Annotated in this window: 54 protein-coding genes and 4 tRNA genes (1 of these 58 running past the window's edge); 34 read left to right on the forward strand and 24 right to left on the reverse strand. The window is 58.6% G+C overall.

What is annotated here, in order from left to right; genetic code table 11:
- Window positions 1-435: 435 nt before the first annotated feature.
- The gene (locus tag KGB06_RS08495) at window positions 436-1785 is read left to right on the forward strand and encodes an NCS2 family permease (RefSeq protein WP_223513925.1); all 1350 of its coding nucleotides are present in this window, start codon (window positions 436-438) and stop codon (window positions 1783-1785) included.
- Between the two features lie 79 nt (window positions 1786-1864).
- Window positions 1865-2491, forward strand: coding sequence for a LysE family translocator (locus KGB06_RS08500; protein ID WP_223513928.1), 627 nt, complete (start codon window positions 1865-1867; stop codon window positions 2489-2491).
- 196 nt (window positions 2492-2687) lie between these two features.
- Here KGB06_RS08500 and uraH read toward each other — a convergent pair whose 3' ends face one another.
- Window positions 2688-3041, reverse strand: a complete 354-nt coding sequence (uraH, locus tag KGB06_RS08505; RefSeq protein ID WP_007944445.1) for a hydroxyisourate hydrolase — start codon at window positions 3039-3041, stop codon at window positions 2688-2690.
- A gap of 428 nt (window positions 3042-3469) precedes the next feature.
- On the opposite strand from uraH, the gene puuE reads away from it, so the two are divergent.
- The 7 genes from puuE to KGB06_RS08540 all read left to right on the forward strand — a co-directional run bounded on the left by puuE (window position 3470) and on the right by KGB06_RS08540 (window position 10877).
- Window positions 3470-4396 (forward strand): allantoinase PuuE, encoded by a 927-nt coding sequence (puuE, locus tag KGB06_RS08510; RefSeq protein ID WP_223513940.1) that lies wholly within the window; start codon window positions 3470-3472, stop codon window positions 4394-4396.
- Window positions 4393-4908, forward strand: a complete 516-nt coding sequence (uraD, locus tag KGB06_RS08515; RefSeq protein WP_223513942.1) for a 2-oxo-4-hydroxy-4-carboxy-5-ureidoimidazoline decarboxylase — start codon at window positions 4393-4395, stop codon at window positions 4906-4908. Before puuE ends, uraD begins: the two co-directional genes overlap by 4 nt.
- A 92-nt stretch (window positions 4909-5000) precedes the next feature.
- On the forward strand, window positions 5001-5996 hold the full coding sequence (gene alc, locus KGB06_RS08520) for an allantoicase (RefSeq protein ID WP_223513943.1): 996 nt from the start codon (window positions 5001-5003) through the stop codon (window positions 5994-5996).
- A 122-nt stretch (window positions 5997-6118) separates the two neighbouring features.
- Window positions 6119-6622, forward strand: coding sequence for an ureidoglycolate lyase (locus tag KGB06_RS08525; protein WP_008146154.1), 504 nt, complete (start codon window positions 6119-6121; stop codon window positions 6620-6622).
- Between the two features lie 50 nt (window positions 6623-6672).
- The gene (locus KGB06_RS08530) at window positions 6673-7974 is read left to right on the forward strand and encodes a urate hydroxylase PuuD (protein ID WP_223513944.1); all 1302 of its coding nucleotides are present in this window, start codon (window positions 6673-6675) and stop codon (window positions 7972-7974) included.
- A gap of 167 nt (window positions 7975-8141) precedes the next feature.
- On the forward strand, window positions 8142-9500 hold the full coding sequence (locus tag KGB06_RS08535; protein WP_223513945.1) for a nucleobase:cation symporter-2 family protein: 1359 nt from the start codon (window positions 8142-8144) through the stop codon (window positions 9498-9500).
- Between the two features lie 591 nt (window positions 9501-10091).
- Complete coding sequence (locus KGB06_RS08540; protein ID WP_223513946.1) at window positions 10092-10877, forward strand: outer membrane protein OmpK; 786 nt, start codon at window positions 10092-10094, stop codon at window positions 10875-10877.
- Window positions 10878-10998: 121 nt separating this feature from the next.
- Here KGB06_RS08540 and KGB06_RS08545 read toward each other — a convergent pair whose 3' ends face one another.
- Both KGB06_RS08545 and KGB06_RS08550 read right to left on the reverse strand, forming a co-directional pair.
- The gene (locus tag KGB06_RS08545) at window positions 10999-12171 is read right to left on the reverse strand and encodes a patatin-like phospholipase family protein (RefSeq protein ID WP_223513948.1); all 1173 of its coding nucleotides are present in this window, start codon (window positions 12169-12171) and stop codon (window positions 10999-11001) included.
- A 35-nt stretch (window positions 12172-12206) separates the two neighbouring features.
- The gene (locus KGB06_RS08550) at window positions 12207-13139 is read right to left on the reverse strand and encodes a lipid A biosynthesis lauroyl acyltransferase (protein ID WP_223513950.1); all 933 of its coding nucleotides are present in this window, start codon (window positions 13137-13139) and stop codon (window positions 12207-12209) included.
- A gap of 118 nt (window positions 13140-13257) precedes the next feature.
- Between KGB06_RS08550 and minC the strand changes: the two genes are divergently transcribed.
- The 7 genes from minC (at window position 13258) to KGB06_RS08585 (ending at window position 20146) form a co-directional block, all read left to right on the forward strand.
- Window positions 13258-13995, forward strand: a complete 738-nt coding sequence (gene minC, locus KGB06_RS08555; RefSeq protein WP_223513952.1) for a septum site-determining protein MinC — start codon at window positions 13258-13260, stop codon at window positions 13993-13995.
- Between the two features lie 201 nt (window positions 13996-14196).
- The gene (minD, locus tag KGB06_RS08560; RefSeq protein ID WP_223513955.1) at window positions 14197-15009 is read left to right on the forward strand and encodes a septum site-determining protein MinD; all 813 of its coding nucleotides are present in this window, start codon (window positions 14197-14199) and stop codon (window positions 15007-15009) included.
- Window positions 15009-15263 carry a cell division topological specificity factor MinE gene (gene minE / locus KGB06_RS08565; protein ID WP_007944431.1) on the forward strand — a complete coding sequence of 85 codons (255 nt, stop codon included), beginning with the start codon at window positions 15009-15011 and terminating at the stop codon, window positions 15261-15263. Before minD ends, minE begins: the two co-directional genes overlap by 1 nt.
- A gap of 180 nt (window positions 15264-15443) precedes the next feature.
- Window positions 15444-16079: an RluA family pseudouridine synthase gene (locus KGB06_RS08570; RefSeq protein ID WP_007944430.1), complete on the forward strand. Its 636-nt coding sequence runs from the start codon at window positions 15444-15446 to the stop codon at window positions 16077-16079.
- A gap of 189 nt (window positions 16080-16268) precedes the next feature.
- Window positions 16269-17558, forward strand: coding sequence for a M18 family aminopeptidase (locus tag KGB06_RS08575; RefSeq protein ID WP_223513957.1), 1290 nt, complete (start codon window positions 16269-16271; stop codon window positions 17556-17558).
- 177 nt (window positions 17559-17735) lie between these two features.
- Complete coding sequence (locus KGB06_RS08580) at window positions 17736-17912, forward strand: hypothetical protein (protein ID WP_223513959.1); 177 nt, start codon at window positions 17736-17738, stop codon at window positions 17910-17912.
- Window positions 17913-17989: 77 nt separating this feature from the next.
- Entirely contained in the window at window positions 17990-20146 is a 2157-nt protein-coding gene (locus tag KGB06_RS08585) for a mechanosensitive ion channel family protein (RefSeq protein WP_223513961.1), read from the forward strand.
- A gap of 118 nt (window positions 20147-20264) precedes the next feature.
- On the opposite strand, the gene KGB06_RS08590 is transcribed toward KGB06_RS08585, so the two are convergent.
- On the reverse strand, window positions 20265-20978 hold the full coding sequence (locus KGB06_RS08590; protein ID WP_223513962.1) for a UTRA domain-containing protein: 714 nt from the start codon (window positions 20976-20978) through the stop codon (window positions 20265-20267).
- A gap of 361 nt (window positions 20979-21339) precedes the next feature.
- On the opposite strand from KGB06_RS08590, the gene KGB06_RS08595 reads away from it, so the two are divergent.
- From KGB06_RS08595 to KGB06_RS08620, 6 genes are all read left to right on the forward strand, one after another.
- On the forward strand, window positions 21340-22404 hold the full coding sequence (locus tag KGB06_RS08595) for an ABC transporter substrate-binding protein (protein ID WP_223513964.1): 1065 nt from the start codon (window positions 21340-21342) through the stop codon (window positions 22402-22404).
- A gap of 181 nt (window positions 22405-22585) precedes the next feature.
- A complete protein-coding gene (locus tag KGB06_RS08600) occupies window positions 22586-23392 on the forward strand; it encodes an alkaline phosphatase family protein (RefSeq protein WP_223513965.1) in 807 nt (268 codons plus the stop codon).
- Window positions 23389-24234 (forward strand): ABC transporter permease, encoded by an 846-nt coding sequence (locus KGB06_RS08605; protein WP_223513968.1) that lies wholly within the window; start codon window positions 23389-23391, stop codon window positions 24232-24234. The genes KGB06_RS08600 and KGB06_RS08605 overlap by 4 nt, the downstream gene beginning before the upstream one ends.
- Window positions 24221-25021: an ABC transporter permease gene (locus tag KGB06_RS08610; protein ID WP_223513971.1), complete on the forward strand. Its 801-nt coding sequence runs from the start codon at window positions 24221-24223 to the stop codon at window positions 25019-25021. Before KGB06_RS08605 ends, KGB06_RS08610 begins: the two co-directional genes overlap by 14 nt.
- Window positions 25018-26007: an ABC transporter ATP-binding protein gene (locus KGB06_RS08615; protein ID WP_223513974.1), complete on the forward strand. Its 990-nt coding sequence runs from the start codon at window positions 25018-25020 to the stop codon at window positions 26005-26007. Before KGB06_RS08610 ends, KGB06_RS08615 begins: the two co-directional genes overlap by 4 nt.
- Window positions 26008-26041: 34 nt before the next feature.
- Window positions 26042-26695 (forward strand): HAD family hydrolase, encoded by a 654-nt coding sequence (locus tag KGB06_RS08620; RefSeq protein WP_223513977.1) that lies wholly within the window; start codon window positions 26042-26044, stop codon window positions 26693-26695.
- Window positions 26696-26807: 112 nt separating this feature from the next.
- Here the strand turns inward: KGB06_RS08620 and KGB06_RS08625 are convergent, their stop codons facing one another.
- A complete protein-coding gene (locus KGB06_RS08625; protein WP_223513979.1) occupies window positions 26808-27770 on the reverse strand; it encodes a zinc-binding dehydrogenase in 963 nt (320 codons plus the stop codon).
- A 139-nt stretch (window positions 27771-27909) separates the two neighbouring features.
- On the opposite strand from KGB06_RS08625, the gene KGB06_RS08630 reads away from it, so the two are divergent.
- Entirely contained in the window at window positions 27910-29991 is a 2082-nt protein-coding gene (locus KGB06_RS08630; RefSeq protein WP_223513982.1) for a carboxy terminal-processing peptidase, read from the forward strand.
- 147 nt (window positions 29992-30138) lie between these two features.
- Window positions 30139-31929: a bifunctional diguanylate cyclase/phosphodiesterase gene (locus KGB06_RS08635; RefSeq protein ID WP_223513986.1), complete on the forward strand. Its 1791-nt coding sequence runs from the start codon at window positions 30139-30141 to the stop codon at window positions 31927-31929.
- Between the two features lie 283 nt (window positions 31930-32212).
- Here the strand turns inward: KGB06_RS08635 and KGB06_RS08640 are convergent, their stop codons facing one another.
- The 6 genes from KGB06_RS08640 to KGB06_RS08665 all read right to left on the reverse strand — a co-directional run bounded on the left by KGB06_RS08640 (window position 32213) and on the right by KGB06_RS08665 (window position 35742).
- Window positions 32213-32539, reverse strand: a complete 327-nt coding sequence (locus tag KGB06_RS08640) for a hypothetical protein (protein ID WP_223513989.1) — start codon at window positions 32537-32539, stop codon at window positions 32213-32215.
- A gap of 497 nt (window positions 32540-33036) precedes the next feature.
- A complete protein-coding gene (locus KGB06_RS08645) occupies window positions 33037-33444 on the reverse strand; it encodes a sel1 repeat family protein (RefSeq protein WP_223513992.1) in 408 nt (135 codons plus the stop codon).
- Entirely contained in the window at window positions 33445-33816 is a 372-nt protein-coding gene (locus KGB06_RS08650; RefSeq protein ID WP_007945207.1) for a hypothetical protein, read from the reverse strand.
- Entirely contained in the window at window positions 33813-34154 is a 342-nt protein-coding gene (locus tag KGB06_RS08655) for a helix-turn-helix domain-containing protein (protein ID WP_223513995.1), read from the reverse strand. The genes KGB06_RS08650 and KGB06_RS08655 overlap by 4 nt, the downstream gene beginning before the upstream one ends.
- Window positions 34155-34258: 104 nt before the next feature.
- Window positions 34259-34723 (reverse strand): YkvA family protein, encoded by a 465-nt coding sequence (locus KGB06_RS08660; protein WP_223513997.1) that lies wholly within the window; start codon window positions 34721-34723, stop codon window positions 34259-34261.
- A 293-nt stretch (window positions 34724-35016) separates the two neighbouring features.
- Window positions 35017-35742: an FKBP-type peptidyl-prolyl cis-trans isomerase gene (locus tag KGB06_RS08665; protein ID WP_223514000.1), complete on the reverse strand. Its 726-nt coding sequence runs from the start codon at window positions 35740-35742 to the stop codon at window positions 35017-35019.
- Window positions 35743-36013: 271 nt separating this feature from the next.
- On the opposite strand from KGB06_RS08665, the gene KGB06_RS08670 reads away from it, so the two are divergent.
- Together KGB06_RS08670 and KGB06_RS08675 are read left to right on the forward strand one after the other, a co-directional pair.
- Window positions 36014-37822: a di-heme-cytochrome C peroxidase gene (locus KGB06_RS08670; RefSeq protein WP_223514003.1), complete on the forward strand. Its 1809-nt coding sequence runs from the start codon at window positions 36014-36016 to the stop codon at window positions 37820-37822.
- Window positions 37819-38952, forward strand: a complete 1134-nt coding sequence (locus tag KGB06_RS08675) for a catalase family protein (RefSeq protein ID WP_223514006.1) — start codon at window positions 37819-37821, stop codon at window positions 38950-38952. Before KGB06_RS08670 ends, KGB06_RS08675 begins: the two co-directional genes overlap by 4 nt.
- Before the next feature lie 143 nt (window positions 38953-39095).
- Here the strand turns inward: KGB06_RS08675 and KGB06_RS08680 are convergent.
- The 4 genes from KGB06_RS08680 to KGB06_RS08695 form a co-directional block, all read right to left on the reverse strand.
- Window positions 39096-39172 (reverse strand) — tRNA-Asp (locus KGB06_RS08680).
- Between the two features lie 15 nt (window positions 39173-39187).
- Window positions 39188-39263, reverse strand: a tRNA-Val gene (locus KGB06_RS08685).
- 199 nt (window positions 39264-39462) lie between these two features.
- Window positions 39463-39539: transfer RNA gene (locus KGB06_RS08690), tRNA-Asp, on the reverse strand.
- 19 nt (window positions 39540-39558) lie between these two features.
- Window positions 39559-39634, reverse strand: a tRNA-Val gene (locus tag KGB06_RS08695).
- A gap of 161 nt (window positions 39635-39795) precedes the next feature.
- Here KGB06_RS08695 and rdgC point away from each other — a divergent pair.
- The 3 genes from rdgC to sugE all read left to right on the forward strand — a co-directional run bounded on the left by rdgC (window position 39796) and on the right by sugE (window position 42184).
- Window positions 39796-40716, forward strand: a complete 921-nt coding sequence (gene rdgC, locus KGB06_RS08700) for a recombination-associated protein RdgC (protein WP_223514009.1) — start codon at window positions 39796-39798, stop codon at window positions 40714-40716.
- 125 nt (window positions 40717-40841) lie between these two features.
- Window positions 40842-41750, forward strand: a complete 909-nt coding sequence (locus tag KGB06_RS08705; RefSeq protein WP_223514210.1) for a bile acid:sodium symporter family protein — start codon at window positions 40842-40844, stop codon at window positions 41748-41750.
- A gap of 119 nt (window positions 41751-41869) precedes the next feature.
- Window positions 41870-42184: a quaternary ammonium compound efflux SMR transporter SugE gene (gene sugE, locus KGB06_RS08710; RefSeq protein WP_007945200.1), complete on the forward strand. Its 315-nt coding sequence runs from the start codon at window positions 41870-41872 to the stop codon at window positions 42182-42184.
- A gap of 107 nt (window positions 42185-42291) precedes the next feature.
- On the opposite strand, the gene KGB06_RS08715 is transcribed toward sugE, so the two are convergent.
- The 4 genes from KGB06_RS08715 to KGB06_RS08730 form a co-directional block, all read right to left on the reverse strand.
- Window positions 42292-44166, reverse strand: a complete 1875-nt coding sequence (locus KGB06_RS08715) for an MFS transporter (protein ID WP_223514012.1) — start codon at window positions 44164-44166, stop codon at window positions 42292-42294.
- A 91-nt stretch (window positions 44167-44257) separates the two neighbouring features.
- Window positions 44258-45409 (reverse strand): TDT family transporter, encoded by a 1152-nt coding sequence (locus KGB06_RS08720; protein WP_223514015.1) that lies wholly within the window; start codon window positions 45407-45409, stop codon window positions 44258-44260.
- A 105-nt stretch (window positions 45410-45514) separates the two neighbouring features.
- Window positions 45515-45826, reverse strand: coding sequence for a cupin (locus KGB06_RS08725; RefSeq protein ID WP_223514017.1), 312 nt, complete (start codon window positions 45824-45826; stop codon window positions 45515-45517).
- A gap of 42 nt (window positions 45827-45868) precedes the next feature.
- On the reverse strand, window positions 45869-47062 hold the full coding sequence (locus KGB06_RS08730) for an MFS transporter (protein ID WP_223514020.1): 1194 nt from the start codon (window positions 47060-47062) through the stop codon (window positions 45869-45871).
- Window positions 47063-47216: 154 nt separating this feature from the next.
- Here KGB06_RS08730 and KGB06_RS08735 point away from each other — a divergent pair, with 154 nt between their 5' ends.
- Entirely contained in the window at window positions 47217-47753 is a 537-nt protein-coding gene (locus tag KGB06_RS08735) for a TetR/AcrR family transcriptional regulator (RefSeq protein ID WP_223514022.1), read from the forward strand.
- A gap of 221 nt (window positions 47754-47974) precedes the next feature.
- Window positions 47975-51445 (forward strand): PAS domain-containing hybrid sensor histidine kinase/response regulator, encoded by a 3471-nt coding sequence (locus KGB06_RS08740; protein WP_223514024.1) that lies wholly within the window; start codon window positions 47975-47977, stop codon window positions 51443-51445.
- 113 nt (window positions 51446-51558) lie between these two features.
- Here KGB06_RS08740 and rmuC read toward each other — a convergent pair whose 3' ends face one another.
- The gene (gene rmuC / locus KGB06_RS08745; protein WP_223514213.1) at window positions 51559-52923 is read right to left on the reverse strand and encodes a DNA recombination protein RmuC; all 1365 of its coding nucleotides are present in this window, start codon (window positions 52921-52923) and stop codon (window positions 51559-51561) included.
- Window positions 52924-53098: 175 nt separating this feature from the next.
- Window positions 53099-53422 carry a sel1 repeat family protein gene (locus KGB06_RS08750; protein ID WP_317849371.1) on the reverse strand — a complete coding sequence of 108 codons (324 nt, stop codon included), beginning with the start codon at window positions 53420-53422 and terminating at the stop codon, window positions 53099-53101.
- Between the two features lie 952 nt (window positions 53423-54374).
- Between KGB06_RS08750 and KGB06_RS08755 the strand changes: the two genes are divergently transcribed.
- The 3 genes from KGB06_RS08755 (at window position 54375) to KGB06_RS08765 (ending at window position 56776) form a co-directional block, all read left to right on the forward strand.
- Window positions 54375-54599: a hypothetical protein gene (locus KGB06_RS08755; protein ID WP_223514030.1), complete on the forward strand. Its 225-nt coding sequence runs from the start codon at window positions 54375-54377 to the stop codon at window positions 54597-54599.
- A 276-nt stretch (window positions 54600-54875) separates the two neighbouring features.
- Window positions 54876-55358, forward strand: a complete 483-nt coding sequence (locus KGB06_RS08760; RefSeq protein ID WP_150778613.1) for a hypothetical protein — start codon at window positions 54876-54878, stop codon at window positions 55356-55358.
- Between the two features lie 146 nt (window positions 55359-55504).
- Window positions 55505-56776, forward strand: coding sequence for an OmpP1/FadL family transporter (locus tag KGB06_RS08765; protein ID WP_223514032.1), 1272 nt, complete (start codon window positions 55505-55507; stop codon window positions 56774-56776).
- 89 nt (window positions 56777-56865) lie between these two features.
- On the opposite strand, the gene KGB06_RS08770 is transcribed toward KGB06_RS08765, so the two are convergent.
- The 3 genes in view from KGB06_RS08770 to KGB06_RS08775 are tightly spaced (at most 55 nt apart) and all read right to left on the reverse strand, a layout consistent with a single transcriptional unit that may run on beyond the window.
- The gene (locus KGB06_RS08770) at window positions 56866-57417 is read right to left on the reverse strand and encodes a glutathione peroxidase (RefSeq protein ID WP_223514033.1); all 552 of its coding nucleotides are present in this window, start codon (window positions 57415-57417) and stop codon (window positions 56866-56868) included.
- 55 nt (window positions 57418-57472) lie between these two features.
- Window positions 57473-57595 (reverse strand): hypothetical protein, encoded by a 123-nt coding sequence (locus KGB06_RS29880; RefSeq protein WP_263288213.1) that lies wholly within the window; start codon window positions 57593-57595, stop codon window positions 57473-57475.
- On the reverse strand, window positions 57592-57671 hold the end of the coding sequence (locus KGB06_RS08775) for an MFS transporter (protein WP_223514035.1). The gene runs 1129 nt beyond the window's last position; the window shows 80 of its 1209 coding nt (coding positions 1130-1209); its start codon lies beyond the right edge, outside the window; the stop codon is at window positions 57592-57594. Before KGB06_RS08775 ends, KGB06_RS29880 begins: the two co-directional genes overlap by 4 nt.

Genomic DNA, 57671 nt, shown 5'->3' on the forward strand with positions numbered 1-57671 from the left:
GTGCGTCAGATGATGGCGCTGATGGACTGAAAAGCCTTTTTTCGTCTGCTGTGAGCACAAAAGCAAACGCCCCGAACAAGTCGGGGCGTTTGCTGGAACCACCATCAGTGTGTTTTCACACAGTCTGCAATGGCCGGTTTATTTGTTTTTGCCATCCCCCCTCAGGCTCGCTCCCAAAGGTGAGCGCTTGTCCCTGTGGGAGCGAGCCTGCTCGCGATGGCGTCGGCACAGGCGATATATCTCAATCACCAAACTTTTCGCAAACGAAATGGAAAACATTATTTGCTTTTTTTGTATACAAAAGCATAATCCACTTCGTGCGAGTTCTTGACCTCGTGGTCAACATATTCGCAAGTGCCTTGCCTCAAAGGGCCGCTGCCACCCTCATGGGTCCGGTCCTGGAAATAACAATAAAACTCTTGAGGAGTACTCGCTGTGGAAAGCCGCAAATCCGAAGCATCGACGCTGGATCTCTCGCCGCCATTACGCAATGGCTTGCTTGAACGCATCTTCAAACTCAGCTTGCATGGCACCACGGTGAAGACCGAGCTGATTGCCGGTCTGACAACCTTCATCACGATGGCTTACATCATCTTCGTCAACCCCAATATCATGGCTGACGCCGGGATTGATCACGGTGCCGCGTTTGTCGCGACCTGCATCGCGGCTGCGCTGGGTTGCCTGTTAATGGGCCTCTACGCCAACTGGCCCGTCGGCCTGGCGCCGGGCATGGGCTTGAACGCTTTCTTCACCTACACCGTGGTCGGCACCATGGGCTACAACTGGGAAACCGCCCTCGGTGCGGTATTTGTGTCCGGTGTGTTGTTCATGATCCTGACCTTTTCGCGGATTCGCGAATGGCTGCTCAACAGCATTCCAGTGAGCCTGCGCTTCGCCATGGGTGCCGGCGTCGGTTTGTTTCTGGGGCTGATCGGTTTGAAAACCGCGGGCATTGTCGTCGATAGCCCGGCGACCCTGATCAAGCTCGGCTCCCTGCGCGAACCCGGCCCGCTGCTCGCCGCCGTTTGCTTCCTGATGATCGCCATTCTCAGCTATCACAAAGTGTTCGGCGCAATCCTCATCAGCATCATCACCGTCACCCTGGCCGGTTGGGGCCTGGGCCTGGTGCACTACGAGGGCATCATGTCGGCCCCGCCGAGCCTGGCCCCGACCTGGATGGCCATGAATCTGGCCGGCGTATTCAACGTCAGCATGATCAGCGTGGTCCTGGCCTTCCTTTTTGTGCACATGTTCGACACCGCCGGCACTCTGATGGGTGTGGCCCAGCGCGCCAACCTGGTCGGCGCAGACGGCCGGATCGAAAACCTCTCTCGCGCCATGAAAGCCGACAGTGCTTCCAGCGTATTTGGTGCGGTGGTGGGTGTTCCGCCGGTCACCAGTTACGTTGAAAGTGCCGCGGGCGTTGCGGCGGGTGGTCGGACCGGGCTTACCGCCGTGACCGTCGGCGTGCTATTTATTGCCGCGATGTTCTTCGCACCACTAGCCGGGATGATCCCAGCCTACGCCACCGCCGGCGCGCTGATTTATGTGGCGATGCTGATGATGGGCGGTATGAAGCACATCGAATGGGACGAAGCGACCGACAGCATTCCGGCCATCGTCACCGCAATCATGATGCCGCTGACCTTCTCGGTCGCCGACGGCATCGCGCTGGGCTTCATCACTTACGTGGCGCTGAAGGCAGGTACCGGTAAATACAAGGAAATCTCCGTCAGCTTGTGGGTGCTTTGCGCGATCTTCATCGCCAAGTTCATTTTCTTGTAAGCCGCTTACGTTTCAAAAACAGTGTTTCAAAACAGCCTCACCCCGCCGGGTGGGGCTTTTGCACAAATGGAGGAAAGTAATGAGTCTGGAAACCTGGCTGCTGTTCAGCGGCGCTGCGTTGGTGGTGATCCTGATCCCGGGGCCCCTGTCGTTGCTGATGATCAGCAACAGTCTGAATTACGGTTTGCGCCGTTCTTACCCCGCGTTTCTCGGTGGCGTGATCGCATCGATCTGCTTGCTCAGTGCCTCTGCGCTGGGTTTGGGCGCCTTGCTGCTCGCATCGGAGCAGCTGTTCAGCGCGTTGAAAATCGTCGGGGCGCTCTACCTGTTCTACCTCGCGTGGCAGAGCTGGCAACAATCGCGTCAGCCATCCGTGGGTGCCGAAGTGCCTCAGGCGGCGCCAGTGCCACGCTTTCGTGCGCTGTTCGGCCGTGCGTTTGTACTCGGTGCGAGTAATCCGAAAGACATTCTGTTCTTTGCAGCCTTCCTGCCGCAGTTTCTCAGCGCCGAGCAGCCGTTCCTGCCGCAGTTGCTGGTGATGATAGCGACCTGGACGGTGTTGGATCTGCTGTGCAAATTGGCTTATGGGCTGGGTGCACATGGTGCGGCTCGATATCTGCGCAGTGGCAAAGGGCAGAGTTGGTTCAATCGGGTGAGTGCGGGGTTGTTCAGTGGTGCGGGCGCGGCATCTCTGTTGAGCCGCTAAGAGCATCGCGGGCAAGCCTCGCTCCTACAGGTCATGTGTACGCCACAGGTCCTTGTAGGAGCGAGGCTTGCCCGCGAAGACGCCAGACCAGGCACCACTTTCCCCAAGACGAAAAAAAGCCCGCAGTGTGAGCGGGCGAAAGACCAAAGAAGCTATATGCGCAGTCGCTTCCAGGTTGAGGCAGCTGCTTGGGGGATCAGCTGCCGCGATACGTGGAATAGCTATACGGCGAAATCAGCAACGGCACATGGTAGTGATCCTGTTCCGCAGAGATGCCGAAACGCAGCACCACTACATCGAGAAACGCAGGCTCCGGCAACTGAACGCCACGGGCGCGGTAGTAGTCGCCCGCATGAAACTGAACCTGATAGACCCCGGTACGGTAGTCATCGCCTTGCAGCAGCGGCGCATCGACACGGCCATCGCTATTGGTTGTCGCGCTAGCGACCAATTCCAGGTGCGAACCTTCTACACGGTACAACTCGACCTTGATCGAGCTGCCCGGGCAACCGTGTGCAGCGTCCAAAACGTGTGTAGTCAAACGTCCCATTGATTCTGCGCGCCTGCCTGCGTAGAGCAGTCAGGCCTCGCGCCTCCCGAAGTCAGTTAAAAAGGAGACCGCACCGATTCGGAGCACGAATCACTGCGGCGAGCGATTGATTAAGACACTTTTCAAAAAAATTGTACACAATAAAAACGACCTATTTGCCTCGATGCCCACCAGTCGGGGTTTTACACCGAATTTAACGCCGCACCATAAGATCAGCGGACCTTCTATCCTTTAGCTGACCACTCAGGCAGGTTTCTTGCAGTATCATCAATTCATGACGTTTCGAGAAAAATGCAAAAAATCAGGCTTACAAATTGAATATAAAGTTGTATACAATCACTCCATCGCAGTGACGCCAGCCTGATATCTCATCGCAAGGCCGCCACACAACCTTGAACACGTCGACACGAATAAGAAGGAAGACTGCAGTGAGCGCTGACTACCCACGCGACCTGATCGGTTACGGCAGTAACCCTCCTCACCCACACTGGCCGGGCAATGCCCGCATCGCTTTGTCTTTCGTACTCAATTACGAAGAAGGCGGCGAGCGCAATATCCTGCACGGCGATAAAGAGTCCGAAGCCTTCCTCTCCGAAATGGTCTCGGCGCAGCCGCTGCAAGGCGAGCGCAACATGAGCATGGAGTCTCTTTACGAGTATGGCAGCCGTGCCGGCGTGTGGCGGATTCTGAAACTGTTCAAGGAATTCGATATTCCGCTGACCATCTTCGCCGTCGCCATGGCCGCCCAGCGCCACCCGGATGTGATCCGCGCGATGGTCGATGCCGGTCATGAGATTTGCAGCCACGGCTATCGCTGGATCGACTACCAGTACATGGACGCAGCGCAGGAACGCGAGCACATGCTCGAAGCGATCCGCGTGCTCACCGAAATCACCGGCGAACGCCCACTCGGCTGGTACACCGGCCGCACTGGCCCGAACACCCGTCGCCTGGTGATGGAAGAAGGCGGTTTCCTCTACGACTGCGACACCTACGACGACGACCTGCCCTACTGGGAACCGAACAATCCGACTGGCAAGCCGCACTTGGTGATCCCGTACACCCTGGACACCAACGACATGCGCTTCACCCAGGTCCAGGGTTTCAACAAGGGCGACGACTTCTTCGAATACCTCAAGGACGCCTTCGACGTTCTGTACGCTGAAGGCGCCGAAGCACCGAAGATGCTGTCGATCGGCCTGCACTGCCGCCTGATCGGCCGTCCGGCGCGTCTGGCTTCGCTCAAGCGCTTTATCGAATACGCTAAAAGTCATGAACAGGTGTGGTTCAGCCGTCGTGTCGACATCGCGCGCCACTGGCACGAAACCCACCCGTACCAAGGGGCTGCCCAATGAGCACCTTTCAAACGCTGAAGCCATCGAGCCTGAGCCGCGACGCATTCGTCGCCGCCTTCGCCGACATCTACGAACATTCGCCATGGGTGGCCGAAAAGGCCTTCGACCTGGGCCAGGACGCTTCGATCGACGAGATCGAAACCCTGCACCAGCGCATGAGCGACATCCTGTTGAGCGCCGATCATCAAAGCCAGCTGGCCCTGATCAACGCTCACCCGGACCTGGCCGGCAAAGCCGCCGTCCAGGGCCAGCTTACCGCAGCCAGCACTGAAGAACAGTCTGGCGCGGGTATTCACCAATGCACGGCCGAAGAGTTCCAGCGCTTCACCGAGCTGAACGACGCCTACAAAGCCAAGTTCAAGTTTCCCTTCATCATGGCGGTAAAAGGCAGCAACCGGCATCAGATCCTCGCGGCGTTCGAAACGCGTATTCACAACTCGGTCGACACCGAATTCAAATGCGCGCTGGCGGAGATCAACAAGATTGCGTTGTTCCGTTTACTGACCCTATAGCGAGCTTTGCCCGAGCGACATTGAACGCATACATACATCGCCCAGGGCACTGCAAGCATCCCAAGCCAACTTATTAAAGGCAGACAAGAAGAATGAAAGCTCACGCCGTACCTTTCGAGAAGTTCGTCAACCTGGCCGATGCCCGCTTGGGCACCAAAATCATCTCGGTCACCGATGACTGGTTCGCTGATGCCAACCGCCTGTTCCAGCCGACTCCGGCTGTGTGGAAAGAAGGCGTGTTCGATGACAACGGCAAGTGGATGGACGGCTGGGAGTCGCGCCGCAAGCGCTTCGAAGGCTACGACAGCGCCGTGATCCGCCTCGGTGTACCGGGCTCGATCAAAGGCGTCGACATCGACACTTCATTCTTCACCGGCAACTTCCCGCCGTCGGCCTCCCTGGAAGCCTGTTTCCTGGCTGAAGGCGAGCCGACTGAAAACACCCAGTGGGTTGAAGTGCTGTCGGCCGTCGAGCTGCAAGGCAACAGCCACCACTTCCACGAAATCAACAACGATCAGGCGTTCAGCCACCTGCGCTTCAACATCTACCCGGATGGCGGCGTGGCCCGTCTGCGTGTGTACGGCGTGCCGCACCGCGACTGGTCCGCTGTGGGCGACAACGAGCAAATCGACCTGGCCGCAGCCCTCAACGGTGGCCGCGCCCTCGCCTGCTCCGACGAACACTTCGGCCGCATGAGCAACATCCTCAACCCGGGCCGTGGCATCAACATGGGCGACGGCTGGGAAACCGCACGTCGTCGTACCCCGGGCAATGACTGGGTGATCGTCGCGTTGGGCCATGCCGGTGAAGTCGAGAAAGTCATCGTCGACACCCTGCACTTCAAGGGCAACTACCCGGACACCTGCTCGATCCAGGGCGCATTCGTGAAGGGCGGTACTGACAGCCAGATCGAAACCCAATCGTTGTTCTGGCGCGAATTGCTGCCGGCGCAGAAACTGGAAATGCACGCCGAACACACCTTCGCCGAGCAGATCAAGGCGCTGGGCCCGATCACCCACATCCGCCTGAACGTGTTCCCGGACGGTGGTGTGAGCCGCCTGCGCGTTCTCGGCAAGGTCGCTAAATAAGCGCTGAAGAAAACCTGTAGGAGCACAGCTTGCTGGCGATGGCGTCAGTAAGGACCCCATCGCCGGCAAGCCGTACTCCTACAAAAGCAACACATCAACGAATTCAAGGTAAGAAGACCAGCATGCGCACACTGACAATTGAACCGCTGACCAAAGAAGCCTTCGCCCCTTTCGGTGACGTGATCGAAACCGACGGCAGCGATCACTTCATGATCAACAACGGTTCGACCATGCGCTTTCATAAACTGGCGACGGTGGAAACCGCCAAGCCAGAAGACAACGCGATCATCAGCATCTTCCGCGCCGACGCGCAGGACATGCCGCTGACCGTCAGCATGCTGGAGCGTCACCCGCTGGGCAGCCAGGCGTTTATTCCGCTGCTCGGCAACCCTTTTCTGATCGTGGTCGCGCCACTTGGCGATGAACCTGTATCAGGCTTGGTCCGCGCCTTCGTCACCAACGGCAGGCAGGGCATTAATTACCATCGCGGCGTTTGGCACCATCCGGTGCTGACGATCGAAAAGCGGGATGACTTCCTGGTGGTTGATCGCAGTGGCACAGGCAATAACTGCGATGAGCATTTTTTCAAAGAGGATGAGCGTTTGATCCTCGCCCCCCACCAATAAGAGAAGGTCTGATCACTCGACAACAGAGTGACAGGCGAGAGGTAAAGACTGTGGAAGCACATCTGTTCGAATGGCTGAACCTGAGCGTACGCTGGGTTCACATGATTACTGGCGTGGCCTGGATCGGTGCGTCGTTCTATTTCGTCTGGCTGGAAAACAACCTCAATCGGGTCAACCCGAAAAGTGGTCTGGCGGGCGATTTGTGGGCGATCCACGGCGGCGGTATCTATCACCTGGAAAAATACAAACTGGCTCCACCGACCATGCCGGACAACCTGCACTGGTTCAAATGGGAAGCCTACTTCACCTGGATGTCGGGGATCGCGCTGCTGTGCGTGGTGTTCTACTCCAACCCGACGCTCTACCTTCTGGCACCGGGCAGCAGCCTGAGCGGCCCTGAAGGTGTCATGTTGGGCATCGGCTCGCTGTTCGTCGGCTGGTTCGTCTACTCCTTCCTCTGCGACTCGGCCTTGGGCAAACGCCCTGCCCTGCTCGGCTTTATCCTGTTCGTGCTGATCATTGGCGCCGCTTACGGCTTCAGCAAAGTGTTCAGCGGTCGTGGTGCGTACCTGCACGTCGGCGCGATCATCGGCACCATCATGGTCGGTAACGTGTTCCGCATCATCATGCCGGCGCAACGCGCACTGGTAGCGGCGATCGCCGAGAACCGCACGCCGGATCCGGCACTGCCAGCCAAAGGCTTGCTGCGCTCGCGTCACAACAACTACTTCACCTTGCCAGTGCTGTTCATCATGATCAGCAACCACTTCCCGAGCACCTACGGCAGCCAATACAACTGGCTGATCCTGGCCGGGATCGCGGTGCTGGCGGTGTTGGTGCGTCATTACTTCAACACCCGTCATGACAGTCACAAGTTCGCCTGGACGCTGCCAGTGGCCGCCGTCGGCATGATCAGCCTGGCTTACGTCACCGGCCCTGCGCCGATGACCAGCCCGGACGTGGCCAAGGCGCCGGCGAAGATCGAATACCAACCGCTGCCGGAAACGGCTGTGGGCGGTGGTTTGAAACCCGCTGAAGCCAAACCCGCTGAAGCACCCGCCGCCGCACCTGCCCAGGCGTCTAACGCCGGCCCAGGTTTCGACAAGGTCCACAGCGTGATTCAGGAGCGTTGTGCGGTTTGCCACTCGGCCAAACCGACCAGCCCGCTGTTCAGTGCTGCGCCTGCCGGTGTGATGTTCGACACCCCCGAGCAGATCCGCCAGAACGCCCCGCGCATCCAGGCTCAGGCCGTTACCAGCCAGATCATGCCTCTGGGCAACATCACGCAGATGACCCAGCAGGAACGTGACCTGATTGGTGCCTGGATTGTTCAGGGAGCTCAGACCAACTGATCCATCGTTGAAAAGCTTCGCTGGCAAGCCAGCTCCTACAGATGTGTGTCGCTCACCAATCATGCGACCGACATGAAACCTGTAGGAGCTGGCTTGCCAGCGAATGGCCGCGCCGCGGTCAACACGATGCACAAAATCAAAAGAATAAAAAAGATCCGAGGTGTTGCATGTCCGAGCTATCCGAAGCGCGCATCCCCGACGCACCCGCGATTCAGCGTTTGCCCCTTTTGCAACTGATCCTGGTCGGTCTGCAACATGTTTTGCTGATGTACGGCGGCGCCATCGCGGTCCCGCTGATCATCGGACAGGCCGCTGGCCTGAGTCGTGAAGAGATCGCCTTTCTGATTAACGCCGACCTGCTGGTCGCCGGCATCGCCACCATCGTCCAGTCGCTGGGCATCGGCCCGATGGGCATCCGCATGCCAGTGATGATGGGCGCCAGTTTCGCAGCGGTCGGCAGCATGGTCGCCATGGCCGGCATGCCCGGTATCGGTCTGCAAGGAATCTTCGGCGCGACCATCGCCGCCGGGTTCTTCGGCATGCTCATCGCGCCATTCATGTCCAAAGTAGTTCGCTTCTTCCCGCCTCTGGTGACCGGCACGGTCATCACCTCGATCGGTTTGTCGCTGTTCCCCGTGGCCGTGAACTGGGCCGGCGGTGGCGCAGGCGCCACGCAATTCGGTTCGCCGATTTACCTGACCATTGCTGCGCTGGTGCTGGGCACCATATTGCTGGTGCACCGTTTCATGCGCGGTTTCTGGGTCAATATTTCAGTGCTGATCGGTATGTGCCTGGGCTACGTACTCTGCGGCCTGATCGGCATGGTCGACCTCAGCGGCATGGCCCAAGCGCCGTGGCTGCAATTCGTCACCCCGTTGCATTTCGGCATGCCCAAGTTTGAGCTCGCGCCGATACTTTCAATGTGCCTGGTGGTGGTGATCATCTTCGTCGAGTCCACCGGGATGTTCCTCGCCCTGGGCAGAATCACCGGCCAGGAAGTTTGCCCACGGATGCTGCGTCGGGGCTTGCTGTGTGATGCCGGCGCCTCGTTTTTCGCCGGGTTCTTCAACACCTTCACCCACTCCTCATTTGCGCAGAACATCGGCCTGGTGCAAATGACGGGTGTACGTTGCCGTTCGGTGACCATCGTCGCAGGCGGGTTGCTCATTGTGTTGAGCCTGCTGCCGAAAGCCGCATTCCTGGTGGCGTCGATTCCACCAGCGGTACTGGGCGGTGCGGCGATTGCGATGTTCGGCATGGTCGCCGCCACCGGGATCAAGATTCTTCAGGAAGCCGACATCGGTGACCGTCGCAACCAACTGCTGGTGGCGGTGAGCATCGGCATGGGCCTGATTCCAGTGGTGCGCCCGGAGTTCTTCGCCCACCTCCCGCTGTGGATGAGCCCGATCACCCACAGCGGCATCGCCATGGCCACGATCAGCGCCCTGACGCTGAACCTGCTGTTCAACATTCTTGGTGGCGCCGAACGCGCGGCCATCAACGACTGCACCGCTCACACGCATTAACTCAGACGAGCACCAAACCCTGTGGGAGCGAGCCTGCTCGCGATGACGGCATGACATTCAACACTTGTGTTGACTGACCCGACGCTTTCGTCGGAACGCCGCCCGGAGCAAGCCCGCTCCTACAGGGGGGGTTGCCTGCGCCTCAACAATAAAAACAAGAGGAAGCAACAGATGGTTTTTACCCACTCAAGCCCGTCGTTTAACGACGCCTGGCCAAGCGCCGCCAACCATGCCCCACACCTGTCGTCGGTGCGCTGTTGCGGGGCACTTGAGACCTGGCCAAGTAGTCAGTATTCTCCGCGGCCGCCTGAATCCGCGTTAAAAAAAAGCCCGGATTTAATTTCTGACCAGAAAGCCAACTTATCCCGGCTCTGGACGATACCAAGGCACTCCATACCCCCTCTCAATCGACTGTTCTTGAGCAGCCGAGCGGGCGTTTATTTGTTTTTTGAAAGCCTTGGCGCAGCTCTTGCTATGAGCATTAAAGCTGACCGACTGGATGATTTTTTACCGCTACAGATAGAGGCGCCACACCAGAGCGCCAAACTTAAAAAAATAACGTGGAATCACCTACTTTTTGGGAGCAACCGAATGAAACGTACGTGCACTAGCCTGATGCTGGCGGGATCAATGCTGGCTGGGGGTCAGGCCATGGCCGGCGACTTGCTGCAATGGCAGAACAACAGCCTGTCCTACCTGTATGGCAAGGATTTCCAGGTCAACCCGCGCATTCAACAGACGGTGACCTTCGAACACGTCGATGGCTGGAAATACGGTGACAACTTCTTCTTCATCGACAAGATCTTCTACAACGGCAAGGAAGACGCCTTCGCCGGCGACAACTCCCACTATGGTGAACTGAGCCCGCGCTTGTCGTTTAACAAGATTTTCGACCAGAAGTTTGAGTTCGGCCCGATCAAAGACGTCCTGCTGGCCATGACCTATGAGTTCGGCGAGGACGACACCGAATCGTACCTGATCGGTCCGGGTTTCGACCTGGCTATCCCTGGCTTCAACTACTTCCAGTTGAACTTCTACAACCGTCACACCGAAGGCGGCCGCCCGGGTGACGATATCTGGCAGGTCTCTCCGGTCTGGTCCTACACCATCCCGGCGGGTAGCTCGGACGTGTTGATCGACGGCTTCATGGACTGGGTAGTCGACAACGACGTGAACAAAGAAGGCGAATACCACGCCAACCTGCACTTCAACCCACAGGTCAAATACGACTTGGGCAAGGCACTGAAGCTGGGCGCCAAGCAGTTGTACGTCGGTGTCGAGTATGACTACTGGAAAAACAAGTACGGCATCGAAGACAGCCAGGGCTTCAAGACTGATCAGAGCGTGACCAGCTTCCTGGTCAAGGTTCACTTCTGATCCGGCTGTAAGTGGCGTCTGCAAGGACGCCATCGTCGGATCGCCGCCCGGAGCAAGCCACGCTCCCACAGGTTTTTAACTGTGGGAGCGTGGCTTGCCCGCGATGGCCTCACCACTATTTTCAAGCAGTAACCACAGGCTCCTGCAACCCAAGAAACCGGCAAAGCTCCCCACGCTTGGCCAACGCATCCCGCCGCCCCAGGTCGATCAACTCGCTGCAATACCCCGCCTCGAACAACAGATAACTCAACACCCCTGCCCCGCTCGTCTTGGTCGCCCCCGGTCCGCGCAGAAACAGGCGCAGTGCCGCCGGCAATTCCTGTCGATGCCGCGCCGCAATCTCATCGATCGGCTGACTCGGCGAAATCACCAGCACCTCCACCGGCGCCACGCCCAGCGCACGGGTCGGCGTACCCACGGGCATCAAGTGGCTGAACTGATTCAGACGCTGTAACAACTCGATGTCGCTTTCCAGGCTGTCAATGAACGTACTGTTGAGCATGTGCCCGCCAATCTGCGCCAGCGTCGGCTGTTGCCCGGTATAGGCGCGTTGCAGCGGCTGCTGCGGGTCGACGCCACGCGGGTTGCCGCTGACGCCCACCACCAGCACCCGGCTGGCGCCCAGGTGCAGGGCCGGGCTGATCGGGGCGGATTGGCGCACCGCACCGTCGCCGAAGTATTCCTCGCCGATTTTCACCGGGGCGAACAGCAACGGAATGGCGGAACTGGCCAGCAAATGCTCGACACTCAATTGAGTCGGAACGCCGATTCGCCGATGGCGTAACCACGATTCGATGGTGCCGCCACCCTGATAGAACGTGACAGCCTGACCGGATTCATAGCCAAACGCCGTCACCGCCACCGCTTGCAACTGCTTCTGTGCAATGGCTTCGGCAATCCCGGCCATGTTCAGTTTGTCGTTGAGCAAACCACGCAGTGGCGAACTGTTGAGCAAGGCCACCGGCACGTGAGCGCCAAGCCCCAGCAAACTGTGACTGACAAACCGGCTGGCCTGACTGATGACGCCGGGCCAGTCGCTGCGCAACACCCGATGGCTGCGAAAGCCCTGCCAGAACGCGGTCAAACGCTCGATGGCGCCGCGAAAATCCGTCGCGCCACTGGCGAGGCTGACCGCATTGATCGCCCCGGCCGAGGTGCCGACGATCACTGGAAACGGATTGCTTGCCCCCACCGGCAACAGTTCGGCAATCGCCGCCAGCACGCCTACCTGATACGCCGCCCGAGCCCCGCCGCCGGAAAGAATCAACCCTGTAACCGGTTCTGCAGGACTCATCGCAACACTCCATGGCGCTTAAAGGAATCGGTGACTCAACCGCGTTTTTTGTACAGCTTGGGCTCGCCCGGTGGGCGGCTCTTGAAGCGGCGATGGGCCCAGAGGTATTGCTCCGGGCATTCACGCAAGGCGCTTTCGACCCACTGATTGATGCGGATGCAATCGGCTTCTTCGGTTTCGCCGGGAAAACCTTCGAGCGGCGCATGAATCATCAATCGATAACCGCTGCCATCGGCCAGGCGCTCCTGAGTGAACGGCACCACCAACGCCTTGCCCAGCCGCGCAAACTTGCTGGTGGCGGTCACGGTGGCCGCCTGAATGCCAAACAGCGGCACGAAAATGCTTTGTTTGGCGCCGTAGTCCTGATCCGGTGCGTACCAGATCGCTCGGCCCGCGCGCAGCAATTTGAGCATGCCGCGCACATCGTCGCGCTCCACCGCCAGCGAATCGAGGTTGTGCCGCTCGCGACCACGGCGCTGGACGTAGTCGAACAGTGGATTCTTGTGCTCGCGGTACATGCCGTCGATGGTGTGCTGTTGACCAAGCAGCGCCGCGCCGATTTCCAGCGTGGTGAAATGCACCGCCATCAGAATCACGCCCTTGCCATCTTGCTGAGCCTTTTTCAGGTACTCCAGGCCTTCGACATGGGCCAGTTTGGCCAGACGCTGACGCGACCACCACCAGCTCATGGCCATTTCGAAAAAGGCGATGCCCGTGGAGGCAAAGTTTTCCTTGAGCAGGCGCTTGCGCTCGGCGGCGGACTTTTCAGGGAAACACAGTTCAAGATTGCGCTTGGCAATGCGCCGTCGGTCGCCGGCCACTCGATACATCCCGGCACCGAGCAGGCGACCTATAAACAGCAACGCCGGATACGGCAACTGAACAATCAGCCACAACAGCCCCAAGCCACACCACAGTGGCCAGAAACGCGGCATAAGAAATGTTTTTCGAAAACGCGGGCGATCCATTAAAGGTTCCGGAAAGACAATGGCCGCGCATTCTACATCGTTCGACCCGGCTTGCGGCTTGCTGGCGTTCTCGTTATAAGTCTCGGCACTTTTAGTGACAAGCCGTTGTATGCCGACCATGAGCCAAACCGAACCGCAAGACCAGGATCCCGTGTTCCAGTTGAAGGGCAGCATGCTCGCCATTACGGTGCTGGAACTGGCCCGCAACGACCTCGAGAACCTTGATCGGCAACTGGCCGCCAAGGTCGCTCAGGCGCCTAACTTTTTCAGCAATGCGCCGCTGGTGCTGGCCCTGGACAAACTTCCGGCCGGCGAAGGCGCGGTGGATTTGCCAGGGCTGATGCGCGTTTGCCGCCAGCATGGCTTGCGCACGCTGGCCATCCGCGCCAGCCGTATCGAAGACATCGCTGCCGCCATCGCGGTCGATCTGCCCGTGTTGCCGCCGTCCGGTGCCCGTGAGCGTGCGCTTGACCCGCTCGAAGGCCAGGTGAAGAAAAAACCGGAAAAACCGCCGGAACCGACCATCAAACCGACGAAAATCATCACCTCGCCAGTACGTGGTGGCCAGCAGATTTATGCCCAGGGTTGCGATTTGGTGGTGATTTCATCGGTCAGCCCGGGGGCGGAACTTCTCGCCGATGGCAATATCCATGTATACGGCCCTATGCGCGGTCGTGTATTAGCCGGCGTCAAAGGCGACACGAAAGCCAGGATTTTTTGCCAGCAAATGAGCGCCGAACTGGTGTCTATCGCAGGCCACTACAAGGTCTCCGAGGATCTGCGTCGCGATCCCTTGTGGGGTGCGGGCGTACAAGTCAGCCTGTCCGGCGACGTGTTGAACATCATTCGGCTTTAACGGATACTGCCGCATTTTCCAAACATCTCTAAAACGTAGCGAAAACGGCTCAAGCGAAGTAGGAAAAAGGCTAAAAGCAGTGTTTACCGGGGGTAAGCGCCGCTCAGAACCGGATTCCAGCCAAGGCTGTCCGGCTGCAGTAGTTTTTCAAGAGATGTTTTTCAGGGGCTAAATGTCCTTTTTCCTTAGGGGTGAAACACCTTGGCCAAGATTCTCGTGGTTACATCCGGCAAGGGTGGTGTGGGTAAGACCACCACCAGCGCCGCTATCGGTACCGGCCTCGCTCTGCGTGGTCACAAAACAGTAATCGTCGACTTCGACGTCGGCCTGCGTAACCTCGACCTGATCATGGGTTGCGAGCGTCGCGTGGTGTATGACTTCGTCAACGTGGTCAACGGCGAAGCCAACCTGCAGCAAGCCCTGATCAAAGACAAACGCCTGGAGAACCTCTACGTCCTGGCCGCCAGTCAGACTCGCGACAAAGACGCGCTGACGGTGGAAGGCGTGGAAAAAGTCCTGATGGCGCTGAAAGAAGACTTCGAATTCGTGGTCTGCGACTCCCCGGCGGGTATCGAAAAAGGCGCCCACCTGGCCATGTACTTCGCTGATGAAGCGATTATCGTGACCAACCCGGAAGTGTCCTCGGTTCGTGACTCGGACCGTATGCTGGGCCTGCTGGCCAGCAAATCGCGCCGCGCTGAAAAAGGCGAAGAGCCGATCAAGGAACACTTGCTACTGACTCGCTATAACCCGCAACGCGTCAGCGATGGCGAAATGCTCGGCGTCGAAGACGTCAAAGAGATTCTGGCTGTCGCCCTGCTGGGTGTGATTCCGGAATCGCAAGCGGTGCTCAAGGCCTCCAACTCCGGTGTGCCGGTGATTCTCGACGACCAAAGCGACGCCGGTCAGGCGTACAGCGATGCCGTCGATCGTCTGCTGGGCAAATCCGTGGAACATCGTTTCCTCGATGTCACGAAGAAGGGATTCTTCGAGCGCCTGTTTGGAGGTAGATAATGAACATTTTTGACTTCTTTCGTGCCAACAAGAAGCCAAGTACCGCATCGGTAGCGAAAGAGCGTCTACAGATCATCGTGGCGCATGAACGCGGCCAACGCAGTACGCCGGACTACTTGCCAGCCTTGCAGAAGGAATTGGTGGAAGTGATCCGCAAGTACGTCAATATCGGGTCCGATGACGTGCACGTCGCTCTGGAAAACCAGGGCAGCTGCTCGATTCTGGAACTCAATATCACCCTGCCAGATCGTTAATCGATCCGGTCGGAGCCACGGCGGCTCAGGCTTACGCCCCTGTAGGAGCCGAGCTTGCTCGCGATGACGGTTTACATTCAACGACGATGTTGAATGACCAACCGCTATCGCGAGCAAGCTCGGCTCCTACAGAGTGCGAGGTTCTGAGCCGCCGTTGGCGTTTGTTACGAGGCTGTTTTAATGCCGTTGTCCAACGTCCACATCATCCATCAGGACGCCGCCGTACTGGTGGTGAACAAACCGACCCTTTTGCTCTCCGTCCCTGGCCGGGCTGACGACAACAAGGATTGCCTGATTACCCGCCTGCAAGAAAACGGCTACCCGGAAGCGCGAATTGTCCACCGTCTGGACTGGGAAACCTCCGGCATCATTCTTCTGGCCCGTGACCCGGACACTCATCGCGAGCTGTCTCGGCAATTTCACGACCGCGAAACCGAAAAAGCCTACACGGCGTTGTGCTGGGGTCAGCCGGAACTGGACAGCGGCAGCATCGACTTGCCCTTGCGCTACGACCCGCCGACCAAGCCACGCCATGTGGTCGACCATGAATTCGGCAAACACGCCCTGACCTTCTGGCGTGTGCTGGAACGCTGTGGCGACTGGTGCCGCGTTGAACTCACACCGATCACCGGCCGCTCGCACCAATTGCGTGTGCACATGCTCTCCATCGGCCACCCGCTATTGGGCGACGGGCTCTATGCCCACGAGCAAGCCCTGGCCGCCTGGCCGCGCCTGTGCCTGCACGCCAGCATGCTCAGCTTCACCCACCCTCAAACCGGCGAACGCTTGCGCTTCGAGTGCCCGGCACCGTTCTGACAGCCGATGTTTAACCTGTAGGAGCTGAGCTTGCTCGCGATAGCGGTCTGTCAGCCGACATCCACGTTGAATGTGGCATCGTCATCGCGAGCAAGCTCGGCTCCTACAAGTGATTTTCCACACCAGCAGTCCACCGCCAATTCTCTGACCAATACGTTAAACTGGCGCCACTGCTGTCTGGAGCTTCTTATGCGCGAAGAGTTGAACCAAGGCCTGATCGACTTCCTCAAGGCCTCCCCTACCCCATTCCATGCCACTGCCAGCCTTGTACAACGCCTGGAAGCGGCGGGCTTCATGCGCCTTGACGAGCGCGAGCCCTGGACCACCGAAGCCAACGGTCGTTACTACGTCACCCGTAATGATTCCTCCATCGTCGCGATCAAGATGGGGCGTCATTCGCCGCTGCATGGCGGTATTCGCCTGGTAGGCGCGCACACCGACAGCCCTTGCCTGCGGGTCAAACCTCAGCCAGAGCTGCAGCGTCAGGGTTTCTGGCAATTGGGCGTCGAAGTCTATGGCGGAGCGTTGCTGGCGCCGTGGTTCGACCGCGACCTGTCCCTCGCGGGCCGCGTGACCTTCCGCCGTGACGGCAAGGTCGAGAGCCAGTTGATCGACTTCAAGGCGCCCATCGCGACTATTCCGAACCTGGCGATTCACCTTAACCGTGAAGCCAACATGGGCTGGGCAATCAATGCGCAGACCGAATTGCCGCCGATCCTCGCGCAATTCGCCGGGGACGAGCGCGTGGACTTCCGCGCCGTGCTCACCAACCAGCTGGCACTGGAACATGGCTTGAACGCCGACGTCGTGCTTGATTACGAGTTGAGTTTCTACGACACCCAAAGCGCAGCGGTCATCGGCTTGCATGGAGACTTCATTGCCGGCGCGCGTCTGGATAACCTGCTGTCGTGCTACGCAGGTCTGCAAGCTCTGCTGACCGCCGAAACCGACGAAACCTGTGTGCTGGTCTGCAACGATCACGAAGAAGTCGGTTCCTGTTCGGCCTGCGGCGCTGATGGCCCGATGCTTGAGCAGACGTTGCGTCGCCTGCTGCCTGAAGGTGACGAGTTCGTGCGCACCATTCAGAAGTCCCTGCTGGTTTCGGCCGACAACGCCCACGGCGTGCACCCCAACTACGCCGACAAACACGACGCCAACCACGGCCCGAAACTCAACGCCGGCCCGGTGATCAAGGTCAACAGCAACCAGCGTTACGCCACCAACAGCGAAACCGCCGGCTTCTTCCGTCATCTGTGCATGGCCGAGGAAGTACCGGTGCAAAGCTTTGTGGTACGCAGCGACATGGGCTGTGGCTCGACCATCGGCCCGATCACCGCCAGCCACCTGGGCGTGCGCACAGTGGACATCGGCCTGCCGACGTTCGCCATGCACTCGATCCGCGAACTGTGCGGTAGCCACGACCTGGCGCACCTGGTCAAAGTGCTGAGCGCGTTCTATGCCTGCCAGGAATTGCCGTAGCTCCTAAAAGCATCGCGAGCAGGCTCACTCCCACAGTTGGAATGCATTCCAATGTGGGAGTGAGCCTGCTCGCGATGGCGGCAGCACTGCCACCACAGCATGTTGCTTTACACACCTGACAATCAGCCACCCAAAAGCCACCTAGACTTAAATTATCCTTCTGACAAGGCCGTCTCCATGATCTCGTTGTCTTCGTTTCACGCCATGCTGGTCCCGATCCTCGCCGGGATGCTCATGCTGGCAATCGGCTTCAACTTTCGCGACAAAAACGCCGGTGTATTTGCCATGTGGATTGGCATGCTGACCATTTTCGGCACCGTGATTTTCAAGATCCTCGCCAAACTCAACGAATAAATCCTCCCCCTGACTCGCATTGATTTAGACGGGCTCGTACACTCGGTCGATCCGTTCATCCCGAGGTTGACCGCCTAGTGCTCGCCCGTCTTTTCGCCCTGCCGTGTTTCTTCCTTGTCTGCCTCATGACGTTGCTACCGACGGCGCCTGCCCAGGCGGCCGGTTTGCCGAGCCTGCTCGGCGGTTCGACGAAAGCCCAGCCCGAGGCGCAAGAACCGTTAGGCCAATCGCTGGATGAAGTCATCAAGTCGCTGGAGAACGATCAGCAGCGCAGCAAACTGCTGGCCGACCTGAAGAAACTGCGCGACGCCACCAAAAAGGCGCAACCCGCCGCCGAAGAAGGTGTGCTGGGACTGATCGGCGGCACGCTGGCCACGTTCGAAAAGCAATTCTCCGGCGCTGATAGCCCGCTTACCCGCTGGTCTGACGAACTCGCGCTGGCCAGGGACGAACTGACGGCATTGATGATGCCGGCCAGTGAGTGGCTGCCGATCATCTTCGCATTCGCCATGATCCTGATGGTCTGGAGCCTGCTTGCCGCGGCTCTGATTTGGGTCAGTCACCGGGTACGCACGCGCTTCGGCCTGACCGAAGAACTGCCGCAACACCCCAAGGCGCTGGACATGTTGCGCTTCGCCCTGCGCAAGCTCGGGCCATGGTTGGTCGCCCTGGTGATCACCGTCTACATGAGCTATGCGCTGCCCTCGTCATTGGGCAAAAGCCTGGCCATGGTGCTGGCTTACGCGCTGGTGGTCGGCACGTGTTTCTCGGCGATCTGTGTGATCGCCTTCTCCCTGCTCGATGGCCCGCACCGCCACCGCGCCTTGTATATCCTGCGGCACCAAGCCTTTCGGCCGTTATGGTTGATCGGCAGTTTCGCCGCGTTTGGTGAGGCGCTGAACGATCCGCGACTGGTCGCCGGTCTTGGCAGTCACCTGGCGCACACGGCGGCGACGGCGGCCAACGTGCTGGCCGCGATTTCTACCGGGCTGTTTATCTTGCGGTTCCGCCGACCGATCGCGCACTTGATCCGCAATCAGCCGCTGTCCCGGCGCCTGACCCGGCGCGCCCTCAGCGATACCATCGAAATTCTTGGCACCTTCTGGTACGTCCCGGCACTGGTGCTGGTAGCCGTCTCGCTGTTCGCCACGTTCGTCTCGGCGGGCGACACCAGCACCGCATTGCGCCAGTCGCTGATTTGCACCGTGTTGCTGGTGTTGAGCATGGTCATCAATGGCCTGGTGCGACGCCACGCCCTGAAACCGCAACGCGGTGTGAAGCGCCATGCCCTGTATTCGGAACGCCTGAAGAATTTTTTCTACACCCTCGTTCATCTGCTGGTGTGGTTGGCGTTCATCGAACTCGGCCTGCGGGTCTGGGGCATGTCACTGATCACATTCACCGAAGGTGAGGGCCATGAGGTCAGCGTCAAACTGTTCAGCCTCGCCGGCACGCTTATTTTCGCCTGGCTGATCTGGATCCTCAGCGACACCGCCGTGCACCTCGCGCTCACCCGCTCACGCAAAGGCCTGGCCAATACCCGCGCGCAGACGATGATGCCGTTGATCCGCAACGTGTTGTTTGTGGCGATTTTCATTATCGCGCTGATCGTCGCGCTGGCGAACATGGGCATGAACGTCACGCCATTGCTGGCCGGTGCCGGCGTGATCGGTCTGGCCATCGGTTTCGGTGCACAGTCGCTGGTGGCGGACTTGATCACCGGTCTGTTCATCATCATCGAAGACTCCTTGGCCATCGATGATTACGTGGACGTCGGCGGCCACCTGGGCACCGTCGAAGGGCTGACCATCCGCACCGTGCGCCTGCGGGACATCGACGGCATCGTCCACACCATTCCGTTCAGCGAAATCAAAAGCATCAAGAACTACTCCCGGGAATTCGGCTACGCGATTTTCCGGGTGGCAGTGCCGTCCGACATGGACATTGATAGCGCGATCAAACTGATGCGCGAAGTCGGTCAGAAAATGCGTACTGACCCGCTGCAACGTCGCAACATCTGGTCGCCACTGGAGTTCCAGGGTGTCGAGAGTTTCGAGTCCGGCAACGCAATCCTTCGCGCCCGGTTCAAAACCGCGCCGATCAAACAGTGGGAAGTTTCGCGGGCGTTCAATCTGTCGCTCAAGCGGCATATGGATGAGGCGGGGCTGGATCTGGCGATACCGCGTATGAGTGTTCAGGTTGCTACGGCGACCGGTGGGCCGCAGAAGGAATAGCCTAACCTGTCAGACCGCCATCGCGAGCAGGCTCGCTCCCACATTAGATCTGTGTCGTTCACAAATCCCCTGTGGGAGCGAGCCTGCTCGCGATGGCGGCGACTCGGTTTTCTGCGAGCTAGACCACATCCACACCGACATGAATCGCATCATGCCGCCAGAACTCCAGGTCACAGTCGATCAGCCGCTCATGCTGATCGTAGTTGACCCGGGCAATGCGCAGCCCCGGGCTGCCCACCGACACCCGTAACGCGGCGGCCGCATCCGCCGAGAGTGACGTCGGCACTATTTCGAAACGCACCCGCCCGTAGTGCAAATCGTAATGCCGTGCGTACAACTCGGTGATCGACTGATTCAAATCAAACTCAAGAATCCCCGGAAAATACTGCGGATTCAAATAGTGCTCCACGTACAACACCAGCCGCTCATCAATGCGCCGCGCGCGGCAAATCTGGATCACGCTCGACAGCGCCGGCAACTGCAACCAGGCGCACACCGCTGCTGAGGCGGGTTGCAACCGCGCCGAAATCACTTCAGTGGACGGCACACGCCCCTGCGCGCTGACCATTGCGTGAAAGTGACTGCGCTGCATCAGGTTATAGGCCAGGCGCGGTGGCGAAACGAACCAGCCACGGCGCTCTTCGCGATAAATCTGGCCCTGCGCTTCCAGCTGCAACAACGCCTCGCGCACGGTAATCCGTGTGGTCCCGAACAACTCACTGAGCTTGCGCTCGGCCGGTAGTTTGCTGCCGGACGCCAACAAACCGTGGTCGAGCTGCTCCTGCAAGACCTGACCAATGGCCGTCACCGCTTTCGTTGCCTCATCACGCATCAACGTTACCTATCTGGACTAGACCAGCGCTGTTTCGGAGCAGAACCGCGCGGTAAAACCGGTTCATCGACATCCTGCAAGCGTAGGCAATGCAGATGACTGATCGATGACAAAGCAACCCAACGGTCATTCCACGGTCGCCGCAAACCCTGCAATACATCCTCCAAGTCCCTTGCTCACGGGGTCTTTACCCATGGTCTACGCTTACCGGGCACCTGCCCAATACCGGGCAAATAACTGTGCTGCCGGGCGACCACCGACATGAAAGTGTCATCGAGCCCGCCTAAATTGGCTCGGGTATTGCTGACCTAGACCAACACAACCGCAATCGCAGCGTTGAAAACGCCCAAAGGAGCTTCGGATGAAAAAGCTTTTCCTGGCATCACTGTTAGGCTCGACCATTGCCATGTGCACCGCCGCCATGGCGGCTGATGATTTGAAAACCCTCGAAGCCGCTGCGAAAGCGGAAGGCGCAGTCAACAGCGTCGGCATGCCCGATGACTGGGCCAACTGGAAAGGCACCTGGGCAGACCTGGCCAAAACCTACGGCCTCAAGCACATCGACACCGACATGAGCTCGGCCCAGGAAATCGCCAAGTTCGCCGCTGAAAAAGACAACGCCAGCGCCGACATCGGCGACGTGGGCGCCGCTTTCGGCCCGATCGCGGTCAAGCAAGGCGTGGTTCAGCCGTACAAGCCAACGACCTGGGATCAGGTTCCGGCCTGGGCGAAGGACAAGGACGGCAACTGGGCGCTGGCCTACACCGGCTCCATCGCGTTTATCATCAACAAAAAACTGCTGCACGGTTCCGAAGCACCCACCAAATGGGCTGACCTCAAGGGTGGCAAATACAAGGTTTCCATTGGCGACGTGAGCACCGCGGCCCAGGCGGCCAACGGTGTACTGGCGGCGGCTTTGGCCAATGGCGGTAACGAGGCAAACCTTGATCCAGCCCTGAAACTGTTCGCAGAAATCGCCAAACAGGGTCGCCTGTCGATGGCCAACCCGACGATTGCCACCATGGAAAAGGGTGAAATTGAAGTCGGTGTGGTCTGGGACTTCAATGGTCTGAGCTACAAGGCCAAGATGGCCAATCCGGATGACTACGTCGTGCTGATTCCATCCGATGGTTCGGTGATCTCTGGCTACACCACCATCATCAACAAATACGCGAAAAACCCGAACGCCGCCAAGCTGACCCGCGAATACATCTTCAGCGACGCCGGCCAGATCAACCTGGCAAAAGGCAACGCGCGTCCGATTCGTGCCGAGCACATCAAACTGCCAGAAGACGTGAAATCCAAGCTGCTGCCTAACGAGCAGTACAAAAACGTGACGCCGATCAAAGACGCCGACGCCTGGGAAAAGACCTCCAAGGCCCTTCCTCAGAAGTGGAACGAAGAAGTCATCGTAGAAATGAAGTGATGTCGTAAATCCCCACATTGGATAACCCAAGGGAAATCCAATGTGGGAGCGAGCCTGCTCGCGATAGCGGTTGAACATTCGATGCAGATGTTGAATGTCATACCGCTATCGCGAGCAGGCTCACTCCCACAGGGGATTGATTGCGTATTTGAAATAACTGTTTTGCGGAGTTTTTGCCCCTATGAAGCACAACGTCATCCTTGTCGTGCTCGACGGTCTCAACCACGAAGTCGCGCGCCACACCATGGGGCACCTGCAGGCCTACGTCGGCGCAGGGCGCGCTGCGCTCTACAAACTGGAGTGCGAACTGCCGTCCCTGTCCCGTCCACTCTACGAATGCATTCTCACCGGCGTCCCGCCCATCGAGAGCGGCATCGTTCACAACAACGTCTCGCGCCTGTCCAACCAGCGCAGCATTTACCACTACGCCACGGACGCCGGCCTTACAACCGCCGCCGCGGCGTATCACTGGGTCAGCGAGCTGTATAACCGTTCGCCGTTTGTGGCTGCACGGGATCGTCACACCGACGACGAAGCCCTGCCGATCCAGCACGGTCACTTCTACTGGAACGACCACTACCCGGATTCGCACCTGTTCGCCGATGCCGAAAGTCTGCGTCTGCGTCATGCGCCGAATTTTCTATTGATCCACCCGATGAACATCGACGACGCCGGGCACAAACACGGCCTCGACACCCCGCAATACCGCAACAGCGCCCGCACGGTCGACATCATCCTGGCCGACTACCTGCGTACCTGGCTCGACGCCGGCTATCAAGTGCTGGTGACCGCCGACCACGGCATGAACAACGACCGCTCCCACAACGGCCTGTTGCCGGAAGAACGCGAAGTGCCGCTGTTTGTCCTCGGTGACGCATTCAGTTTCAACCCCGACGCCACGCCGAAACAGACCGACATCTGCGGCACGGTCTGCGAACTGCTGGGCGTGGCCCACGACAAACCTGTGTGCATGGAGCTGCTCAAGTGAATTCGAATACCCGTGGGAAGTGGTTGGCAGCCTTGTGCCTTGTACCCTTCACCCTGTTTTTTATCGTGTTCGAAATCGCCCCTCTGTCCTGGGTGATGATTAACAGTCTGCAATCGGAAGAATTCGGCTGGGGGCTGGCCAACTTCACCAAGATTTTCAATTCAAAATTCTACTTGCAGGCGATCCAGTACAGCCTCGAGATCAGTTTCTGGTCCAGCGTATTCGGGATCATTATCGCAGTGCTGGGTGCTTACTCCCTGCGCCGGGTCGACTCGAAACTGCGCAATTTCGTCAATGCTTTCGCCAACATGACCAGCAACTTCGCCGGCGTGCCCCTGGCCTTCGCGTTCATCATCCTGCTGGGCTTCAACGGCAGCTTCACCATCATGCTCAAACAGGCCGGAATCATTCAGGATTTCAACCTGTACTCGAAAACCGGACTGATTATTCTCTACACCTACTTCCAGATTCCGCTCGGCGTGTTGCTGCTCTACCCGGCTTTCGATGCCTTGCGCGAGGACTGGCGCGAGTCCGCCGAATTGCTCGGCGCCAACGGCTGGCAGTTCTGGCGGCACATCGGCTTGCCGGTACTGACACCGGCGTTGCTCGGTACGTTCGTGATCCTGCTGGCCAACGCTCTTGGCGCTTACGCGACGGTTTACGCGTTGACCACCGGCAACTTCAACGTGATGACCATCCGCATCGCGGCGATGGTGTCCGGCGATATTTCCCTGGACCCGAACCTCGCCAGTGCCCTGGCGGTGGTGCTGGTGGCATTGATGACCCTGGTGACCCTCGTGCATCAGTTGCTGTTGAAGAGGAGCTACCATGTCTCGCGCTGAACTGGGCCCCGTCGGTGTCTACCACCGCGTGGTGGTGTATCTGCTGTTTGCCATTCTGTTGTTGCCGCTGTTCGGGACGCTGATCTACTCGATCGCCAGCAGTTGGTCGGCGACCATTCTGCCCAGCGGTTTTACCTTAAAGTGGTACATCCAGCTGTGGAGCGACCCGCGCTTTCTCAGTGCGTTCGCTCAGTCGCTGCTGGTCTGCGTCGGCTCGTTGATCTTGTCGGTGGTGCTGATTCTGCCCTTGCTGTTTGTGGTGCATTACCACTTCCCGAAACTCGATGCGCTGATGAACATTCTGATCCTGCTGCCCTTCGCGGTGCCGCCGGTAGTGTCGACGGTGGGGCTGTTGCAGCTTTACGGTTCCGGACCGTTTGCGATGGTCGGCACGCCATGGATTCTGATTGGCTGCTACTTCACGATTGCGCTGCCGTTCATGTACCGGGCAATCACCAACAACCTGCAAGCGATCAACCTGCGCGACCTGATGGACGCCGCACAACTGCTCGGCGCCAGCACTTGGCAAGCGGCATTCCTGGTGGTGCTGCCGAACCTGCGCAAGGGCTTGATGGTGGCGTTGCTGCTGTCGTTCTCGTTCCTGTTCGGGGAATTCGTGTTCGCCAACATCCTCGTCGGCACCCGCTACGAAACCCTGCAGGTCTACCTCAATAACATGCGTAACAGCAGCGGCCACTTCACCAGTGCGCTGGTGATTTCCTATTTCTTCTTTGTGCTGGTTCTGACCTGGGCGGCCAATATCTTGAACAAGGACAAAAGCGAATGAGCTATGTCAGCGTCCAACACCTGCAGAAAAACTACTCAGGTACGACGGTATTCAGCGACATCAACTGCGAGATCCAGAAAGGTGAGTTCGTCACCCTGCTCGGCCCGTCTGGTTGCGGCAAATCCACGCTGTTGCGTTGCATCGCCGGCCTGACATCGGTCGACGGCGGCAAGATTCTGCTGGAGGGTCAGGACCTTGTTCCATTGAGCCCGCAGAAACGCGGGATCGGCATGGTCTTTCAGAGTTATGCACTGTTCCCGAACATGACCGTGGAACAAAACATCGCCTTCGGCCTGCGGATGCAGAAGGTCAACGCCGACGACAGCCAAAGGCGCGTTGCCGAAGTGCTCAATCTGGTGGAACTGAACGACTTCGCCGCACGTTTTCCCCATCAACTGTCTGGCGGCCAGTGCCAGCGTGTAGCCCTCGCCCGCTCGCTGGTCACGCGACCACGGCTGTTACTGCTGGATGAACCGCTGTCGGCCCTCGACGCACGGATTCGCAAGCACTTGCGCGAACAGATCCGTCAGATCCAGCGCGAACTGGGCCTGACCACGATTTTCGTCACACACGATCAGGAAGAAGCGCTGACCATGTCTGACCGGATCTTCCTGATGAATCAGGGAAAGATCGTACAAAGCGGCGACGCCGAAACCCTGTACACCGCGCCGGTGGATGTGTTCGCCGCCGGCTTCATCGGTAACTACAACCTGCTGGACGCCGACAGCGCTTCGAAGCTGCTGCAACGACCGATCAGCCACCGCATTGCAATTCGCCCGGAAGCCATCGAGCTGAGCCTGAACGGCCAATTGGACGCCCAGGTGCGCAGCCACAGCTTGCTCGGCAACGTGATTCGTTATCGGGTCGAAGCCCGCGGCGTGGAATTGGTAGTCGATGTGCTGAACCGCTCGGCGGCCGACCTGCATCCCGATGGTCAGCGCCTGGCACTTTCCATCGATCCGACGGCCCTCTGTGAGGTAGCCTGATGCCCTTGCTGAAGTTAAAGAGAGAACTGCACTGATGGCCCTGGCAATTTTTGATCTGGATGAAACCCTGATCCACGGCGACTGCGCCACCCTCTGGAGCGAGCAAATGGGCCGCCTGGGCTGGGTCGACCCTGAGTCGTTCATGCGTCAGAACAACGAGCTGATGGACGCTTACAGCCACGGCAAGTTGCGCATGGAAGAGTACATGGCGTTCAGCCTCGAGCCGATGATCGGCAGGACGCCTGAAGAGGTCGATCACCTGGTCGGACCATGGGTTGAAGACTTCATCGAGCCGATCATCTTCAGCGATGCCACCAAAGCCATCGCCGCCCACCGCAAGGCTGGCGACAGGATTGTGGTTATCTCGGCGTCCGGCACGCACCTGGTGCGGCCGATTGCCGAACGCCTGGGCATCGACGAGATTCTCGGCATCGAACTGGAAGTCGCGCATGGGGTGTATAGCGGCCACACCGTTGGCACGCTGACCTACCGCGAAGGCAAGATCACCCGTCTGCTGGAATGGCTGGATGCGGAAGAGGAAAACCTCGAAGGCGCGAGCTTTTATTCCGACTCACGTAACGATTTACCGCTACTTCTGAAGGTGGATTTCCCACATGTGGTAAACCCCGACCCGGTCCTGCTTGAGCACGCCGAAAAAGCCGGCTGGCCGATCCATATCTGGAAATAACAAATACCCCCCTGTAGGAGCCTGGCTTGCCAGCGATGGCGGCGTGTCAGCCACCAAACATGTCGGCTGGAAGACCGCTTTCGCGGGCAAGCCATGCTCCTACAGGTGTGTGTCAAACCAGGCTTTCGTCGATCACCAATACCAATTTTCCCGCGACGGTATTGCTCGCCAACTCCGCAAACGCCGCTTCGGCATCCTTGATCGGGAACGTCTTGGCCAGTTGCGGGCTCAAGCGTCCTTCGGTAAACAACGGCCAGACATGCTGGCTTAGATCACTGAACAAATCCGCCTTGAACTGCTCGTCGCGGCTGCGCAGGGTCGAGCCCAGCAGTTGCACGCGCTTGGTCAGCACCTGCGCCAGATCCAGCTGCGCCTCACGGCCCCCCATCAGGCCGATCAGCACCCAACGACCATCACGGGTCAGCAACTTCAGATTCAGCGCGGCGTAGTTGCCGCCTACCGGGTCGAGGATCACATCGAACGGCCCCAGATCATTCAAACTGTCCAGGCCGCCCTTGCGTACCACCCCACCCTGCGCGCCCAGTGCTTCACAGTAAGCCAAACGCTCAGCGGAACCGACGCTGACCCAGCACGGGTTACCAAACGCCTTGCATAGCTGAATGGCTGCTGAACCAATACCACTTGCTCCGGCGTGCAGAAGAACTTTCTCACCCGGCTTGAGCGCAGCGAGCTGAAACAGATTCAGCCAGACGGTCGCATACACTTCGGGCAACGCGGCCGCCTCGACCAAGGACAGACCTTCGGGAACCGGCAACACATGCCGTCCGTCGACAACTACCTCTTCGGCCATCCCGCCCCCGGCCAGCAAGGCGCAAACTCGATCACCGACCTGCCAGGAAGACCCCGCGCCTACCTCGCTGATCACCCCTGAACACTCAAGACCCAGTACTTGACTGGCTCCCGGCGGGGGTGGATAGAGGCCCGCTTTCTGTAACAAATCGGCACGATTGAGTCCCGCTGCCGCCACTCGGATACGAACTTGTCCTACATCACATGTAGGACTGGGCTCTTCAAGCCACTCCACTCGACCTTCAACGCCTTGCAATGCTTTCACAGTGCCTCCATAGTGAGTCTGGACTGAGCCCGTATCTGTAGCGCCGGGCTTTCTTGCATTATGCGACCGGTTCTCGTGGATCCGGCGACTTCAAAGACGGCCTAATATGCGTGATCAATTGTCCCCGCGTCGAATCAGCATGAAGCATTTTTTTCCTGGCACCGCCCTAGCCCTCTTCATCGGTATCGGCCTGTTGCCGTTATCGACCAATACGTTTGCAGCCAATAGCTGGGACAAGCTTCAGCCTGATCGTGACGAAGTAATCGCCAGTCTGAACGTCGTCGAATTGCTCAAGCGCCATCACTACAGCAAGCCGCCGCTCGATGACGCGCGCTCCGTGATCATCTACGACAGCTATCTCAAGCTGTTGGACCCGTCGCGCAGCTACTTCATGGCCAGTGACATTGCCGAATTCGACAAATGGAAAACCGAGTTTGACGATTTCCTCAAAAGCGGCGACCTGAACGCCGGGTTCACCATCTACAAGCGCTACCTGGACCGCGTCAAGGCGCGTCTGGACTTCGCCCTTGCCGAGTTGAACAAAGGCGTCGACAAGATCGACTTCACCACCAAGGAAACCTTGCTGATCGACCGCAAGGACGCACCTTGGCTCAAATCCAGCGCCGAACTCAACGACTTGTGGCGCAAACGCGTCAAGGACGAAGTGCTGCGGCAGAAGATCGCGGGCAAGGACTCCAAGCAAATTCAGGAAACCTTGATCAAGCGCTACAAGAACCAGTTGGCGCGCCTGGACCAGACCCGTGCGGAAGACATCTTCCAGGCGTACATCAACACCTTCGCCATGTCCTACGACCCGCACACCAACTATCTGTCGCCGGACAACGCGGAAAACTTCGACATCAACATGAGCCTGTCCCTGGAGGGCATCGGCGCCGTGTTGCAGAGCGATAACGACCAGGTAAAAGTCGTGCGTCTGGTACCTGCCGGCCCGGCCGACAAGACCAAAATGGTTGCCCCTGCCGACAAGATCATCGGCGTTGCCCAAGGCAACAAAGAGATGGTCGACGTGGTCGGCTGGCGCCTGGACGAAGTGGTCAAACTGATCCGTGGTCCGAAAGGCACCGTCGTGCGCCTGGAAGTCATTCCGGCCAGCAATGCGCCGAATGACCAGACCACCAAAATCGTGCCGATCACCCGCGAAGCGGTGAAGCTTGAAGATCAGGCGGTGAAGAAGTCGGTCCTCAACCTGAAACAGGATGGCAAGGACTACAAGCTCGGCGTCATCGAGATTCCGGCCTTCTACCTCGACTTCAAGGCTTTCCGTGCCGGCGATCCGGACTACAAGAGCACTACGCGCGACGTCAAGAAACTGCTGACCGAATTGCAGAAAGACAAGGTCGACGGCGTGGTCATCGACCTGCGCAACAACGGCGGTGGTTCCTTGCAGGAAGCCACCGAGCTGACCAGTCTGTTCATCGACAAGGGTCCTACGGTCCTGGTGCGTAACGCCGATGGCCGCGTCGATGTACTGGAAGATGAAAACCCGGGCGCCTTCTACAAAGGTCCGATGGCGTTGCTGGTCAACCGCTTGTCCGCCTCGGCTTCGGAGATTTTTGCCGGCGCGATGCAGGATTACCACCGCGCGTTGATCATCGGCGGCCAGACTTTCGGTAAAGGCACCGTGCAAACCATTCAGCCGCTGAACCATGGCGAACTGAAACTGACCCTGGCCAAGTTCTACCGGGTTTCCGGCCAGAGCACCCAGCATCAGGGCGTACTGCCAGACATCGATTACCCGTCGATCATCGACACCAAGGAAATCGGCGAAAGCGCCCTGCCGGAAGCCATGCCATGGGACACCATCAAGCCGGCCATCAAGCCTGCGGTTGATCCGTTCAAGCCGTACATCACCCAGCTCAAGTCCGAGCATGATGCACGCTCGGCCAAAGACGCGGAGTTCGTGTTCATCCGCGACAAGCTGGCCTTGGCACAGAAGCTGATGGATGAAAAAACCGTCAGCCTCAACGAAGTGGAGCGTCGGGCGCAGCACACCGACATCGAAGCCAAACAGCTGGTGATGGAAAACATCCGTCGCAAGGCCAAAGGCGAAGAACCGCTCAAAGAGCTGAAGAAAGAAGACGAAGACGCTATTGCGGCCGAGCCGGACAAGACCAAGCCAGAAGACGATGCATATCTGAGCGAGGCCGGTCGGATCCTGCTGGACTACCTGAAACTCAACAGCGCCGTCGCCAAGCACTAAGTTGTTACAAGCAAGATGATGGCAATTTAATGCTGACGCTCTCCGGAGCGTCATCAAACAGTCATCGTTCTGTCGTGAAATAAGGGACTGGGAGCACCTCTTTAACAAGAGTCTGCTCCCAGTCCTTTTTTTCGCCCAGAGATTGCCATGACCACGACAGAACAGCTGAGTGCCTTGAGTTCCATACTGGCTCAAAGCGGTTTGCACAGCCTGTTCCAGCCGATCATTTCCCTCTCCGAGCGACGTATTGTCGGCTATGAAGCCCTCACCCGTGGTCCCTCGAACAGCCCGCTGCACGCGCCCCTCGCATTGTTCTCGGTGGCCCGCCAGGCCGGTCGGTTGAGCGAGCTGGAAATCGCTTGTCGTGAAAGTGCTTGCCGACGTTTCAACGAACATCAACTGCCGGGCAAACTGTTCCTCAACGTTTCCCCGGAATCGCTGCTTGAGGCTGCCCACCAACCCGGTCGCACCTTGCAACTGCTGCAGGATTTCGGCATTGCGCCGAGCCAGGTGGTGATCGAACTCACCGAACAGACCCCGACCGACGACTTCCAGTTGTTGCAAAACGCGCTGCATCACTATCGGGCGATGGGGTTTTCCATTGCACTGGATGATCTGGGCGCGGGGTATTCAAGCTTGAGATTGTGGTCCGAACTGCGCCCGGATTACGTGAAGATCGATCGACACTTTATCGACGGCATTCACCAGGACGCGCTCAAACGCGAGTTTGTTGGCTCGATCCTGCAAATCGCCAAAGCTTCGCGGGCTCAAGTGATTGCCGAAGGCATTGAATTGCAAGAAGAGCTCGCGGTGCTGACCGAGATGGGCGTTGATCTGGTCCAGGGCTATCTGCTGTGCCGTCCTCAGGAATATCCGCCCCGGGATGCTCGCCACATGATGCCCAAACACGACAGCAGCGCCGTGGCACTGAATGACGAAGCCAGCGATCTCAGTCCACTGCTCAACGATCAACCGGCCGTGGCACGCAACACACCGACCGCCACCGTGCTGGAAGCTTTCCGCCGTCAGGCCAACCTGAATTCCCTGGCGGTGCTCGACGAACAAGGACAGCCCTGCGGCATCGTTCACCGACATTCGCTCTCAGACGCCCTGCTCAAGCCGTTTGCCACCGACCTGTTCGCCCGCAAACCGATCAGCCGCTTGATGAGCGACGACTTTCTCGCCGTGGAAATGAGCCAGTCACTGCAACAGGTCAGCCGCCTGATCACCAGCCGCGCGCGCCAACGCATTGAAGAAGACTTCATCATCACCCTCAATGGCGGCTATCTGGGATTGGGTCGGGTCATTGATGTACTCAAGCTGATTACCGAACTGAAAATCCAGCAAGCCCGCTACGCCAACCCACTGACCCTGTTGCCCGGCAACGTACCGATCCAGCAATGCCTGACGCGCTTGCTGCAACAGGAACGGGAGTCGGTGATCTGTTACGTCGACATCGACAGTTTCAAACCCTTCAACGACCTCTACGGCTACGGCCGTGGGGATGAAGTCCTGTTGTGCCTGGCGCACTGCCTGAATGAACGCATCGACCCTTCCCGCGACTTTGTCGGCCATATCGGCGGCGACGACTTCCTGCTGGTGCTCGGCCCGCAAGACTGGCGCAAACGCTTGAACCAGTTGCTGGACGACTTCCACAGCCAATGCCGACGCTTCTACCGCAGCGAACACCTGGAAGCCGGCTGCTTCATTGCCCCAAACCGTCAGGGTGTGCGGCAGGAGTTTGCGTTGTTGTCATTGTCGATCGGCGTGGTGCATCTGCATCCACAGGCCTGTGGGCAACTCGATGCGAGCCAGTTGGCGGAGATGGCATCGCAGGCCAAACACCACGCCAAGAATGTGCAGGGGTATAGCGTGCATGTGATTGATAGTTTGGCGGTGCCTGAAAGAGAAGATTTATTGCTTGAAGGGCATCGCTGAATGGTCTGACGCCTTCGCGGGCAAGCCCTAATGCCAGTCAGTTAAGCCGTAACGCGATTTGTAGCAGCTGGCGAAGCCTGCGTCCGGCTTCGCCAGCTGCTACCAAGAGCTTGTTTTGCCTGAGACTTTCTTAACTGACTGGCATTAGGGCAAGCCCGCTCCCACATTGACCGCTTACTTCTGGAAATACTCGGTTAAATGTAGGAGCGGCGGTGCGACGATTCGACTTGCCCGCGAAGAGGCCCGATCAGGCAACTCAAATGTTGAGCCTGTTCCTCAGCATCTAAACCTCAGAAGATCGAGCCCGCAACCGCCGGCCAATCACATCCAGCACATCGCACCCATCGCGCAACGGAATGGCACAAAGCAAAGCAAAATCACTAAGAATGAACGATTCACACTCGACCGAACCACGCATCGACATGTTTTCCAGCACCTGCGTGACGGCGCGAATTCGATAATTGGCCGCGTCATACAAAACATCGAGCGGCGCGTGGGTATCGACGAAAAGCGTGGGCATGTCAGTGCAGTTGCTGGTGAGGGCCATGAAGCGGTTGTTGGGATGCGAAACAGGCTTTACATAGGGTGGATCAGGATGAAGTGTTGGCATTTGAGACCTTCCGATGAAAATAGGAGCTGCCAAAAGCCTTCCTACAGGCTGGGTGGCAGCTATACGCGGGGTAGGAATACCGAGCATCGGAAACTCGACCACGCCGAAGCGTGCCCGCGCACAGCCGCCGCAACAGATCTTACGGACGCACATTGACGACCGCAAACCAAGTTTCGACGCTTACGCATTACCGATGCTGATAAGGGTTCCTACACCCCACCACTGAATTTTCAGTGACCATCAAAGGCTATCGGGTGAATTCATTTCGCACCAGTTCATGCAATTCGCTACAACTTGAAGGAAATCTCCGATGTATCTAGGCGGCATTAAACGCGCAGGACTTTGAGGGGGATCAATCAGAAAAGAAGCCAGTGAAGGATGAAATTGGTGTAGGGCAATTCTCTAATACGTCGACATTAATAAAACCAAGGGCCAGAAACGCAAACGTGGCGTGAGGTTTCCCTCACGCCACGTTTGTGTATCGGACATCGATTTATTTACTGCCCACCACCACGAGCGGCCAACTCTTTCAGCTTGAGCTCAGCCAACGGATGCCCGGCCTTCGCAGCCATGCCCCACCAGCGAGCAGCCTCAACAGGATCCGGCGCCTTGTTCGGCGTACCCGCCAGGCTAATCACCCCCACTTGATACGCCGCTTTCCCATCGCCCGCCAGCGCCGCCAGGCGCAGCAATCGTACGCCCTCCTCGCGAGCCCCAAGGCCGACGCCGCGAAAGGTCAGGATGTGGCCATAGAAGCTCTGGGCGCCGACGTCACCCAGGTTCGCCATGCGCGCAAACTGGCCTTCGAGCCAGCTCCAGCCCCGCGGCTGGCGCACAAACCACGACCAGTGAAACAACCGGCGGGCCAGCCAGTAGCCGGCCCGGGCCTTGAGCTTTAAAAACACTCAGGCCTCTGCCGATTCGGGGTATTCGTATTCAAACACTCGCACCACTTCCGAAGCATGCCAGGAAGCGGCGGCGACCCCGTCAGACGGTCCGGAGAAACGCCCCAGACGCTCGACACATTCGAAGAAGCCGGTGCGCGGCAGGCGGCTGGCACCCTGGCTGATCACCAGCGAGCTGCGCAGTGGCTGCTCGGCCTTGGCGTCCAGCGCGGCCAGATGTTCGAGTGCAGCGGTCAAGGTTTGCATGGCTGGCGTGGGCAATTGCAAACGCTCCAGCAACGCGCGATACGTCAAAAGATGGCGCTGACGTCGCGCCTGGTCCAACTCCCCCAGTAACCCGTCCCAATGGTGACGACTGATGCGTACGCTCACGATTCATCCCTCCACCCTGGCACCGTCAATTCCCAGGCCAGGCTGCGGCGAATCGCAGCGTCGGGTTGACGCTCGCCACTTTCAATCAAGGCCAGATAAGACGGGCTGATGCCTACCGTGCGGGCCAACGCTTCAATGGCGATGCCCTTCCCTTCGCGCAAACTGCGTAGTTGATCCAGACCCGGAAGAATCTGGTCTGGTGGTGGCGCGTGACGCACTGGCGCGTCGGGCGCCGGTTGCTGGTTAATGCCTGCTGCTTTTAGTAGAGCCTGATACTGAGCCCACGGTAAAACTGCATACTCGGGCTCGCCTTCGCGTGTGATTATCTGAATATCCATGACTTCCCCGTAGGACAACGACACTTTGCGAGTCGGCACTTTTCCCTAGAAGTGTAATCCTAACAGCGGCCAAGGTCGCGCGGGGGCATGAATAAAGGGGATTCTCAATCGGCCCGGTTCTTTTTCGGGCTCTGGAGCCGAAGTTGTTCCGCGGTATCGGGCAGACGCTCGACCACTGCCAACTTTTCCGGCACTTGACGCTTGCGCCAGGCGCGGAAGGCATTGAGTTCGTCGTCGAGTACTTTCATCAACCAGGCCAGCACGGCGATGTCGTCGAGCATGCCAAACAAGGGGAGGAAATCCGGAATGGCATCCACCGGACTGAGGAAGTACATCAGGCCTGCGACCACCGAAATCAGCGCCTTCGGGCTGATGGCACGGTACTCCCCACGCCAGTAGGCCAGGCACAGTGCCTGCAATAAACGCAGATCATCTTTAATCTTGCCCAGGCGATAACCCTGACTCGCACCTTTACTGGCGACGGCGAACAGCAGTGTCGGCAAGCGCCCGCGTGCGAGCAGGCGCCCGGCGAGTGGCAAGAATCGAGCGAAACTCCAGGGTGCTTTCATCATTCCTCCCACTGAAATGTTATCCACACAAATTGTGGATAACCTTGTGAACAGAGCTGCTTTTCGCGGCTGAAAGCCCCGTTTCATAAGGGTCCAGCTCAGATCGGGCGTTTTTTACTCACATAAAAAAACCCAAGATTTCATTGACTTGGAACCCCGGCGCAGCTAGCACAGGCGTCCTCAATGGCTATGACTCCAGCGTACAGCAACCGTTCGCTTTGTTTACCGTCACTGAATACCAGATGCAACAACGCCCCGCATTAGCGAGGCGTTGTTGTCAAAGCAGACGCTGATTACTTGGCGGCGTCTTCTTTGGCTGGGTCTTTGGCTGGATCTTTGATCGCCAACAGTTCCAGATCGAATACCAGCACCGAGTTGGCTGGAATCGCCGGGCTTGGGCTTTGGGCGCCGTAGGCCAGTTCGCTAGGGATGTACAGTTTGTACTTCTCACCCACGTGCATCAGTTGCAGGCCTTCAACCCAGCCCGGAATCACACCACTGACTGGCAGATCGATCGGGCTGCCGCGCTCGACGGAGCTGTCGAAAACGGTACCGTTGGTCAGCTTGCCGGTGTAGTGAACAGTCACTACGTCAGTCGGCTTAGGCTGTGGGCCATCGGCTTTCTTTTCCACTTCGTATTGCAAGCCCGAAGCGGTGGTCACTACGCCGGCTTTCTTGGCGTTGTCTTCGAGGAACTTCTTGCCGGCAGATGCCGACTCTTCGCTCATCTTGGCCATACGCTCTTCAGCACGCTTTTGCAGGGCGGCGAAGGCTTCGACCAGCTCGTCGTCTTTGAGCTTCTGCTCTTTCTTGCCGACGGCATCTTCGATGCCCTGGGCTACGGCTTTGGAATCCAGGTCATCCATGCCTTCCTGAGCCAGGCTTTTGCCCATGTTCAGGCCAATACCGTAGGAAGCTTTTTGCGCCGGAGTTTTCAGCTCTACGCTGGTCTGCGAATCACAACCCGCGAGTACCAAGCTAACCAGGGCCACCGCCGCTGCCAACCGATGCTGTTTCATGCTATTTCCTTGTTCATGCGCCTAAAGGGCAATCGAGTAAAGCCGCGAGCTTATCAGGCGGCCACGACCAATGGCTACCGGGATGAGAGCAGGATTCTCCTGATAAGTTCAGGTGTTTTAACTCATTTCAGCATTGGCAGCATGAAGCTTCTGTCATCTAGGTGCCTACAACAGCTGATCCTGTATCCCACAACATATGGCGTAATGGCCTCTTGCCGCACCTCGGTGCACTGAGACATAAGAGAGCGACAAATTAACAAGGAAGTTTATCGTGCGCCTTTTATTTCGCCTGCTGATGCTGGCCGCTGTGCTGTTGGGACTGGGCCTCATCGTGGCTCTGTACTACGTCGCCAACCCAAAATTACCGACCTGGTCACCCGCGCAGCAGGTGCATTACCTGGAGCAGTGGAGCGCTGAAGACCGCCAGACTTACTACTTCACCCCCCAAGGCACTCAGGTCAAAGGCTTGCGCTATGACTGGTTCACCGCCCTGGAACTGCCCTTCTCCCAGCAACGATTCGCTTCGCCCGACTACCTCGCTCGCTTTGGCTTTCTGATCGACCCCGGTCAGAAGCCCGCGCCAAACAATCCTGGCAATTTGCCCGCAGGCTTTGCCCGTCACCAAAACCCCGGCAGTCCGGACGTGTTTCTGGACATCACGTGCGCTGCTTGCCACACCGGTGAGTTGCGCTTCAACGGCCAGGCGATCCGCATTGACGGCGGCTCGGCGCAACATGTTTTGCCTTCCAGTGTTCCGACGTTGAAAGGGGGCAGTTTCGGGCAAGCGCTGGTCGCCAGTCTGACCTCAACTTACCTGAACCCCTGGAAATTCGAACGCTTCGCTCGAAACGTGCTGGCCGAGAACTACGACGCCCGGCACCCACAATTGCGCAAGGACCTGAAAGCGTCTCTCGATACCTTCGTGAAAGTTGCCTGGAACGATACTCACCGCGGTCTCTACCCCACCGAGGAAGGACCGGGCCGCACCGACGCCTTCGGGCGCATTGCAAACGCCACGTTTGGCGATGCGATTTCAGCTGACAACTACCGCGTGGCCAATGCCCCGGTGGATTACCCGCAACTGTGGGACATGTGGACGTTCGACTGGGTGCAGTGGAACGGTTCGGCGCAACAACCCATGGCTCGCAACATCGGCGAGTCCTTGGGGGTGGGCGCCACACTGAGTTTCTTCGATGCCAACGGCCAACCGCTCAAAGGTGATGAGCGCTACCCGTCGAGTGTCCGATTGCACGACTTGCACCAAATCGAACAAACCCTGCAACGGCTCAAACCACCCGCCTGGCCTGAAGCGCTGCTCGGTGCAGTCGACAAGCCGCTGGCAGCCAAGGGTCGAGAGTTGTTCAGCGAAAATTGCGCCGGTTGCCATAACCCGCGCTCAGTCGAGAGCGACGGACGCTGGGTACAACATCTGAAAATGCTCCCGGTGGATTTCATTGGCACAGACCCGGGGGCCGCGAACAACATTGCTGACCATCGTTTCGACCTTTCCGCCCTGCGATGGGATCTGACAGAGCTCAAACAGATGGATGTGCATTTGCAGCCGACACCCACTGAACCGCTGGATTTGAGCAAGTTGTCGTCGGCCAAAGGGTTGGCCTACATCACCGCTTTCGTCGGAAATCGTGCCTACCGTGATGCGAACATTCCAACCGCTGAACAACCGGCCATGAATGGCTTCGGCCTGCCGATTAGCGTGCGTGAGTTGCGCGCCTACAAGGCACGCCCCCTGGCGGGGGTTTGGGCGACAGCACCCTTTCTGCACAACGGCTCAGTACCGAGCCTTTATCAATTGCTCTCGCCCGAGGATGAACGCGCCACCACCTTCTATAAAGGCACGTTCGAGTACGACCCCCAACACCTTGGCTATCGCACCGAGGCCTTCACCAATGGCTTTGTGTTCGACACGCGCATCACCGGCAATCACAACAGCGGTCATGAGTTCCGTGCCGGCAAGCGCGGCAACGGCGTAATTGGCCGCTTGCTGCAACCGGAGGAACGCTGGGCGCTGCTTGAGTACCTGAAAGTATTGGACGGCCCCTTGGAGGCACAATTGCCATGAGCACACTCTGGATGCGCTTTGGCGCGATTCTCGGCAAGTCCCTTCTGTGGTTGCTTGGCCTTGGATTCCTCGGCTGGGCGCTGGCCACGGCGTGGTTTGCCTGGCAGCACAGCGGACCGGTTTCGGCGCAAGAACTGATACCGGACGGCGAAGCCGCCATGACCCAGGACGTCATTCAAACCGCGGTGCGCATCGTCGATCAACACCGGGAAAGTACCCGCTACCTGCGCGACGCCCATGCCAAGGCCCATGGCTGCGTAAAAGCCGAGGTTCAGGTGCTGCCGGATCTTTCAGAAGCACTGCGCCAAGGCGTGTTCAGCGAACCCGGCAAAACCTGGCAAGCGACGATGCGTCTGTCCAACGGCAACGCGTATCCGCAGTTCGACAGTATTCGCGATGCCCGGGGCATGGCGATCAAATTGCACGATGTGCCCGGCAAGCAACTGCTCGCCGATCAACAGCGCCGCGGTGAACAGGACTTTGTGATGTTCAGCCATCCAAACTTCTTCGTCAGCGATGTCGCCGAGTACCGTCAGAATGTGGCGGCGCAGGCTGACGGCCAGAAGCTGTTGGCGTTTTTTCCTGATTGGGACCCGCGCACCTGGCAGGTTCGCCATCTGTTTATCGCCCTGGCGACACTCTCCACCGCACCGGAAAGCCCGACACAGACAACTTACTTTTCGGTTTCGCCCTACAAGTTCGGTGAAGCCAATGCCAAATTCCGGGTAATGCCGGACCCGGATAGCTGCCCGACCTATACCCTGCCCGCACAAAACCAGAAACTGCCTAATTTCCTGCGTAATGCGCTGAACCAGCAATTGTCGGCCGACCGGGTGCCAGCCTGCTTCGTCCTGCAGATTCAGCGCCAGGACCCGAGCCAATACATGCCCATCGAAGACACCAGCATTGAATGGAGCGAAAACGATGCGCCGTTCGAGACGGTCGCGCGGATCAAACTGCCCGCTCAAGACTTTGATACACCGGCGCTGAACCTACAATGCGACAACCAGTCGTTCAACCCATGGTTTGGTCTTGAGGCCCATCGGCCGATTGGGGGCATCAATCGTCTGCGCAAAGCGGTGTATGAAGCCGTAAGCGATTACCGCCACAGTCGCAACGCTGAGCAGTAAGCCAGCAAAAACGAAAAAAGCGGCCCGAAGGTCGCTTTCTCAGTGAAAATCGGGGATTTGCCAAACGCCAGACAGCAAAAAGCCCGCATTAAGCGGGCTTTCTGTGTGGTGACCTGGCGTTCAGCGTTCCAGGTGACCGAATATGGCGCAGCGGACGGGACTCGAACCCGCGACCCCCGGCGTGACAGGCCGGTATTCTAACCGACTGAACTACCGCTGCGCGTAGCGTTGAAAGTGGTGGGTGATGACGGGATCGAACCGCCGACATTCTGCTTGTAAGGCAGACGCTCTCCCAGCTGAGCTAATCACCCTTTACCTTCGTTGCGGGGCACATTATGCCACATGTTTTCGTAAAGTGTTGATTTAATTGAATTATTTTTCAAAAAAATCCGAAAACCGGTGAAACGATGCAACCTGCAGGAACAACGGACAATCTACAGACAGAAAAAAACCCGCGTTAGCGGGCTTTTCCGTGGTGACCTGGCGTTCAGCGTTCCAGGTAACCGAATATGGCGCAGCGGACGGGACTCGAACCCGCGACCCCCGGCGTGACAGGCCGGTATTCTAACCGACTGAACTACCGCTGCGCGTAACACTGAATGCGAATGGTGGGTGATGACGGGATCGAACCGCCGACATTCTGCTTGTAAGGCAGACGCTCTCCCAGCTGAGCTAATCACCCTTCACGTTCGGTGTGGCGCGCATTCTACGGAGCGACCTCACCTCTGGCAAGCACTTTTTTAAATAATTTTCTCAGGCCTTCCAAAGGCTTAGCGAAGGGTTGGCCTATGGCGCCGCGAAGAGAATAATGCCCCCCTTTGTATATAAGGAGAGACTTACCCCATGTGGTTCAAAAACCTGCTTATCTATCGCCTGACCCAAGATCTGCCTGTTGATGCCGAGGCGTTGGAAACTGCACTGGCCACCAAACTGGCGCGTTCATGTGCAAGCCAGGAGTTGACCACCTACGGTTTCGTCGCGCCTTTCGGCAAGGGCGAAGATGCACCGCTGGTCCACGTCAGCGGCGACTTCCTGCTGGTCTCTGCGCGTAAAGAAGAACGCATTCTGCCGGGCAGCGTCGTGCGTGACGCCGTGAAGGAAAAGGTCGAAGAGATCGAAGCGGAGCAAATGCGCAAGGTCTATAAGAAGGAGCGCGACCAGATCAAGGATGAAATCATCCAGGCTTTCCTGCCGCGCGCCTTTATTCGTCGCTCGTCGACTTTCGCCGCCATCGCGCCGAAACAGGGACTGATCCTGGTCAACTCGGCCAGCCCGAAACGTGCCGAAGACTTGCTGTCCACCCTGCGTGAAGTGATCGGCACCCTGCCGGTACGTCCACTGACCGTAAAAATGTCGCCGACCGCCACCATGACGGAATGGGTCACTACCCAGAAAGCCGCTGACGATTTCTTTGTGCTGGACGAATGCGAGCTGCGTGATACCCACGAAGACGGCGGGATCGTGCGTTGCAAGCGTCAGGACCTGACCAGCGAAGAAATCCAGCTGCACCTGAGCACCGGCAAAGTGGTCACTCAGTTGTCTCTGGCCTGGCAAGACAAGCTGTCTTTCGTGCTCGACGACAAGATGGTGGTCAAGCGCCTGAAGTTCGAAGACTTGCTGCAAGACCAAGCGGAACAGGACGGTGGCGAAGAAGCCCTGGGCCAACTGGACGCCAGCTTCACCCTGATGATGCTGACTTTCGGCGACTTCCTGCCGGCGTTGGTTGAAGCGCTGGGCGGCGAAGAGACCCCGCAAGGGATCTAAAAAACCGATTCCCCCTGAAGAAATCGGTTCACCTGTAGGAGCCGGGCTTGCCCGCGATGGCGGTGTGTCAAGCAGCTGAAATGTAGACTGGCCCACCGCTATCGCGGGCAAGCCCGGCTCCTACACTGATTTTCGCGGTCGTGGCCTTCCTGCAACCGGCGTGGTTCATCGGTCTCAAAGGCGCGATCGTGCCGCTGCTGGGGCTGGTGATGTTCGGCATGGGCCTGACCCTCAAACTTGAAGACTTCGCCGAAGTCGCCCGCCATCCATGGCGCGTGGCCTTGGGCGTGGTTGCGCATTTCGTGATCATGCCCGGCGTGGCGTGGTTGCTCTGCCAGGCGTTTCACCTGCCACCGGAAATCGCCGTCGGTGTGATTCTGGTCGGTTGCTGCCCAAGCGGCACCTCCTCGAGCGTGATGACGTGGCTGGCACGCGGCGATCTGGCCCTGTCGGTGGCCATTGCCGCCGTCACCACCCTCCTCGCCCCGTTGCTGACCCCTGCGTTGATCTGGCTGCTGGCTTCGGCCTGGTTGCCGGTGTCCTTCATGGAGCTGTTCTGGTCGATTCTGCAAGTGGTGCTGTTGCCGATCATCCTGGGCGTGGTGGCTCAACGTGTACTGGGTGCCAAGGTTCGCCACGCGGTGGAAGTGTTGCCGCTGATCTCGGTTGTGAGCATCGTGATCATCGTCACCGCCGTGGTGGCCGCCAGCCAGGCGAAGATTGCCGAGTCCGGTCTGCTGATCATGGCGGTGGTGATGCTGCACAACAGCTTCGGGTATCTGTTGGGCTACTTCACCGGGCGCCTGTTCAAGCTGCCATTGGCCCAACGTAAATCGCTTGCGCTGGAAGTCGGCATGCAAAACTCCGGGCTGGGTGCCGCGCTGGCCAGTGCACACTTCTCGCCGCTGGCGGCGGTGCCGAGTGCTTTGTTCAGCGTGTGGCACAACATTTCCGGGGCGCTGCTCTCGACGTATTTCCGGCGGATGAGCGAGAAAGAAGACCGGGAATTCGCTGCGCGGCAGGCAACCGAATAAGCCGAAAACTTGATCCCCGGGTTAATGATGGGCACTCTATGGCGCAACGCGAGGACGACCTCGCGGCTCGATCGAGTCATTAATCTGGGGACGACCCCGTCAATCGATGGAGGTCTTTCATGTCCTGGATCATCCTGTTTTTCGCCGGCCTGTTCGAAGTCGGCTGGGCCGTTGGCCTGAAGTACACCGACGGTTTCAGCCGCCCTCTGCCCACCGCGTTAACCGTTGCGGCCATGGCCGTCAGCCTTGGCTTGCTGGGTCTTGCGATGAAGGAATTGCCGCTGGGCACAGCCTATGCGATCTGGACGGGGGTGGGTGCGGTCGGTACGGTGATTGCCGGAATCATACTGTTTGGTGAATCGATGGCGCTGTTTCGGCTGGCCAGTGTGGCGTTGATTATTGCCGGGTTGGTTGGGCTCAAGGTCAGCGCTTAAACCACTACCGCCTTCGCGAGCAGGCTCGCTCCCACATATGATCTGTGTCAGTCACAAATCCCCTGTGGGAGCGAGCCTGCTCGCGATGAGGCCCGCACAGTCACTGATTATCTAACTGCCCCACGCAAATCCCCCACCAACACCTGCAACTTCGCCGGCTCCGCCGCTTCAACCGCCACAGCCGGCCCCGCCACCAACGTCACCCGCGACCACAACCGATGAAACAGCCCCTTGCCCGGATCGCGGCTGAAGAAACTCCCCCACAATCCCTGCAACGCCAGCGGAATGACCGGCACCGGTGTTTCTTCAAGAATCCGCGTCAACCCGCCCTTGAACTCGTCGATCTCACCATCGGCGGTCAACTTGCCCTCGGGAAAAATGCATACCAGCTCGCCGTCCTTCAGATACTGCGCAATCCGCTTGAAGGCTCTTTCGTAAATTTGAATGTCTTCCTGACGCCCCGCTATCGGAATCGTCCCGGCCGTGCGAAAGATAAAGTTCAGCACCGGCAAGTTGTAGATTTTGTAGTACATCACAAAGCGAATCGGCCGACGCACTGCGCCGCCAATCAGCAGCGCATCGACAAAGGACACGTGATTGCACACCAGCAGCGCCGCGCCTTCATCGGGAATCAGATCCAGATTGCGATGCTCCACGCGGTACATGGAGTGGCTGAGCAGCCAGATCATGAAGCGCATGCTGAATTCGGGGACGATCTTGAAGATGTAGGCGTTGACGCCGATGTTCAGCAGCGACACCACCAGGAACAACTGCGGAATCGACAGTTTGACCAGGCTCAACAAGATGATCGAAACAATCGCCGACACCACCATAAACAGCGCGTTGAGAATGTTGTTGGCGGCAATCACCCGCGCCCGCTCGTTCTCGGCGGTGCGCGACTGGATCAGCGCATACAGTGGCACGATGTAGAAACCACCGAAGATCCCCAGACCAAGGATGTCGATCAGCACCAGCCAGGTGTGACCAAACCCGAGGACTTCGACCCAGCCATGGCCCGTCACGCTGTCCGGAATTCCGCCGGAATGCCACCACAGCAGCAAGCCAAACACGGTCAGGCCGAACGAGCCGAACGGCACCAGGCCGATCTCGACTTTGCGCCCGGAGAGTTTTTCACACAGCATCGAACCGAGCGCGATACCCACCGAGAACACCGTGAGAATCAGCGTCACCACGGTTTCGTCGCCGTGCATCCACTCTTTGGCATAGGCCGGGATCTGCGTCAGATAAATCGCCCCGACAAACCAGAACCACGAGTTGCCGACAATCGAACGCGACACTGCCGGGGTCTGCCCAAGACCCAACTTCAAGGTAAACCAGGACTGGCTGAAAATGTTCCAGTTCAGGCGCATTTCCGGCGAAGCGGCCGCCGCCCGTGGAATACTGCAACTGGCCAGGTAGCCGAGCACGGCAACGCCGATGATCGCGCCGGAGACGATAGGCGCGTAGTGACTGGACGACATCATGATCCCGGCGCCTATGGTCCCGGCGAGAATCGCCAGGAAGGTGCCCATTTCCACCAGCCCGTTGCCGCCGACCAGCTCTTCTTCGCGCAGGGCCTGGGGCAGGATCGAATACTTCACCGGCCCGAACAGCGCCGAGTGGGTGCCCATGGCGAACAGCGCAACCAGCATCAACGACAGATGATCGAAGATAAAACCGACGGAACCCACCGCCATGATGACGATTTCGCCGAGTTTGATCAGACGGATCAGGCGATCCTTGGCGAACTTCTCACCGAACTGACCGGCCAGTGCCGAGAACAAAAAGAACGGCAGGATGAACAGCAGCGCGCAGAGGTTGACCCAGATCGAACGGTCACCGTCGAGGGTCAGCTTGTACAGAATGGCGAGGATCAACGACTGCTTGAAGAGGTTGTCGTTGAACGCCCCGAGGGACTGGGTCACGAAAAACGGCAGGAAGCGCCGGGTACGGAGCAAGGTGAACTGTGAGGGGTGACTCATCTTCCATGTGTCCCTGATGTTAGGTAGCGAGTGGCGTGGTATTGGAATACCGAACGTCGATCCAGGCCACACATTACCTAATCTTGGCAGGTTATTTCTTTAATCCTGCAATGCACGGCGAGACAAACAGCTCACCGCGCCACGCGCCCTGCAGCGTGCGCCGGGCAACGATCAGCCACATCACCGCCAGCAACGCCACCAGCACGCAGCCAAACACGCTGAAAAACGTCAGGTTCAAGGTGCTGGCCAGTTTCAACGTCGCCAGCGAGTAGACCCCCAACGGGAAGGTAAACCCCCACCAGCCGAGGTTGAACGGGATGCCGCCGCGCAGGTAACGCAAGGTAATCAGCACCGCGATCAGCATCCACCATAAACCAAAACCCCACAGGGTGATCCCGGCCACCAGCCCCAGGCCTGCGGCGATTTCACCGATGCCTGGCAGGCCGTTGGCGGCGAAGATGGCCGGGGCGTCCGCCCCCAGCAGCAACATGCCCAGCGCTCCGGTGCCAATCGGGCCCAACGCCAGCCAACTGGAGGCTGCCATGTTTTCGTGCGGCAGTTTATGCAGCGCCATGCGCAGCAACAGGATCGTCAGAATGCTGAAGGCTACCGGCAGGGAAAAGGCCCACAGCACGTAACTCGTCACCAGCACCACCAGTTGCGAATGGGCCTCCGCCAAGTGCGGCGCCAGCAAGCCACCGCTGGCAGCGGCGACTTCTGCGGCCACCACCGGCAACAGCCAAACGGCGGTCATTTGGTCGATGCTGTGTTCCTGACGGGTGAACATCATGTAAGGAATCAGCACGCCGCACGCCAGGGACATCGCCACATCCAGCCACCAGAGCATTTCGGCGACATGAACCACACCATCGCCCCAGCGTGGCAGACCAAACACCAGAAAACCGTTAATGATGGTCGCGAGGCCCATGGGAATGGTGCCGAAGAACATCGACACCGTCGAATGGCCGAAAATTCGCCGGGCTTCGTTAAAGAACAGCACCCAGCGCGCCGCGTACACGGCGGTGAACAGCACGAACAGGAAAATATTGAACAGCCACAACCCTTCGGCGAACACACGCAAGCCGGGCATGGCGAGGGGCAATTGCGCCAGCGCTAATGCCAGCACCCCGGTGCCCATGGTCGCGGCGAACCAGTTGGGCGTGAATTGGCGGATGACTTCACGCGGGTGGTGCAAGTGGCTGAACGGCTTGATGCCGGTTTTGAGGCTGTTGGTGCATGTCATGGCAAACTCCTGTCCTCGGGTGAGGTAGAGCCCATGGTAGAACCGAATCGAATATCTATATAACGGGTAATATCTCTATATCTTATCTATTTTGCAGATATAGCGTCAGACGCTGCCTTCCGACTCGATCACCAGTATTCGCGCCGCGCCTTGCGGATACGCCACATGCTCGGTGCCAACGGACGCATAAAAAATGTCGCCGACCTCCAGTAGCACGTCCTTCTCAATGCCCTCTTCGCGATAACGCATCTGTACCCGCCCATCCAGCACCACAAACACTTCCTGGCCATCGTTGACGTGCCATTTATAAGGCTGATCCGTCCAGTGCAACCGGGTGGTGATGCCGTTCATGTTGGCAATATCCAGCGCGCCCCAGGCACGTTCAGCGGTGTAGGATTTGCTGCGGATGATCTTCATATGGGCGGTCCGTCGAATGAATGACGACGCCAAGGCTAGCGATCAATGCACATCAGCACCACAGACTTTCAACGATCGCTGACGCATCAAGGCCAGCCAAGCGCCAACACAGAGCACGATCAACACTGTGCCATAACCGTCGGTGGCCGCGACCAGGCCGAAGGTTCGCGTCAGGTTCCCCGCCAGCAACGACGGCAAACAGAACGCCAGATAGCTGAGCACATAAAACGCCGACATCAGACCCGCGCGTTCATGGGGTAGAGCCAACGGCACCAGGCTGCGCACGGCACCGAGAAAGCCGGCGCCGAAACCACAGCCGGCGACGAGCGTGCCGAGGAAAAACAACAGCAGGCTGGCGCTGTGCACGCCCAGTAAAACCAGGACGATCCCTGTCGGCAACAGACTCGCACCCAACTGTAGCGCCAGTGCGGCGGGGCGATTGCGCAGGGTGAAAATCATCAGCGCCCCCGTCACCGTCAGCGCGGCGACAGTCGAGCCGGCAATCAGGTTCGAGGTGGAACCGGTGGCTGTGCGCACCAAAGACGGCGCAAGGGACGCATAAAAACCGCCGAGCGCCCACGTGGCGGTGTTGAGCGGTAATACCCGCCATAAGGTGGTACGCGCCTGAACCGGCACATGTAGGGTCGGTCGCAACGACGCCCATGCCCCAGGCCGTCGCGAGACACTTTCCGGCAAACGCCAGATGTACAACGCCTGCAACGCAAACACGATGAGCAGCAGCCAATAGGTTAAATGCAACGGTGCCGGTGCAAATTCAGCGAGCAAACCACAGCCCAAACCACCCAGGGCCATGCCGAGCAACGGCGCAACGCTGTTGATCAGCGGCCCTTGCTGGCGGTCTGTGTCCAATAGCGTTGCACTGAGCACGGCGGTCGCCATGCCGGTGGCAAACCCTTGCAACACCCGGGCACTGATCAGCCACGCAATGCTGTCAGCGTGGATAAACAGCAACATCGCCAGACCATTCAGCACCACGGCGGTGAAAATCACCGGTTTGCGTCCAAGGTGATCCGATAGAGAACCGACTGTCAGCAGCGCAGCCAGCAAGCTGAAGGCGTAGACGCCGAAAATAAGGGTCAGAGTCGCGGCCGAGAAGTGCAGCTGCTCCTGGTACAAGCGATACAACGGCGTCGGTGCCGTGGAAGCCGCCAGAAAACTGAGTAAAGTGATCGCCAGAAACCACAGGCTTGCACGATTTGAACGAGAACTGGACATCGGCACACTCCGCAAAAGCTAATTTTTCGCTTTTGCGGAGTGTGCTATCGGCTGGCGCTTAAAGCAAATTCTTTGTGTTAAGGTCCGGTGCATGGCTTTTAGAGCCGGGGCTTTTGCCTTTACGGCAAGTCTCGGCGAGAACAGGAAACACCTAATGACAGGCCCCACTTTACGTCCCGGCGGCCGCAGCGCCCGGGTGCAGGAATCGATTCACAAGGCTGTACGCGAATTGCTCGAAGAGCAGGACCGCACCACCGTGACCGTGCCGCAAATCGCCGCGCGTGCGGGGGTTACGCCTTCGACCATTTATCGGCGCTGGGGTGATTTGTCGGCGCTGCTGGCGGACGTCGCCCTCGCCCGCATGCAACCGGAAACCGAATCGGCCAATACCGGCAGCCTGTGCGGTGACGTGCAGGCCTGGGCGGAACAGTATCTGGACGAGATGAGCTCCGAACCCGGTCGCAACATGCTGCGCGACGTGCAAGCGAGCCTCAAGCCGAGCTATTGCGCAACGATTATTGGCGGGCAGTTGCAGATGATTCTGGATCGTTATCCGAATGAGCCCAAACCGAGTGTCGATCGGCTGATCAACATGGTGGCGGCCCCTATCGTGTTTCGAATCCTGTTTTCCGAGGCGCCGCTGGAGGTTGAGGAATTGCATCGGTTGATCGGGATTGCGTTGAATCAGTAAGGGCCCCATCGCGAGCAGGCTCGCTCCCACAGGGATAGCATTCCAACTGTGGGAGTGAGCCTGCTCGCGATAGGGCCAGCACAGACAGCCAAAATCCGACTGACACACCGCCTGCGACACCCCGCCACGCCACGACCTTGGTCGACACTGACTAACCGGGGCCATCGTGCGAGACTGTCTGACCGGGCGGGAGTCCCGGGTGTCTTTTGTCTGGAGTTCCCATGTCGCTGTCCAGCGGGCTGATCGCCGCCGTCGCCCTGGCCTATATGGCCATCATGTTCGCCATCGCCTTTTACGGTGACCGTCGCAGCACGCCGTTGCCGCCGCGAATGCGCGCGTGGGTGTACAGCCTGTCCCTGGCGGTCTATTGCACCAGCTGGACATTCTTTGGCGCCGTGGGCCAGGCGGCGGAACAGCTCTGGTCTTTCCTGCCGATCTACCTTGGGCCAATCCTGCTGCTGGTGGGCGCGCCGTGGGTCCTGCAAAAAATGGTGATGATCAGCAAGCAGGAAAACATCACCTCCATCGCCGACTTTATCGCTGCCCGTTACGGCAAATCCCAGTCGCTGGCGGTGGTGGTGGCGCTGATCTGTCTGGTCGGCGTGTTGCCCTACATCGCTTTGCAGCTCAAGGGCATCGTGCTCGGGGTGAACTTGCTGATTGGCGCGGGCGCCGACGCCATGGGGGTTCGCGCCCAGGACACGGCATTGATTGTGTCGCTGGTGCTGGCGCTGTTCACCATTGTCTTCGGTACCCGCAACCTCGATGCCACGGAACACCACCGTGGCATGGTGCTGGCCATCGCGTTTGAGTCATTGGTCAAGCTGTTCGCGTTTCTCGCCGTCGGCGCATTCGTAACCTTCGGCCTGTACGACGGCTTCGACGACTTGTTCGACCAAGCCATGCTCGCCCCCCGCCTCGAAGAATACTGGAAGGAAACCATCAACTGGCCCTCGATGGTGGTGCAGACGGGCGTAGCGATGATGGCGATCATCTGCCTGCCCCGACAGTTCCACGTGACGGTGGTGGAAAACATTGATCCTCAGGATTTGCGCCTGGCCAAATGGGTGTTCCCGGCCTACCTGGCATTGGCAGCGTTGTTTGTCGTACCGATCGCCCTCGCCGGTCAGATGATGCTGCCCAGTTCAGTATTGCCGGACTCGTTCGTCATCAGTTTGCCGCTGGCCCAGTCTCACCCTGCCCTCGCCTTGCTGGCGTTTATCGGCGGCGCCTCGGCGGCGACCGGCATGGTGATTGTTGCCAGCGTGGCGTTGTCGACCATGGTGTCCAACGACATGCTGTTGCCATGGTTGCTGCGACGCAACAACGCCGAGCGGCCGTTCGAAGTATTTCGTCATTGGATGCTCTCGGTGCGCCGCGTCAGCATCGTGGTGATTTTGCTGCTGGCCTATGTCAGTTATCGCCTGCTGGGCTCGACCGCCAGCCTGGCAACCATCGGCCAGATCGCCTTCGCCGCCGTGACGCAACTGGCCCCGGCCATGCTCGGCGCGCTGTATTGGAAGCAGGCCAACCGTCGCGGCGTATTCGCCGGCCTCGCCGCCGGGACGTTCCTGTGGTTTTACACGCTGATCTTGCCGATTGCCGCCCGTAGCCTCGGCTGGTCGCTGGACAGCTTCCCGGGGCTGGCGTGGTTGCACAGCAACCCGCTGCACCTGCCGATCACCCCGCTGACCCAAGGCGTGGTGCTGTCGCTGGCTGGCAACTTCACATTGTTTGCCTGGGTGTCGGTGTTGTCGCGCACGCGGGTGTCGGAGCACTGGCAGGCGGGCCGCTTCATCGGTCAGGAAATCAGCGCACGCCCCAGTGCCCGCTCGATGCTTGCCGTGCAAATCGACGATCTGCTGCAATTGGCCGCACGCTTCGTCGGCGAAGAACGCGCGCGTCAGAGCTTCATCCGTTTCGCCTACCGCCAGGGCAAAGGCTTCAACCCGAATCAAAACGCCGACGGCGAATGGATCGCCCACACCGAACGCTTGCTGGCAGGTGTACTCGGTGCATCCTCGACGCGCGCGGTGGTAAAAGCCGCCATCGAAGGTCGGGAAATGCAGCTGGAGGATGTAGTCCGAATCGCCGACGAGGCCTCGGAAGTTCTGCAGTTCAACCGCGCCTTGCTGCAAGGCGCTATCGAAAACATCACCCAGGGCATCAGCGTGGTCGACCAGTCACTGAAACTGATGGCCTGGAACCGGCGTTATCTGGAGCTGTTCAACTACCCGGACGGATTGATCAGTGTCGGGCGGCCGATTGCCGACATTATTCGCTACAACGCCGAACGTGGTCTATGTGGCCCTGGCGAGGCGGAAGTCCACGTTGCCCGACGTTTGCACTGGATGCGTCAGGGCCGCGCCCATACCTCTGAACGACTGTTCCCCAACGGGCGGGTGATCGAGCTGATCGGCAATCCGATGCCTGGGGGTGGTTTCGTCATGAGTTTCACCGACATCACTGCGTTCCGCGAAGCCGAACAAGCGCTGACCGAAGCCAATGAGGGCCTGGAGCAGCGGGTGGCCGAGCGCACCCACGAATTGTCGCAACTCAACGTCGCGTTGACTGAAGCCAAGGGCACCGCCGAGTCCGCCAACCAGTCGAAAACCCGCTTTCTGGCGGCTGTCAGCCATGACTTGATGCAACCGCTGAACGCCGCGCGCCTGTTCTCCGCAGCGTTGTCCCACCAGGACGATGGCTTGTCTGGCGAGGCGCAGAAACTGGTCCATCACCTGGACAGCTCGTTGCGCTCGGCAGAGGACTTGATCAGCGACCTGCTGGACATTTCCCGCCTGGAAAACGGCAAGATCAACCCCGACACCAAGCCTTTCGCGCTCAACGAACTGTTCGACACCCTCGGTGCCGAGTTCAAGGCGCTGGCTCAGGAACAAGGGCTGACCTTCCGTGTTCGGGGCAGCACGTTACGGGTCGACAGCGATATCAAACTGCTGCGACGGATCCTGCAAAACTTCCTGACCAATGCGTTCCGCTATGCCAAAGGGCCGGTGTTGCTCGGCGTTCGGCGGCACAAGGGTGAGCTGTGCCTGGAGGTCTGGGACCGGGGACCGGGCATTGCGCAAGACAAACTGCAGGTGATTTTCGAAGAATTCAAACGCCTCGACAGTCACCAGACTCGCGCCGAGAAAGGTCTGGGGTTGGGCCTGGCGATTGCCGATGGTTTATGTCGTGTTCTGGGTCACACGCTGCGCGTACGTTCCTGGCCGGGGCGCGGCAGCGTGTTCAGCGTCAGTGTGCCGCTGGCCCAGGCACAAACCGTGGCGCCGACACAGACCACTGAACTCAACGGCCATGTGGTGAGCGGCGCGCAGGTGCTGTGCATCGATAATGAAGACAGCATCCTGATCGGCATGAACAGCCTGCTGACGCGCTGGGGTTGCCAGGTCTGGACGGCGCGCAACCGAGAGGAATGTGCCGCGCTGCTCAACAACGGTATGCGTCCGCAATTGGCGCTGGTGGATTACCACCTGGACCATGGCGAAACCGGGACCGAGCTGATGGCGTGGTTACGCACTCAACTGGGCGAGCCGGTGCCGGGGGTGGTGATCAGCGCCGATGGCCGACTGGAGACGGTGGCGCAAGTGCATGCGGCAGGGCTGGATTATTTGACCAAACCGGTGAAACCGGCGGCGTTAAGGGCGTTGTTGAGTCGGCATTTGCCGTTGTAACGCGGCAGATTTTAGCCTTGTAGGGGGCAACTGCCGCCATCGCGAGCAGGCTCGCTCCCACAGGGTTTTGCGCAGCTCATGTGGGAGCGAGCCTGCTCGCGATGCTTTTCGGATTACTCCGGCAACTCGACCAGGCCATCCACATCAGTCATCGCCCGCTCCAGCAAATCTGCCGGCAAGCTCTTGCTCGCTCGCGCGCCGAGCAACTTCAGCTGTTCGCTGCGACTGACCAGATTACCGCGGCCTTCTGTCAGCTTGTTGCGCGCAGAGCTGTAGGCTTTGTCCAGTTGCTGCAAGCGATTGCCGACTTCGTCCAGGTCCTGAATAAACAACACGAACTTGTCGTACAGCCACCCGGCGCGCTCGGCGATTTCCCGGGCGTTCTGGCTCTGGCGCTCCTGTTTCCACAGACTGTCGATGACCCGCAGAGTCGCCAATAAAGTAGTGGGGCTGACGATCACGATGTTGCGGTCGAACGCCTCCTGGAACAGCGTCGGCTCCGCCTGCAAGGCGGCGGAAAACGCCGCTTCGATGGGCACGAAGAGCAACACGAAATCCAGGCTGTGCAAGCCGTCGAGCCGTTTGTAATCCTTGCCGGCCAAGCCTTTGACGTGATTGCGCAGCGACAGTACGTGCTGCTTGATGGCGATCTGGCCGATGGCGTCGTCCTCGGCTGCCACGTATTGCTGATAGGCCGTCAGGCTGACCTTGGAGTCGACTACCACCTGTTTGTCGCCCGGCAGGTAAATAATCACATCCGGCTGGAAGCGCTCACCGTCCGGGCCTTTGAGATTGACTTGGGTCTGGTACTCACGGCCCTTCTCCAGACCCGCGTGTTCAAGCACTCGCTCAAGAATCAGCTCGCCCCAGTTGCCCTGGGTTTTCTGACCTTTGAGGGCGCGCGTCAGGTTGGTGGCTTCGTCGCTCAGGCGCAGGTTCAGCTGTTGCAGGCGCTCCAGCTCCTTGGCCAGCGAGAAACGCTCGCGAGCTTCGGCCTGATAACTTTCCTCGACGCGTTTTTCGAAGGACTGAATGCGTTCTTTCAAAGGGTCGAGCAGCTGACCCAGTCGCTGCTGACTTGTTTCGGCAAAGCGTTGCTCACGCTCGTCGAAAATCTTGCCAGCCAGTTCGGCAAACTGTGCACGCAGCTCGTCTCGCGAACCTTGCAGGTCACTGAGGCGCTGCTGATGGCTTTCCTGTTGCTCGCGCAGCTCGGCGCTGAGTGAGGCCGCCTGCATGTCCAGGCGACGCAGCTCAGCTTCTTTACCGGCGCGCTCAATGTTCCAGGCATGAGCTGCATCGCGGGCATCGTCGCGTTCGATTTGCAGCAGTTCAACTTCACGGCGCGCAGCGGCAAGGTCTGCCTGCCTGGCGGCGTTAGCCTGGCTCAGATCACCGATTTCATCGCGACTGGCGTCGAGTTGGGCATTCAAACCGTCCTGCGCCAACTGCGCCATGGCCAGACGCTCCTCCAGCAGTGCCACCCCGGCTTGCGAGACGCTCGCACGGCGCTGAATTTGCCACGCCAGTACCAGCAACGGCAGACCAGCGCCCGCCAGACCGAGTAAGAGGCTGGTCAAGTCCATAGCCATAGGGATTCCTGCCGATGAGATAAAGCTTGAAGGTTAACCAAGGCAACCAGACTTGGACAGCTCAGTCTTCGATTAGCCCCAGTTCCTGTTGGGCGCGCGCGTCCCCTGCTCGCGCGGCCTGGCGCAACAGTTCCTGACCAATGCGCCGATCACGGGCATTGCCGCATTCGCGGCACATCAGTTGTCCGAGGCGGCTTTGCGCGGCCACGACGCCTTCACGGGCAGGCTGTTTGAGCAAGCGTCCGGCGAAGTGCTTGATGTTGGGGTTATCCCCGAGACGCGGACTGTCCAGCAGCCACTCGGCCACGCGCATCGAAAAGCGCTTGGGCGGGGTCACATTGGGAGGCACGGAGGCAGCAGCGATTGATACTGAGCGAAACTTCATAAAGCACTGTGGGACAGATCGGAAGGCGCGCAACTCTACTCTTTTTTTCTGACAGGTAAAGCCTAAAAAAACCCAGCACGCCCGTCCTAGAGCAAGCGCTCGGGACAATCCACAGAAGCTGTGGATAACTCAGTGGACAACCGCTCTTGAACTCTCGCAAAGCCCTGTGGGACGGGGCTCGCAGTCAAACTGACGATTTTTTCACCAGTAAAAAAAAGCGATGTTTTTCATTGACTTAAAATTTCAATACAGGCACCCACTACGGCCAGGGCCTGAATGACAGTGGGGTTACAGTCTGCGCAACTTATGTGCACAACTCCCTTCGAGGCGGTTATATGGACGCACTTTTTCGGCGCGTTTTTGCGTGACTTCTGGGGATAAACCGGGAAAACCCTTGATCCAGGCAGATCGCGCTCCGATGAGTGACTGCAACCACCTGTCGAAATGTGAGCATTTGCAGGGCGCGTTGCGCGGGCTGATTTATCTTTTTTGCTAACACACTTCCATTCTCAAATTCAATCGGTTAGTATCCGCGGCGTTAGTACCAAGCTGAAAGTCAATTCTGGTCGAACAAATCCTCGCGGTCAGCCTTCCCTCAAGAGAAGCCTCCACCGACAAAACAGGATCGACCACCTCGATGGTTTCCAGGTAAACCTTGCGCCAACACAGCCTTCGAACAAATGCGAAGGGTGTTGCGAAGCTCACTTACTCTGACCGAACCAGCCTGCAAATTGATCAGGATCTTCACCCCGGGCCCAGAACCTTTGCCCTTGATGTGTTGCCTGCCCTCCTAAGTACCTACCTGCCAGCCCAAGCGCGCCAATTATCAGCGCTTCAAACTGGCTGCTTTGTTCCAGTCGGGTTCTTCGTTCGACCAATGGTGGTCGTCGTCACTGGAACGTTTTAACTTTGCACGGTTCTTATCCGTGTCGCTTGTAGGAACACCCAAATAATGACTACTCAAATCCATACCCTGGATGCAATCCGCACCCTAACCAACGCTTTTGCACCAATGAACTGCCTGATCATGGCTGCTCGCAAAGGCTGCTTCAGTTTCACTCTGGTCAATGAACACGGCATCGCTCGTCACAGCGAACGTCTGTACCCCGATCAATACTCCAGCGCAGAACCGCTGCAGGCCGTGATCGAGCGTACCCGCCAGGCATTGATTGCCTGAGACGCCAGAAAGACTGAAAAACCCAAAAGCCCTGCTCAAAAAGCGGGGCTTTTTATTGCCCGTTATTTCTCTTTTCGCAGATAGCCGCTAAGCACTAACCGATATAACGGTTATAACTCGAAGCTGGAAATATTTTAAAAACATACCTTTACAGCGCGAATATGACACTACACTTCAACTCAAGCGGTCTGATCCGCTTCCGGCGAGCCTGATTCGATCCACCGCTGCCAACGCTTCCCTCAGGTATCGCCGCCTACTTCATGTTTCGAGGGCTTTATGGGTATCGCTGCCAGCGAACTGTGCCGTTATGTGATTCGTCCGACATTGATTTACCTCGGACGCCATAGCGCAACTGCCGAATCCTTGCTGCTGGGCATCGCCGCCAGTCAGTCAGCCCTTGGCTCCGCCCTGCATGACCGCCGTGGACACGGCCTCTACCGAATCGCCGAACCCCGCCACCAGGCACTTTGGGATCACTATCTGGCACTGGACCCCGAACGGGCGAGCCTTGTCCGCGGCCTGGCCAGCCAACATGCCTTTCTCAGCGGGCCGCACCTGGAATTGACCGTTAACCTGCGTTACGCCACCGCCATCGCCTGGCTGCTGGTAGAAGAACAGAACACCCCCCTCCCCGCCGCCGATGACTTGTTAGGCATGGCCCGCATCTGGCGTCAGACCTTTCAGCCTCAAGGGCGTCTGCGCGATTTCACCAGCGCCTGGCAAACCTGTGTTTCACCCCTGAATCAGGTCGCTTGCTGACCCACCCATTTCACAAGATCGTGCAATCGGCCGTCAACTTGGTTGGATTGTCCTACAAAACCGCTCTAACTCAAGGCATTCAGCCTATGGCGCTGGGACGAAAATGTTGGTAATTTTCGCCCCGGTGATCACCTCGAGTTCGAATAATGAAAAAAGTAATGCTCAAAACCACCCTTAGCCTCGCCGTTACCCTGGCATCCACCCAGATCTTTGCAAGTGGCTTTGCTGTTAACGAACAAAGCATCAGCGGGATGGGTACGGGTTTTGCCGGGCGATCTTCCTCTGCCGATGACGCAAGTACAATTTTTGGCAACCCTGCCGGTATGTCCCGCATCAAGCGCGAACAAGTCACCGGCGGTCTTGCGATGATCGACGCACACACTGACATCAGCGACGCAAGCTCCTTCCCGAACGGCGGCAGCAACGACGGCGACATGGTACCGCTCATCGCCGTACCTATGGGCTACTACGTCAAGCCAATCGACGACAAGTGGGCCTTCGGTATTGGCGTGTACGCACCGTTCGGTCTGGTGACTGACTACGAAAACGGCTTTGCCGGTCGTTACTTCGGTAGCAAGAGCGAAGTAAAAGTCGTCACCCTGCAACCGACTGTCAGCTACGCCTTCAACGACAAGGTTTCCATCGGTTTCGGTCCGACCATCAACCACATCAACGGCACCCTGGAATCGAACCTGTCGATCACCCAGGCCGCGCCAGACGGCGAGGTCAAGATCACCGGTGACGACACCGCGCTGGGCTACAACATCGGCGTGCTGGTTCAAGCGACCGACAGCACTCGCGTCGGCCTGACCTACCACTCGAAAGTGGATTACACGCTCGATGGCAACACCAAGGTCAACTACAACGTACTGGGCTTGATCGGCCAGAACCCGAACCAGAAATACGACGCTTCGCTGGACGTGACCACGCCTGAATCGGTGGACTTCTCGGTCACTCACCAGCTCAACGACCAGTGGACTCTTTACGCAGGCAGCACCTGGACTCGCTGGAGCCGCCTGAAAGAAATCACCGTTGAAAACAGTGGTGTTCCAACTGTCCTGAACGGCCAATTCGGTACCATCACCGAAGAACAGAACTGGCACGACACCTGGGCTCACGCCATCGGCGCGGCCTACCAGCTGAACAAGCAATGGGTACTGCGTGGCGGTCTGTCCGTTGACCAGGCACCAACCAACAACGTTGACCGCTCCCCACGCATCCCGACAGGTGATCGCAAGGCATTCAGTCTGGGCGCCGGTTGGAGCCCGACCGACGACCTGACCATCGACCTGGCGTATTCGTACCTGCGCGAAGAGTCGGTCAAGATCAACAACAGCAACGACCGTGGCCAGACCTACAACGCCAAGTATGAAAACTCGGCGAACGGTTTCGGTCTCGGCGCGACCTACCGCTTCTGATGACTCACGGCCAGCCTGAACCACTCGCCGACTGAATCAAAAAAGCCCCGCTCTCTGCTACAGAGGCGGGGCTTTTTAGTGGGCGTTGATCAGGGTTGGGAAGCCAGGGCTTGCTCCACCGCTGCAATGAACTCGGGATCATCGGGTTTGGTCAGGCTGGAAAAATTTGCGATGACCTGGCCCTTGCGATCGACCACATATTTGTAGAAATTCCACTTCGGCGCGCTGGTCTGTTTGGCCAGGACCTTGAACAGATGCGTCGCGTCTTCACCTCGCACTGCCTGCGGTTCGGTCATGGTGAAGGTCACGCCGTAGTTCACGTAACAGACCTTGGCGGTCTCGGCGGTGTCCTTGGACTCTTGCTTAAAGTCATTCGATGGAACGCCAATCACCTCCAGCCCCTGCCCCTTGAATCGCTGATTGAGCGCCTCAAGGCTCTTGAACTGCGGGGCGAAACCGCAGTGGCTCGCGGTATTGACTACCACCAGCGGTTTACCCTCAAACCGCTGGCACAGGTCGATGAATTCTTTGGCGCGCAGCTTTTGCAATGAGCCTTGCAACAGCTCCGGGCACTCGCCCGCCTGAGCCAGCCCGGTAAACGCCACCAGCAACGCGGGGACTGCAATCCAGCGCTTCAACATGTCGGTGCATCCTTGATAAATCGTCAAAAACGAAGTTACTCGCCCTCGCCACTCGCTAGCAAGCACCCATGCCCAACTGCATCAGCGCCAGCCCGCCCTGATGCCAGCCCCACCACGACAACGCCAGCAGCAAGGCGCAGACGGCCGCTACAGCGATCCGCGGCCAAAGACGGTTCATATCGCACTCATCTGTGATTGAAGCCGCGCTACCGGCCGCTCACGCACCGGCCAGTTCAGGGCTGCTGCCAACAGGC

Origin of the sequence: Pseudomonas sp. GL-B-19 (assembly GCF_019956415.1) — a bacterium.
Taxonomy (GTDB): domain Bacteria; phylum Pseudomonadota; class Gammaproteobacteria; order Pseudomonadales; family Pseudomonadaceae; genus Aquipseudomonas.

What these genes read in the sequence shown, in the direction of transcription:
- KGB06_RS08500 (WP_223513928.1), top strand. Translation starts at nt 1,865, where the DNA reads ATGAGTCTGGAAACCTGGCTGCTGTTCAGCGGCGCTGCGTTGGTGGTG.
- uraH (WP_007944445.1), bottom strand. Translation starts at nt 3,041, where the DNA reads ATGGGACGTTTGACTACACACGTTTTGGACGCTGCACACGGTTGCCCG.
- uraD (WP_223513942.1), top strand. Translation starts at nt 4,393, where the DNA reads ATGAGCACCTTTCAAACGCTGAAGCCATCGAGCCTGAGCCGCGACGCA.
- alc (WP_223513943.1), top strand. Translation starts at nt 5,001, where the DNA reads ATGAAAGCTCACGCCGTACCTTTCGAGAAGTTCGTCAACCTGGCCGAT.
- KGB06_RS08525 (WP_008146154.1), top strand. Translation starts at nt 6,119, where the DNA reads ATGCGCACACTGACAATTGAACCGCTGACCAAAGAAGCCTTCGCCCCT.
- KGB06_RS08535 (WP_223513945.1), top strand. Translation starts at nt 8,142, where the DNA reads ATGTCCGAGCTATCCGAAGCGCGCATCCCCGACGCACCCGCGATTCAG.
- KGB06_RS08540 (WP_223513946.1), top strand. Translation starts at nt 10,092, where the DNA reads ATGAAACGTACGTGCACTAGCCTGATGCTGGCGGGATCAATGCTGGCT.
- KGB06_RS08545 (WP_223513948.1), bottom strand. Translation starts at nt 12,171, where the DNA reads ATGAGTCCTGCAGAACCGGTTACAGGGTTGATTCTTTCCGGCGGCGGG.
- KGB06_RS08550 (WP_223513950.1), bottom strand. Translation starts at nt 13,139, where the DNA reads ATGGATCGCCCGCGTTTTCGAAAAACATTTCTTATGCCGCGTTTCTGG.
- minC (WP_223513952.1), top strand. Translation starts at nt 13,258, where the DNA reads ATGAGCCAAACCGAACCGCAAGACCAGGATCCCGTGTTCCAGTTGAAG.
- minE (WP_007944431.1), top strand. Translation starts at nt 15,009, where the DNA reads ATGAACATTTTTGACTTCTTTCGTGCCAACAAGAAGCCAAGTACCGCA.
- KGB06_RS08570 (WP_007944430.1), top strand. Translation starts at nt 15,444, where the DNA reads ATGCCGTTGTCCAACGTCCACATCATCCATCAGGACGCCGCCGTACTG.
- KGB06_RS08575 (WP_223513957.1), top strand. Translation starts at nt 16,269, where the DNA reads ATGCGCGAAGAGTTGAACCAAGGCCTGATCGACTTCCTCAAGGCCTCC.
- KGB06_RS08580 (WP_223513959.1), top strand. Translation starts at nt 17,736, where the DNA reads ATGATCTCGTTGTCTTCGTTTCACGCCATGCTGGTCCCGATCCTCGCC.
- KGB06_RS08590 (WP_223513962.1), bottom strand. Translation starts at nt 20,978, where the DNA reads ATGCGTGATGAGGCAACGAAAGCGGTGACGGCCATTGGTCAGGTCTTG.
- KGB06_RS08595 (WP_223513964.1), top strand. Translation starts at nt 21,340, where the DNA reads ATGAAAAAGCTTTTCCTGGCATCACTGTTAGGCTCGACCATTGCCATG.
- KGB06_RS08600 (WP_223513965.1), top strand. Translation starts at nt 22,586, where the DNA reads ATGAAGCACAACGTCATCCTTGTCGTGCTCGACGGTCTCAACCACGAA.
- KGB06_RS08610 (WP_223513971.1), top strand. Translation starts at nt 24,221, where the DNA reads ATGTCTCGCGCTGAACTGGGCCCCGTCGGTGTCTACCACCGCGTGGTG.
- KGB06_RS08615 (WP_223513974.1), top strand. Translation starts at nt 25,018, where the DNA reads ATGAGCTATGTCAGCGTCCAACACCTGCAGAAAAACTACTCAGGTACG.
- KGB06_RS08620 (WP_223513977.1), top strand. Translation starts at nt 26,042, where the DNA reads ATGGCCCTGGCAATTTTTGATCTGGATGAAACCCTGATCCACGGCGAC.
- KGB06_RS08630 (WP_223513982.1), top strand. Translation starts at nt 27,910, where the DNA reads ATGAAGCATTTTTTTCCTGGCACCGCCCTAGCCCTCTTCATCGGTATC.
- KGB06_RS08635 (WP_223513986.1), top strand. Translation starts at nt 30,139, where the DNA reads ATGACCACGACAGAACAGCTGAGTGCCTTGAGTTCCATACTGGCTCAA.
- KGB06_RS08640 (WP_223513989.1), bottom strand. Translation starts at nt 32,539, where the DNA reads ATGCCAACACTTCATCCTGATCCACCCTATGTAAAGCCTGTTTCGCAT.
- KGB06_RS08655 (WP_223513995.1), bottom strand. Translation starts at nt 34,154, where the DNA reads ATGGATATTCAGATAATCACACGCGAAGGCGAGCCCGAGTATGCAGTT.
- KGB06_RS08660 (WP_223513997.1), bottom strand. Translation starts at nt 34,723, where the DNA reads ATGAAAGCACCCTGGAGTTTCGCTCGATTCTTGCCACTCGCCGGGCGC.
- KGB06_RS08665 (WP_223514000.1), bottom strand. Translation starts at nt 35,742, where the DNA reads ATGAAACAGCATCGGTTGGCAGCGGCGGTGGCCCTGGTTAGCTTGGTA.
- KGB06_RS08675 (WP_223514006.1), top strand. Translation starts at nt 37,819, where the DNA reads ATGAGCACACTCTGGATGCGCTTTGGCGCGATTCTCGGCAAGTCCCTT.
- rdgC (WP_223514009.1), top strand. Translation starts at nt 39,796, where the DNA reads ATGTGGTTCAAAAACCTGCTTATCTATCGCCTGACCCAAGATCTGCCT.
- sugE (WP_007945200.1), top strand. Translation starts at nt 41,870, where the DNA reads ATGTCCTGGATCATCCTGTTTTTCGCCGGCCTGTTCGAAGTCGGCTGG.
- KGB06_RS08715 (WP_223514012.1), bottom strand. Translation starts at nt 44,166, where the DNA reads ATGAGTCACCCCTCACAGTTCACCTTGCTCCGTACCCGGCGCTTCCTG.
- KGB06_RS08720 (WP_223514015.1), bottom strand. Translation starts at nt 45,409, where the DNA reads ATGACATGCACCAACAGCCTCAAAACCGGCATCAAGCCGTTCAGCCAC.
- KGB06_RS08725 (WP_223514017.1), bottom strand. Translation starts at nt 45,826, where the DNA reads ATGAAGATCATCCGCAGCAAATCCTACACCGCTGAACGTGCCTGGGGC.
- KGB06_RS08730 (WP_223514020.1), bottom strand. Translation starts at nt 47,062, where the DNA reads ATGTCCAGTTCTCGTTCAAATCGTGCAAGCCTGTGGTTTCTGGCGATC.
- KGB06_RS08735 (WP_223514022.1), top strand. Translation starts at nt 47,217, where the DNA reads ATGACAGGCCCCACTTTACGTCCCGGCGGCCGCAGCGCCCGGGTGCAG.
- KGB06_RS08740 (WP_223514024.1), top strand. Translation starts at nt 47,975, where the DNA reads ATGTCGCTGTCCAGCGGGCTGATCGCCGCCGTCGCCCTGGCCTATATG.
- KGB06_RS08750 (WP_317849371.1), bottom strand. Translation starts at nt 53,422, where the DNA reads ATGAAGTTTCGCTCAGTATCAATCGCTGCTGCCTCCGTGCCTCCCAAT.
- KGB06_RS08755 (WP_223514030.1), top strand. Translation starts at nt 54,375, where the DNA reads ATGACTACTCAAATCCATACCCTGGATGCAATCCGCACCCTAACCAAC.
- KGB06_RS08760 (WP_150778613.1), top strand. Translation starts at nt 54,876, where the DNA reads ATGGGTATCGCTGCCAGCGAACTGTGCCGTTATGTGATTCGTCCGACA.
- KGB06_RS08765 (WP_223514032.1), top strand. Translation starts at nt 55,505, where the DNA reads ATGAAAAAAGTAATGCTCAAAACCACCCTTAGCCTCGCCGTTACCCTG.
- KGB06_RS08770 (WP_223514033.1), bottom strand. Translation starts at nt 57,417, where the DNA reads ATGTTGAAGCGCTGGATTGCAGTCCCCGCGTTGCTGGTGGCGTTTACC.
- KGB06_RS29880 (WP_263288213.1), bottom strand. Translation starts at nt 57,595, where the DNA reads ATGAACCGTCTTTGGCCGCGGATCGCTGTAGCGGCCGTCTGCGCCTTG.